Annotated in this window: 43 protein-coding genes and 1 tRNA gene (2 of these 44 only partly in view); 15 read left to right on the top strand and 29 right to left on the bottom strand. The window is 73.8% G+C overall.

What is annotated here, in order from left to right:
- Positions 1 to 962, bottom strand: partial view of a phosphorothioated DNA-binding restriction endonuclease family protein gene (locus LV78_RS11160; protein ID WP_253844817.1) — the 5' portion only. The gene continues 391 nt to the left of window position 1, outside the view; the window shows 962 of its 1353 coding nt (coding positions 1-962); it begins with the start codon at positions 960 to 962; its stop codon lies off the left edge, out of view.
- A gap of 83 nt (positions 963 to 1045) precedes the next feature.
- Between LV78_RS11160 and LV78_RS11155 the strand changes: the two genes are divergently transcribed.
- On the top strand, positions 1046 to 1798 hold the full coding sequence (locus LV78_RS11155; protein WP_253844815.1) for a ScoMcrA-related endonuclease: 753 nt from the start codon (positions 1046 to 1048) through the stop codon (positions 1796 to 1798).
- Between the two features lie 19 nt (positions 1799 to 1817).
- Here LV78_RS11155 and LV78_RS11150 read toward each other — a convergent pair whose 3' ends face one another.
- The 3 genes from LV78_RS11150 to LV78_RS11140 all read right to left on the bottom strand — a co-directional run bounded on the left by LV78_RS11150 (position 1818) and on the right by LV78_RS11140 (position 3633).
- Complete coding sequence (locus tag LV78_RS11150; protein WP_253844813.1) at positions 1818 to 2186, bottom strand: YbaB/EbfC family nucleoid-associated protein; 369 nt, start codon at positions 2184 to 2186, stop codon at positions 1818 to 1820.
- A 1028-nt stretch (positions 2187 to 3214) separates the two neighbouring features.
- Positions 3215 to 3291, bottom strand: a tRNA-Leu gene (locus LV78_RS11145).
- A gap of 60 nt (positions 3292 to 3351) precedes the next feature.
- Positions 3352 to 3633 carry a metal-sensitive transcriptional regulator gene (locus LV78_RS11140; RefSeq protein ID WP_253844811.1) on the bottom strand — a complete coding sequence of 94 codons (282 nt, stop codon included), beginning with the start codon at positions 3631 to 3633 and terminating at the stop codon, positions 3352 to 3354.
- Between the two features lie 262 nt (positions 3634 to 3895).
- Between LV78_RS11140 and LV78_RS11135 the strand changes: the two genes are divergently transcribed.
- Positions 3896 to 4237, top strand: coding sequence for a histone-like nucleoid-structuring protein Lsr2 (locus LV78_RS11135; RefSeq protein ID WP_015804349.1), 342 nt, complete (start codon positions 3896 to 3898; stop codon positions 4235 to 4237).
- Between the two features lie 61 nt (positions 4238 to 4298).
- On the opposite strand, the gene pabB is transcribed toward LV78_RS11135, so the two are convergent.
- From pabB to LV78_RS11120, 3 genes are read right to left on the bottom strand one after another with little or no spacing between them, the layout of a single operon-like run.
- Positions 4299 to 6317, bottom strand: a complete 2019-nt coding sequence (gene pabB / locus LV78_RS11130) for an aminodeoxychorismate synthase component I (RefSeq protein ID WP_253844810.1) — start codon at positions 6315 to 6317, stop codon at positions 4299 to 4301.
- Between the two features lie 59 nt (positions 6318 to 6376).
- Positions 6377 to 7102: a hypothetical protein gene (locus LV78_RS11125; protein ID WP_253844808.1), complete on the bottom strand. Its 726-nt coding sequence runs from the start codon at positions 7100 to 7102 to the stop codon at positions 6377 to 6379.
- Positions 7099 to 7599 carry a SigE family RNA polymerase sigma factor gene (locus tag LV78_RS11120; protein ID WP_253844806.1) on the bottom strand — a complete coding sequence of 167 codons (501 nt, stop codon included), beginning with the start codon at positions 7597 to 7599 and terminating at the stop codon, positions 7099 to 7101. Before LV78_RS11120 ends, LV78_RS11125 begins: the two co-directional genes overlap by 4 nt.
- 120 nt (positions 7600 to 7719) lie before the next feature.
- Between LV78_RS11120 and LV78_RS11115 the strand changes: the two genes are divergently transcribed.
- The 4 genes from LV78_RS11115 (at position 7720) to LV78_RS11100 (ending at position 11549) form a co-directional block, all read left to right on the top strand.
- Positions 7720 to 8979, top strand: a complete 1260-nt coding sequence (locus tag LV78_RS11115; protein WP_253844804.1) for a metallophosphoesterase — start codon at positions 7720 to 7722, stop codon at positions 8977 to 8979.
- A 74-nt stretch (positions 8980 to 9053) separates the two neighbouring features.
- A complete protein-coding gene (locus tag LV78_RS11110; RefSeq protein ID WP_253844802.1) occupies positions 9054 to 10223 on the top strand; it encodes a type III PLP-dependent enzyme in 1170 nt (389 codons plus the stop codon).
- Between the two features lie 70 nt (positions 10224 to 10293).
- A complete protein-coding gene (gene speD, locus LV78_RS11105; protein WP_015804355.1) occupies positions 10294 to 10707 on the top strand; it encodes an adenosylmethionine decarboxylase in 414 nt (137 codons plus the stop codon).
- A complete protein-coding gene (locus LV78_RS11100) occupies positions 10704 to 11549 on the top strand; it encodes a spermidine synthase (protein ID WP_253844801.1) in 846 nt (281 codons plus the stop codon). Before speD ends, LV78_RS11100 begins: the two co-directional genes overlap by 4 nt.
- Before the next feature lie 101 nt (positions 11550 to 11650).
- Here LV78_RS11100 and LV78_RS11095 read toward each other — a convergent pair whose 3' ends face one another.
- The 10 genes from LV78_RS11095 to LV78_RS11050 all read right to left on the bottom strand — a co-directional run bounded on the left by LV78_RS11095 (position 11651) and on the right by LV78_RS11050 (position 23698).
- Positions 11651 to 13732, bottom strand: coding sequence for a S9 family peptidase (locus LV78_RS11095; protein ID WP_253844799.1), 2082 nt, complete (start codon positions 13730 to 13732; stop codon positions 11651 to 11653).
- A 125-nt stretch (positions 13733 to 13857) separates the two neighbouring features.
- Positions 13858 to 14463: a malonic semialdehyde reductase gene (locus tag LV78_RS11090; RefSeq protein WP_253844797.1), complete on the bottom strand. Its 606-nt coding sequence runs from the start codon at positions 14461 to 14463 to the stop codon at positions 13858 to 13860.
- Positions 14464 to 14622: 159 nt separating this feature from the next.
- Positions 14623 to 15888 (bottom strand): serine hydroxymethyltransferase, encoded by a 1266-nt coding sequence (gene glyA, locus LV78_RS11085; protein WP_253844795.1) that lies wholly within the window; start codon positions 15886 to 15888, stop codon positions 14623 to 14625.
- Between the two features lie 17 nt (positions 15889 to 15905).
- Complete coding sequence (gene gcvT, locus LV78_RS11080; RefSeq protein WP_253844793.1) at positions 15906 to 17003, bottom strand: glycine cleavage system aminomethyltransferase GcvT; 1098 nt, start codon at positions 17001 to 17003, stop codon at positions 15906 to 15908.
- Positions 17004 to 17186: 183 nt separating this feature from the next.
- On the bottom strand, positions 17187 to 17489 hold the full coding sequence (locus LV78_RS11075; protein WP_253844791.1) for a DUF3817 domain-containing protein: 303 nt from the start codon (positions 17487 to 17489) through the stop codon (positions 17187 to 17189).
- Positions 17490 to 17512: 23 nt separating this feature from the next.
- Positions 17513 to 17992: a transcriptional regulator gene (locus LV78_RS11070; protein WP_253844789.1), complete on the bottom strand. Its 480-nt coding sequence runs from the start codon at positions 17990 to 17992 to the stop codon at positions 17513 to 17515.
- Positions 17993 to 18741: 749 nt separating this feature from the next.
- The gene (locus LV78_RS11065; protein WP_253844788.1) at positions 18742 to 19233 is read right to left on the bottom strand and encodes a helix-turn-helix transcriptional regulator; all 492 of its coding nucleotides are present in this window, start codon (positions 19231 to 19233) and stop codon (positions 18742 to 18744) included.
- A gap of 179 nt (positions 19234 to 19412) precedes the next feature.
- Positions 19413 to 19574, bottom strand: coding sequence for a hypothetical protein (locus LV78_RS11060; RefSeq protein WP_253844786.1), 162 nt, complete (start codon positions 19572 to 19574; stop codon positions 19413 to 19415).
- 1857 nt (positions 19575 to 21431) lie between these two features.
- Positions 21432 to 22553: a CaiB/BaiF CoA transferase family protein gene (locus LV78_RS11055; protein WP_253844784.1), complete on the bottom strand. Its 1122-nt coding sequence runs from the start codon at positions 22551 to 22553 to the stop codon at positions 21432 to 21434.
- Positions 22553 to 23698: an acyl-CoA dehydrogenase family protein gene (locus LV78_RS11050; protein ID WP_253844782.1), complete on the bottom strand. Its 1146-nt coding sequence runs from the start codon at positions 23696 to 23698 to the stop codon at positions 22553 to 22555. The genes LV78_RS11055 and LV78_RS11050 overlap by 1 nt, the downstream gene beginning before the upstream one ends.
- A 108-nt stretch (positions 23699 to 23806) precedes the next feature.
- On the opposite strand from LV78_RS11050, the gene LV78_RS11045 reads away from it, so the two are divergent.
- From LV78_RS11045 to LV78_RS11035, 3 genes are read left to right on the top strand one after another with little or no spacing between them, the layout of a single operon-like run.
- Positions 23807 to 24340, top strand: a complete 534-nt coding sequence (locus LV78_RS11045) for a GNAT family N-acetyltransferase (protein WP_253844780.1) — start codon at positions 23807 to 23809, stop codon at positions 24338 to 24340.
- A gap of 60 nt (positions 24341 to 24400) precedes the next feature.
- On the top strand, positions 24401 to 25603 hold the full coding sequence (locus tag LV78_RS11040; protein ID WP_253844778.1) for an acetyl-CoA C-acetyltransferase: 1203 nt from the start codon (positions 24401 to 24403) through the stop codon (positions 25601 to 25603).
- A gap of 1 nt (position 25604) precedes the next feature.
- Positions 25605 to 27659: a 3-hydroxyacyl-CoA dehydrogenase NAD-binding domain-containing protein gene (locus tag LV78_RS11035; RefSeq protein ID WP_253844776.1), complete on the top strand. Its 2055-nt coding sequence runs from the start codon at positions 25605 to 25607 to the stop codon at positions 27657 to 27659.
- Here the strand turns inward: LV78_RS11035 and LV78_RS11030 are convergent.
- Positions 27650 to 28657: an AraC family transcriptional regulator gene (locus LV78_RS11030; RefSeq protein ID WP_253844774.1), complete on the bottom strand. Its 1008-nt coding sequence runs from the start codon at positions 28655 to 28657 to the stop codon at positions 27650 to 27652. The two genes, LV78_RS11035 and LV78_RS11030, sit on opposite strands and share 10 nt — an antisense overlap.
- A gap of 467 nt (positions 28658 to 29124) precedes the next feature.
- Between LV78_RS11030 and LV78_RS11025 the strand changes: the two genes are divergently transcribed.
- The 3 genes from LV78_RS11025 to LV78_RS11015 all read left to right on the top strand — a co-directional run bounded on the left by LV78_RS11025 (position 29125) and on the right by LV78_RS11015 (position 32427).
- Entirely contained in the window at positions 29125 to 29520 is a 396-nt protein-coding gene (locus tag LV78_RS11025) for a hypothetical protein (protein WP_253844772.1), read from the top strand.
- 222 nt (positions 29521 to 29742) lie between these two features.
- Entirely contained in the window at positions 29743 to 30879 is a 1137-nt protein-coding gene (locus LV78_RS11020) for a GNAT family N-acetyltransferase (RefSeq protein ID WP_253844770.1), read from the top strand.
- A 561-nt stretch (positions 30880 to 31440) separates the two neighbouring features.
- Complete coding sequence (locus LV78_RS11015) at positions 31441 to 32427, top strand: LacI family DNA-binding transcriptional regulator (protein ID WP_253844769.1); 987 nt, start codon at positions 31441 to 31443, stop codon at positions 32425 to 32427.
- A 561-nt stretch (positions 32428 to 32988) separates the two neighbouring features.
- Here LV78_RS11015 and LV78_RS11010 read toward each other — a convergent pair.
- From LV78_RS11010 to LV78_RS10980, 7 genes are all read right to left on the bottom strand, one after another.
- Positions 32989 to 35505 (bottom strand): ABC transporter permease, encoded by a 2517-nt coding sequence (locus LV78_RS11010; protein WP_253844767.1) that lies wholly within the window; start codon positions 35503 to 35505, stop codon positions 32989 to 32991.
- Positions 35505 to 36257 carry an ABC transporter ATP-binding protein gene (locus LV78_RS11005; protein ID WP_253844766.1) on the bottom strand — a complete coding sequence of 251 codons (753 nt, stop codon included), beginning with the start codon at positions 36255 to 36257 and terminating at the stop codon, positions 35505 to 35507. Before LV78_RS11005 ends, LV78_RS11010 begins: the two co-directional genes overlap by 1 nt.
- A gap of 218 nt (positions 36258 to 36475) precedes the next feature.
- Positions 36476 to 39325 (bottom strand): helix-turn-helix transcriptional regulator, encoded by a 2850-nt coding sequence (locus tag LV78_RS11000; protein WP_253844764.1) that lies wholly within the window; start codon positions 39323 to 39325, stop codon positions 36476 to 36478.
- Positions 39326 to 39909: 584 nt separating this feature from the next.
- Complete coding sequence (locus LV78_RS10995) at positions 39910 to 42807, bottom strand: AfsR/SARP family transcriptional regulator (protein WP_253844763.1); 2898 nt, start codon at positions 42805 to 42807, stop codon at positions 39910 to 39912.
- Between the two features lie 510 nt (positions 42808 to 43317).
- Positions 43318 to 43983, bottom strand: coding sequence for a DedA family protein (locus tag LV78_RS10990; protein ID WP_253844761.1), 666 nt, complete (start codon positions 43981 to 43983; stop codon positions 43318 to 43320).
- Between the two features lie 348 nt (positions 43984 to 44331).
- The gene (locus tag LV78_RS10985; protein WP_253844760.1) at positions 44332 to 44523 is read right to left on the bottom strand and encodes a DUF397 domain-containing protein; all 192 of its coding nucleotides are present in this window, start codon (positions 44521 to 44523) and stop codon (positions 44332 to 44334) included.
- Between the two features lie 18 nt (positions 44524 to 44541).
- On the bottom strand, positions 44542 to 45390 hold the full coding sequence (locus LV78_RS10980) for a helix-turn-helix domain-containing protein (protein ID WP_253844758.1): 849 nt from the start codon (positions 45388 to 45390) through the stop codon (positions 44542 to 44544).
- A 174-nt stretch (positions 45391 to 45564) separates the two neighbouring features.
- On the opposite strand from LV78_RS10980, the gene LV78_RS10975 reads away from it, so the two are divergent.
- Together LV78_RS10975 and LV78_RS10970 are read left to right on the top strand one after the other, a co-directional pair.
- Positions 45565 to 46038 carry a hypothetical protein gene (locus LV78_RS10975; RefSeq protein WP_253844756.1) on the top strand — a complete coding sequence of 158 codons (474 nt, stop codon included), beginning with the start codon at positions 45565 to 45567 and terminating at the stop codon, positions 46036 to 46038.
- A 393-nt stretch (positions 46039 to 46431) separates the two neighbouring features.
- A complete protein-coding gene (locus LV78_RS10970) occupies positions 46432 to 48651 on the top strand; it encodes a SulP family inorganic anion transporter (RefSeq protein ID WP_253844754.1) in 2220 nt (739 codons plus the stop codon).
- A gap of 57 nt (positions 48652 to 48708) precedes the next feature.
- Here the strand turns inward: LV78_RS10970 and gnd are convergent, their stop codons facing one another.
- The 4 genes from gnd to LV78_RS10950 form a co-directional block, all read right to left on the bottom strand.
- Entirely contained in the window at positions 48709 to 50148 is a 1440-nt protein-coding gene (gnd, locus tag LV78_RS10965; protein WP_253844753.1) for an NADP-dependent phosphogluconate dehydrogenase, read from the bottom strand.
- A gap of 285 nt (positions 50149 to 50433) precedes the next feature.
- The gene (locus LV78_RS10960) at positions 50434 to 53028 is read right to left on the bottom strand and encodes a phospholipase D-like domain-containing protein (protein WP_253844751.1); all 2595 of its coding nucleotides are present in this window, start codon (positions 53026 to 53028) and stop codon (positions 50434 to 50436) included.
- Positions 53025 to 54503 (bottom strand): hypothetical protein, encoded by a 1479-nt coding sequence (locus tag LV78_RS10955; protein WP_253844750.1) that lies wholly within the window; start codon positions 54501 to 54503, stop codon positions 53025 to 53027. The genes LV78_RS10960 and LV78_RS10955 overlap by 4 nt, the downstream gene beginning before the upstream one ends.
- A gap of 170 nt (positions 54504 to 54673) precedes the next feature.
- Positions 54674 to 56575: a sigma-70 family RNA polymerase sigma factor gene (locus tag LV78_RS10950; protein ID WP_253844748.1), complete on the bottom strand. Its 1902-nt coding sequence runs from the start codon at positions 56573 to 56575 to the stop codon at positions 54674 to 54676.
- Positions 56576 to 56663: 88 nt separating this feature from the next.
- Here LV78_RS10950 and LV78_RS10945 point away from each other — a divergent pair, with 88 nt between their 5' ends.
- On the top strand, positions 56664 to 57671 hold the 5' portion of the coding sequence (locus LV78_RS10945; RefSeq protein ID WP_253844746.1) for an aminotransferase class V-fold PLP-dependent enzyme. 381 nt of this gene lie beyond the right edge of the window; the window shows 1008 of its 1389 coding nt (coding positions 1-1008); its start codon is at positions 56664 to 56666; its stop codon lies beyond the right edge, outside the window.

Genomic DNA, 57671 nt, shown 5'->3' with positions numbered 1-57671 from the left:
GCGGTGGTGCTAGAGGGGCGGTTGAGGGCCGTGACGTCGGCGTGGAGCCCGACCCGGCGCAGCACCGCCTCGGCCTTGGGCCCCGGGTAGGTCTTGGCCAGGTGGGCGATGATCCTGGCGCGCAGGAGCCTGCCCCTGGTGAGCGCGGTGTGGGCCCGGAGGGTGAAGCCGGCGTCCGCAGTCCTCGGGACGTCGGTGGCGCCGCGGGCCTCCCAGAGGTCAGGTGCGGAGGCCAGGTGCCGGAAGGGGCGCTCGGGGGTGCGGTTCTCGCCGAACTCGACCAGCAGGTCGCCCACCTCGCGCTCGAACTCGGGCCAGGTGACGAGCCGCTCCTCGCCGCGCACGAGCCTGCCGAGGGCCCAGAGGAGGGTGAGCGACTCCGGGAGGTCGAGGCGGCCTTCGGCGGTGAGCGCGCGGACGTCGTGGAGCAGCTTGGCGGCGGGCCAGGTGATGTCGGCGCGGGAAGCGGGCTTGCGGGGCCGTTCCGGCTGGTCGGCCTGCTGCTCCTGCGCGGCGGCGAGGTAGGCCTCCAGCTTCGCCGCGTCCACCTCGCGGTAGCCGGGGACGTCGACCTCCAGCCGCAGCCGCTTGCTGTTGTTCCCCGCCTTGGGCGCGCCCTCCTTCTGGCCGATGCGCCCCTGCCCGCTGGTGAGCTGCCTGCGCAGCTCGGCGAAGTCCTGGCAGGCGTGCAGGGAGACCGGTTCGCGGAGCACGCTCCGCTCCAGCGGGGACAGGCCCTGGACCTTCTGCGAGTCGACCAGCGCGGCCCGCAGCACGGCGTTCGCGGCGCCGAGGCGGACGAGGAGGAGTTCCAGGCCGATCCGGTAGTCGGAGTTGCGGCTCTTGCCCTCCACCGGCCCCTTGCCGCCGGAGCTCTCCAGCACCACGGCCAACCCGTCGCCGTCCGGGACGACGGTGAAGCCCGCGTTCAGGAGCTCGCCGGAGTCCGAAGTCATCCGCATCGGATCACAGTGCCAGAAGCCCCTCGCCGAACGGGCGCGCCCCGGCGATTCCAGTGATTCCCAGCGCCTCCTAGGCTTCCGCCATGGGGTACGCCGACGTGGGCAGGGCCGAGGTGCTGCGGGCCATCGCGGAGTGCGACCGGGTGGGGGCCGAGGAGTTCCGGAAGCGGCACGGGTTCGGGCAGGCTCGGCGGTTCGTGCTGGTGTACGAGGGCGGCGAGTACGACTCCAAGGCCGTCGTCGGGGTCGCGCACGGGTTCCTGCCCGACAGGGCACCGCTGCGGGCCTCGGACTTCAGCGGTGGGCAGGCCACAGTCACCCGGCTGCTGACGGGACTGGGCTTCACCGTCGTCGACCGGGCGCGGGCCCCCGTGCCGCCGGTCACCGGGAAGGCGGTCGTGTGGGAGCGGGGGCGGGTCGTCGAGCCCGCGCCCCGGCAGGAGCGCACGACCAGCGCCGTGCAGCGGTTGCGCTACGTCGCGGCTCCGGTGAAGGCGATCCACGAGGACCGCTGCCAGTTCTGCGGCACCCGGCTGGACCTCGGGTACGGGCACTTCAGCAACGCCGCGCACATCCGGGCGCTCGGCGCGCCGCACCACGGGCCCGACCACACAGACAACGTGCTGTGCCTGTGCCCGAACTGCCACGCCCAGTTCGACGCGCGGGCGCTCTACGTGGACGAGGACGACAACGTCCGGCACGTCAACGCCGAGCAGCCGCTCGGCCCGCTGCGCCGCGACCCCCGGCACCGGATCTCCGCCGAGCACCTGGCCTACCACCGGTCGCTGCCGGTCGACCCCGCCCGCGCCCACGCGCTCGCGGGCGACCGGGACTAGCGCCCCTCAACCGCGCCCCTCAGCGGTCGCCCGGCTCCCGGGTCTGGTCCTGCGGGCGCATCGACAGGCCCTGCTTGATGCGCTCCAGCCGGTTGCCCGTGATCGGGCCCACGGCGTCGTCCAGCATCTGGGTCGCGTTCTGCGTCGCCACCTGGATGGCCGACAGGATGTCCGCGCGCAGCGCCGACGGGGTGCGCCTGAGCGCCTCCTCGGTCAGCTGCAGGTCGACCACCGCGCCCGACGGGGCCGCGATCACGGTGACCGCGCCGTCGGGGCTCCTGCCCTGGCCGCGCAGGTCGCGCATCGCCCGCTGGACGTCGCCCGCTTTCGCCGACTGCTCCTCGAACGTGCGCTTCATGTGCTCCAGGCGCTGCTGCCGGTCCCTCACGACACCCCCGCGCGTCCCCGCCGTCGTACCTCTGAATGGCCCCCGGAGGCTACGGCAGGACAGCCGTACGGGTCGCTGTATTGCCCGGTGGTGTTAAGCACTTCACCCGGAACGGTCGGCCGGGGTGATCGGGGGCGGGTGCGGAAAGCGGGCCGCTCATCGGTGGCTGACCGGCGGCAAGAGGGGTGCCGAAGATCCACCGGGAACGACCGCTCGCCACGGGTGGGTGAAGAAGGTGACATCCCCGTTCGAGGACTCGGTTCGGACACGGACGGGAAACGATCTACGGAACGGTTCGGTCCGAAGGGGACGGCCGGAAGGGTGTTCGGCGGGGAACGGGGCGCGCGTTCTTCCGAGGGCGGCTCGGAACCGTTCGATCCACTCCGAACACCCGGACGCGCCGGTTTTCCCGGTGCGGGCGGCACTCCCCCGCGCGGCGCGCGCCGGTTGTTCCCGGCCGCTCACCTCGCGGTGTGAAAGCACGGTGTGGCCGTGCGCGGGGGGCGCTTTTCTCGTCGGCCGACCCGCGCCGAACCTGATCGCACCCCATCGCGATCACTTCGGGTTCCTCGACAACCTCCCGAAGGCGCGCGTCGTGTGCGCCTCCCGTTCACCAGGGGGTGCCCCGATGCGGATCGGGAAGGTTCCGCGACGTGAACGCCGCGCCCGCCCGGCGCGCGGTTCCGGGAATTCCCCGGCACGTCCGCCCGCCGTGCGGGCACTGCCCTCCGGAGGGGTTTGCGCGCGTTCCCCCTCGGGCACCGCGCGCCGCATCGGGCACCGACCGTGAACGGTTTCCCCGACGGCCGCCCGGTGTCGCCCCTTCGGGCAAAAGAACTTCGGCGCTTCGGGCACCTCGGCGACCGCGCGCCGCGCGCACAAGGCGCCGGGCGGCCACACGGGGAACGGGGCGCGAAAAGCCATCAGGAGGCGGAGCCTCGGCACGGGGAATGCGGTCGCCGGGCGCCGTCGAAGGTCGCCACCGGGGCGCGCAACCGCGCGCGAGAGCGTCAATTGCTGGTCAGACGTGGTGCCCCCGGTGCGACTCGAACGCACACTGGACGGATTTTGAGTCCGCTGCCTCTGCCGATTGGGCTACGGGGGCCGGTGGCACGACTCTACTCGATCAGGCGAGCGCGCCGCCGGGCGGGGCGGGTGTCGCGCTTCAGGAGCGGACCAGCCTGGCGATCGCCGCGGAGGCCTCCGCGATCTTCGCCTCGGCGACTTCACCGCCCTGCGCCGCCGCCTGAGCAACGCAGTGCTTGAGGTGCTCGTCCAACAACCCCAGCGACACCGCCTGGAGGGCCTTGGTGGCGGCGGAGATCTGGGTCAGCACGTCGATGCAGTACTCGTCGTTCTCCACCATCCGCTGCAACCCCCGGACCTGCCCCTCGATCCGGCGCAACCGCTTCAGGTAGGCGTCCTTGTCCTCCGTGTAACCGTGCACCGCTGCCCGCCTTCCCCTACCCCAGGTGGGTACCCGCTCCAGGATAGGCCACCCAACCGGGTGTGACCCCGACCACGAGGCCGACCGCGCATTTCCCGACTTAACCGCAGCCCCGAAATGACCCGTCCGGGGGCATCAGTCACATTTACCAGACGAAAGGTTAGGCGATATTCAGCCGGTGCACTATGGTGTCGAACGAAGCGTGTGGCGTAGTTACGATGTCGAGGGCAACACACGCTATGCGAGCACACACGGAGGAACAGTGGCACAGCAGACCGTCGTCCAGCTCATCGACGACCTCGACGGCAGCGAAGCCGCCGAGACCGTGACCTTCGCGCTCGATGGTGTCGAGTACACCATCGACCTCTCCAAGGACAATGCGGACAAGCTCCGCGACTCCCTGGCCGACTTCGTGGCCAAGGCGCGCCGCGCCGGTGGGCGCAAGCAGCGCAAGGGCGGCGGCAAGAGCACCGTAAAGGCGGGCGACAAGGCCCAGGCCCAGGCCATTCGCGACTGGGCCCGCGCGCAGGGGCACCAGATCTCCGACCGCGGTCGCATTCCCCAGGGCCTGGTCGTGCAGTTCCAGGAAGCCCACGCCTCCTGAGTCGCGCAAGCGTTTCCCCGGCTGTCCGCGAGCGAACCGCCGCAGCCGGGGAAACCGCAGGTCACCTGCCGGGAAAGTCCGCCTGGAACAGCGCGAGGGCCGCGGTCGCCTTGACGGCCGTCTCCTCGAATTCCGCCTCGGGGTCGGAGAGCGCGATGACCGCGCCGCCCACCCCGAATGCGGTCTCGCGCGCGTCCGCGACCAGCGTCCTGATGACGACGCTGAAGTCGGCGGCCCCGCACAGCGAGAAGTACCCGAGGGCGCCCGAGTAGACGCCCCTGGGCCCGGCCTCCAGCGCGTCCAGGATCTGCATCGTGCGGATCTTGGGGGCGCCGGTCATGGAACCGCCGGGAAAGGCCGACCGCACGGCGGACACCGCCGTGCGCCCCGGCGCCAACCTCCCCCGCACCGTGCTCACGAGCTGGTGGGCGGTCGCGTAGGTCTCCACCGCGAACAACCTCGGCACCCGCACGCTGCCCACCTCCGAGCAGCGGCTCAGGTCGTTGCGCACGAGGTCGACGACCATCAGGTTCTCGGCCCGGTCCTTGACGCTGCCCGCCAGCTCCGCGCGCAGCGCCGCGTCCTCCTCCGGCGTCCCGCCGCGCGGACGCGTGCCCTTGATCGGCTCTGATTCCACCCCGCCCGCGCGGTCGACCCGCACGAACCGCTCCGGCGAGCAGCTGAGCACCGACAGCTCGCCGAAGCGCAGCAGCGCACCGTGCGGGGCCGGGTTGCGGGCGCGCAGGAACCGGTAGCCGCGCCACGGGTCGATCCGGCCGGGCACGGTCCCCCGGTTGGTCAGGCAGACCTCGTAGCTCTCCCCCGCCGCGACCGCCTCCAGGCAGGCGTCCACCAGCTTCAGGTACCGCGCCCGGTCGTGCCGCAATTCCACCTCGCCCCGCAGCGGGGCGGGAAATTCCTTCTCGGGGGTGCGGAAAGCGCGGAGGAACTCCTCCACGCGGTCCAGCCAACCGCCGTCCGCGCCTTCGAGCGCGAGCAGGTGGCAGCGCTTTTCCCGGTGGTCGAACACGATGGCGCGGTCGGCGAAGACCAGGGCGGCGTCCGGGTGCTCGGACCGGTGGGCCGCGTCGCCGCCGCACTCGGCCTTCAGCTCGTACCCGAGGTACCCGACCCAGCCGAGCGCGAAGTCGAACGGCAGGTCGGGGGCGTCCACCCGCCACGCCGCCAGGTCGGCCTCCAGCCAGTCGAGCAGCGGGCCGTCGTGCTCGGCCTCCCCCTCGGCGGAGGTGACGTGGACCCGCCCGGCGGTCACGTCGTAGCGGGCGACCCGCGCCAGCGGCCCGGACGCGTCGCCGATGACCGAGAACCGGCCGCGCCCGCCGTCCGCGCGGCTGCTGTCCAGCCAGAACGAGTCGGGAGACGCGCCGTGCAGCGCCTCGTGCACCGCCTCGGGGTCGGGGTGGACGTCCAGGGAGCGCACGAGCAGCCGTCCCGGCGCGGCCTCGACCGGCGCGGGTGGCGGCGGGGGCGGGGTGGGCGCGGCCCGGCCGCCCACGAGGTCGCGGAAGTTCGCCAGCAGCCCGAACCCGTGCTCGCCCGCGACCGACTCGGGGTGGAACTGCACGCCCCACGCGGACCGCTCGCGGCGCCGCACGGCCATGAGCACCCCGTCGCCGGGCGCCCAGGCCAGCGGTTCCAGCTCCGGCGGCAGGTCGGTGACGGCCAGCGAGTGGTAGCGCACCACGCGCAGCGGCGACGGCAGCCCGGCGAACAGGTCGGTCCCGGTGTGCGCGACCTCGTCCACGATGCCGTGCCGGGGAGTCACCCGTTCGACGGTCGCACCGTGCCCCAGGCACAGCCCCTGGTGACCGAGGCACACGCCGAGCAGCGGGATCTCGGCGTGCTCGACGACGGCCGCGCACAGCCCGAAGTCGCGCGGGTCGTCGGGCCTGCCCGGTCCGGGCGAGATCAGCACGGCGTCGTAGCGCCGCAGGTCGGCGAGCCGGAAGTCCGGGTCGTCGTGCCGGATCACGTCGGGCTCGCGGCCGTTCACCCTGGCCACGAGGTGCGCCAGGTTGCCGGTGAACGAGTCGAGGTTGTCGATGAGCAGGGTTCGCATGGCAGGCAGGACGGTACCCGCGCGACCACCCGGTCAGGGGATCTCCCGACCCACGCCGATCACCTCTCCTCGGCGACCAGGCGCAGCTTGCCGATCTCGACCGGCGGCCCGGTCAGCTGCACGACGCACACGAAGACCCCGTCGTCGCGCCGGTGGACCACCGCGTTCGGCGCGGCCCCCCCGGCTGACAGGGCGAGGCCTGACACGTCCTCCGCCCCCGCCTCCGGGGTGCAGGCGGGGGCCTCGGGGGCCACCTCGGCCAGCACCTCGCACGGCTTCGGGTCCCACCGGGCCTTGTCGTCCGCGACGACCGAGATCAGCCCGAACCGGCCCGCGGAGTGGTCCATGTCGACGAACCTGCTGATCTCCTCCCCGTGGCCCCGGTCGGTGTGCTCCAGGCGCTCGATCTTGACGGGGGTCTGCTCGCCGGGGACGCGGCTGAGACCCGCGTGGGTCTCCAGCCTGCTCTCGAAGCCGTGCCCCTCCTGGACCAGCGACTGGACGAGCAGGTCGGCGGGGGAGAACGAGACGCTGGTCGGGAACGGCGGGAGTACGCCGTCGCCGCCGGAGACCGGCGCGATCGTCTCGCCCTCCCTGGGCGGGTGGACGGCCGCCACTCCCGCGAGGACCAGCACGACCGCGCCGCACGCCGCGAAAGCGCTGCGCGCCGCCTTGCGCCGCTGGGCCGCCCGGCGCGCGGCGACCAGCGCGGACCTGACGTCCATCGGGGGCGGCGGGTCGCTCAGCGCGTCCCGCATCCGCTCCTTCAGCTCTGGCTCGTTCACCGCGTCACCTCCCGCTGCTCCACGACGAGCCCGCGCAGCGCGCTCAGCCCCCGCGCCGCCTGGCTCTTGACCGTGCCCTCGGAGCAGCCGAGCGCCTCGGCCGTCTCGCGCACGGACAGGTCCTCCCAGTACCGCAGCACCAGCACCGCCCGCTGCCTGGTGGGCACCCGCGCCAGCGCGGTCAGCAGCAGGTGCCGGTCCTCGAACGAACCCGAGGGGGCCGCCGCGCGCTCCACCGGTAAGTCACCGACGGTGACGCGGCGGAACCACCCGCGTCGAGTCTCCGACACGAACGTGCGCACGACCACCTGCCTGGTGTACGCGTCCAAGGCGTCCAGCCTGGCCAGCCGGTCCCAGGCGAGGTAGAGCTTGGTGAACGCCGTCTGCACCAGGTCCTCGGCCCGGTGCCAGTCGCCGCACAGCAGGTAGGCGGTCCCGCGCATGGCGTCCGCCCGCGCCGCGAAGTACTCCGCGAACGCGGCGTCCCGTGAGCTCATCTGCCCCTCCCCCGTGACATCCGCGTTAGTCACGCCACGGGCGGGTCGTCACGTTGCACCCTTACGGGTGACTTCAGGGCAGACTTGTGGGGACGAATCCCCCAGGAGGGCCCCACTCCCATGTTCCTGCTGTTCATGGCGCTCGCGCTCGGCCTGCTGAACTACTACCTGTGGCGCAGGCTCGTGCGGGCGACCACCACGTCGAGGCGGGCCCGCACCACCGGCGCCGTCGTGCTCGGCGCGCTGTTCGTGATGATGATGACCGCGATGGCGCTGGTCCGGGTTGACCCGATCGGGTACTCCTGGATCGCCTGGCCGGGTTACCTGTGGCTCGCGCTCGGCTTCTACCTGGCCGTGATCCTGGTCGTGCTGGAGATCCCCCGGCTGATCCTGAACCGCTGGTGGCGGCGCGACGCCCCGGAGCCGGTGGCCGCGACCCTGCCCGCGAGCCCGGCCGAGGACGGCGTCGCCGTGGCCGTGGCGGAGCGCGAGTTCGACCAGGCCGCGACCGAGGCCACCGGCAAGCCCTCGGTGGACAACGGCCGCAGGCTCTTCATCGCCCGCTCGATGGCCGTCGCCACCGGCCTGGCCGCGACCGGCATCGTCGGCTACGGCGCGAAGACCGCGCTGGGCGGTCCGCAGGTCAAGACCGTGCCGGTGACGCTGGCCAAGCTCGACCCGGCGCTGTCCGGCTACCGCATCGCCGTGGTGAGCGACATCCACCTCGGCCCGCTGCTGGGGCGCTCGCACACCGAGCGGATCGTGCGCACGATCAACGGCCTGCAGCCCGACCTGGTGGCCGTGGTCGGCGACCTGGTCGACGGCACCGTCGCGCAGCTCGGCGAGGCGGCGGCCCCGCTGAAGGACCTGGTCAGCAAGGACGGCGCGTTCTTCGTGACCGGCAACCACGAGTACTACTCGGGCCACCTGGAGTGGATCTCCGAGCTGGGCAGGCTCGGCCTGGACGTGCTGCGCAACGAGCGGCTGACCATCGCCCGCAACGGGGCCGCGTTCGACCTCGCCGGGGTCAACGACCACACCGGCGGGCAGATGGACGACGCGCCCGACTACGACAAGGCGCTCGGCGGGCGCGACGAGCGCAACCCGGTCGTGCTGCTGGCCCACCAGCCGGTGCAGGTGCGCGAGGCCGCGAGCAGGGGCGTCGACCTCCAGCTGTCCGGCCACACGCACGGCGGGCAGATGTTCCCGTTCAGCCTCGCGGTGCCGATCCAGCAGCCCGTGACCTCGGGGTTGGCGACCGTCGACGGCACCCAGGTGTACGTCAGCAACGGCGCCGGGTTCTGGGGTCCGCCGGTCCGCGTGGGAGCACCCCCGGAGGTCACGCTTGTGGAGCTGCGTCACAATTCGGCCCTCGGGTAGCGATTTGTTCAGGTTGTGCGCCTAGGGTGGGCGGCCGTGCCCGAGGACGGATGCGGAGGGGGACCCCTAGCGAGATGACGGAGAGCTACGCCGACCAGCGGCTTCACGGTGCTGAGGATCGGATCCGTCGTTTCCTGGAGCGGGAACAACCCGGAACGCCCTGCCTGGTGATCGACCTGCCCACCGTGGTGGAGCGGTTCCGCGCGCTGCGCGCGGCGCTCCCCGAGGTGGGGATCTTCTACGCGGTCAAGGCCAACCCGACCCCCGAGGTGGTCGAGGTGCTGGCCGCCGAGGGCTGCTCCTTCGACGTGGCCAGCCCGAACGAGATCGACCTGTGCCTGGCCAAGGGCGCCGCGCCCGAGGCCGTGTCGTACAGCAACCCGATCAAGAAGGCCGCCGACATCGCCTACGCGCACCGGCTGGGCGTGCGGTTGTTCGTCTCCGACAGCGAGCAGGACGTCAGGGCGATCGCCGAGCACGCCCCCGGTGCGCGGGTGATGCTGCGCATCCTGGTGGAGAGCAGGGGCTCGACCTACCCGTTCGGGAAGAAGTTCGGCTGCGCGCCGGACATGGCCGTCGACCTGCTGCGCCTGGCGGGCGAGCTGGGCCTCTCGCCGTACGGGGTCGCGTTCCACGCGGGCTCCCAGCAGCTCGACCCGACCGGGTGGGACGCGGCGATCGCCGACGCCGCCGAGGTCGCCGCGAAGCTGCGCGCCGAGGGCGTGGCGCTGTCGGTGGTGAACCTGGGCGGCGGGCTGCCCGCCGGTTACCTGGAGCAGCCGCCGCCGCTGGCCGAGTACGCCGCCGCGATGACGGACGCGGTGCGCCGGAACTTCGGCGAGCACGCGCCGTCGGTGATGATCGAGCCGGGGCGGGCGCTCGTCGCCGAGTCGGGTGTCATCCGGTCGTCGGTGGTGCTGGTGGCCCGCAAGTCCTACTCGGACGAGCGGCGCTGGGTGTTCCTGGACATCGGCCGGTACGGCGGGCTCGCCGAGACCGAGGGCGAGGCCATCGCCTACCCGCTGCGCACCGACCGCGACGGCGGCGAGACCGGTCCGGTGGTGCTCGCCGGTCCCACCTGCGACGCTGACGACGTGCTCTACCAGCACACGCGCTACGACCTGCCGCTGGACCTGCGAGCGGGCGACCACGTCGACCTGCTGCGCGCGGGCGCCTACACGGCGAGCTACTCCTCCGTGGCCTTCAACGGCTTCCCGCCGCTGGCCACCTACTGCGTGCGGTGAGCACGCCCCCTCCGGTTGTCCCTGCAGGCGTCCGGCCGCAGGAACCTGAAGTTGATGTTTGGAGTGATTGATGTCCGAACTCCCGTGCGAGACCGAGCCCGTCGGCTTGTTCGCAGGACAGCACGTGCTGGCTGAGCTCGAAGGCGTGAGCCCGGAGCTGCTCGACGACGAGCGGTTCCTCAGGCACGCCCTCGGTGAAGCGCTCACCCAGGCCGACGCCACGGTGCTGGAGGTGGTCTCCAAGCAGTTCGACCCGCAGGGGGTCACGGTCCTGGCCCTGCTGTCGGAGTCGCACGCGTCGATCCACACCTACCCGGAAGTCGGGAAGGTGTTCGTCGACGTGTTCACGTGCGGCACCCGTGCGAAGCCGGAGCTGGCGGTGCGCCTGCTCTCGGAGGCGCTCGGCGCGGAGCACGCACGGACGGACACGGTCAGGCGAGGCACCGGTCGCGTGCCCGCTCTCGTAGGCGAGGAGAAGTCTTGATCACCGAACCGCTCGCGGCGGGCATGACCCGGCACTGGGAGGTGGCGGAGACGGTCGTCGACACGAGGACCGACTTCCAGCACCTGGTGATCGCGCGCACCTCGCAGGGGTTGTCGCTGTTCTGCGACGACGACCGGCAGAGCACCGAGTTCAGCCAGCTCACCTACCACGAGGCGCTGATGGTCCCGGCGCTGCTGCTCGCGGACAAGGTCGAGCGGGTGCTGGTCATCGGCTCCAGCGAGGGCGTCGTGTGCCAGATGGCGGTGGCCGCGGGCGCGTCGGTGGTCGACCACATCGACATCGACGAGCAGGCCGTGAAGCTGTGCGCGGAGCACCTGCCCTACGGCTACACCCTCGACGAGCTCGCGCTCGCCGAGAAGGGCGAGGGCCCGATCCGCGTCCAGTACACGGACGGGTGGGAGTACATCCGCACGACCTCGGAGCGCTACGACATCGTCCTGGTGGACCTGCCGGACGAGCGCGAGGAGGAGGCCCAGCACAACCGCCTGTACGGGGCGGAGTTCCTGGGCATGTGCAAGGCGCTGCTCGCGCCGGGCGGCGTCGTGGTGTCCCAGGCGGGCTGCCAGACGATGTGGCGCAACACCACGCTGACGCGCATGTGGCAGCGGTTCACCGAGGTGTTCGGCACGGTCGCCTACTACGGCTCCGACGAGCACGAGTGGGCTTACCTGTTCGGGCGCGCCGACGAGGTCGCCGACCCCACCGCGCTGATGGTGGAGCGGTTGCCGGAGTGCGGCTACCGGCCGGAGTCGATCGACGAGCTCGCGCTGCGCGGCAACTCGATCCCGCCGTACTCGGTGCGGCACGCGGCGAAGGTCTGACGGGCGACCCGTCCGGGTCCGCCCGGCGGGCGCGCTGGTCCGCCGGTCCTGGCGGGAGGGCCGCCGTTCCCCGAGGGGAGCGGCGGCCCTCCCGCGTCCGGTCAGGCCAGGGACTTCTTGAGGAAGTCGACCTGGAGCAGCAGCAGGTTCTCGGCGACCTGCTCCTGCGGGGTCATGTGCGTGACGCCGGAGAGCGGCAGCACGGTGTGCGGTCGGCCGCCCGCCAGCAGCGCCGAGGACAGCCGCAGGGTGTGCGCGGCCACGACGTTGTCGTCGGCGAGGCCGTGCACGATCATCAGCGGTCGCTCCAGCTCCCCGGCGCCGTCGATCAGCGAGTTGGCGTCGTACACCTCGGGCCGCTCGGCCGGGTCGCCCAGGTAGCGCTCGGTGTAGTGGGTGTCGTAGAGCCGCCAGTCCGTCACCGGCGCGCCCGCGATGGCCGCGTGGAACACGTCGGGGCGGCGCAGCACGGCCAGCGCCGCCAGGTAGCCGCCGTACGACCAGCCCCGGATCGCCACGCGGGTCAGGTCGAGGTCGGGCTCGACGGCCGCCGCGCCCTGGAGGCCGTCCACCTGGTCCTGGAGGGTGACGCCCGCCAGGTCGAACGCGATCTCGCGCTCCCAGGCCGGGCCGCGACCGGGGGTGCCCCGACCGTCCACGACGAGCACGGCGAAGCCCTGGTCGGCCAGCCACTGCGAGGTCAGGTAGGCGTTGCGGGCGGTGAGGACGCGCTGGGCGTGCGGGCCGCCGTACGGGTCGAGCAGCACCGGCAGCCTCGTGCCGGGGACGTGGCCGCGCGGGTAGAGCAGGGCGGCGCGCAGGCCGCGCTCGCCGACGGTGAGCAGCTTCGGCTCGGGGGTGAGCACGGGCGTCTCGGCGTGCGAGGCGACCTCGTGGGCGCGGCCGTCGCGGGTGACGGTGGCGCGGGCGCCGAAGCGGTCCAGGGTGGACGAGGAGAGCACCAGCGTGCCGCCCGCGCGGGTCGCCGCGTGCACCCCGGCCTCGTCGGTCAGGCGGGTGGCCGAGGTCGCGGTCAGCGCGTGGACGTGGATCTGCGTCGGGTCGGCGTCCTCGAACGCGGTGACCAGCACGTCCTCGGCCGAGACGTCGAGCACCGCGCGCACCTGGAGCCCGTCCGGGGACCAGGGGCGACCGCCGACCACGAGCCGGTTGGCGCCGGTGTGCGGCAGGATCTCGACCAGCTCGCCGTCCGCCGACCAGCACGGGACGCCGGGCGGCAGCTCCAGCCAGGTCGGGTCGGTGTTCTCCTTGAGCGCGCTGGTCGCGCCGGTGGCCGGGTCGATCGCGAGGACCTGGACGGTGCGCTGGTCGCGGGACTGGACGGACAGCAGCGGCGCGCCCTTCGCGGACCAGTGCGCGGTGGCCAGGTACGGGAACGCGGCGGTGTCCCACGGCACGTCGGTGCGCGCGCCGCTGGTCAGGTCGAACAGGGCGGCGGTGACGACGGCGTTCGGGGTGCCCGCCGCCGGGTAGGCGATCTCGGCGGCCGGGGTCGCCGGGTTGGCCGGGTCGGCGATGTGCCAGCGGGTGACCGGGGAGTTGTCCACGCGCGCGGCGAGGACGTGCTCGCCGTCCGGGGAGAACCAGTAGCCCCGGAAGCGGTTCATCTCCTCGGCGGCGATGAACTCGGCCACGCCCCAGGTGACGTCGTCGGCGTCCGGCTCGGCGACCGCGCGGTCCGCGCCGGTCTCCAGGTCGACCACGCGCAGCGCGCCCGCGGCGGCGTACCCGACGCGGCGGCCGGTCGGGTCGAGGCGCGGGTCGACCACCGGGGCCGGGACGGGCAGCTCGCGCACGGCGGCGGTGGCCAGCTCGACCACGAACAGCCTGCCGGAGAGCGCGAACACGGCCTGGCGCACGTCGGCGTCGGTGGCGTAGCCGACGATGCCCGCGGCCTGCTCGCGGCTGCGCTCGCGGCGGGCGCGCTCCTCGGGGGACAGCTCCTCGGGCTCGCTGAGCAGCGCGGTGGGGTCGACCACCAGCTCCTCGGCCCCGGTCGCGGTGTCCAGCGACCAGAGGCCGTTGGCCCGCACGCGCGGGCTCGCGGTGCGGAGGAAGTAGGCGCGCTCGCCGTCCGGGGAGGCGGTGAAGTTGCGCGGTGCGCCCAGCGTGTAGCGCTGGGTCCGCGCGTGCTGGCGGGGGAAGGTGTTCTCGTTGCCCACGGGGCAACCTTCGCAGACTCGGCGCGGGCGGGCGCGGGAGACCGGCCGTCCCGCGCCGGTGATCTTCCCCGCGCGTGCGGGGACCCCCGTCCGGGGCGGGCGGGGGTCCGGGGTCGCGGCGGTCCTCAGAGGACGGTGCTGATCTCCTCGAAGTCCAGGCGCGGGTTGCGCGGGAACGCCGCCTCGGGGTCCGGGTGGCCGATGTTGACCACGACCAGCGGGACCTGCGCGGTGCCCGCGAAGAACTCGGCGCGCACGGCCTCGGCGTCGAACCCGGTCATGGGACCGGCGGCGAGACCCGCGGCGCGCACGCCCACGATGAAGTAGCCGACCTGGAGCGCGGCGTTCAGCTTCGCCATCTCGGCGCGGCCGGGGTTGGCCTCCATCATGTCCCGCGCGCCCGCGAAGTGCGGGAAGACCTTGCCCATGTGCTCGTGGAAGTCCACGTCGGCGGCGAGGAGCGCGACGACCGGGGCGGAGGCGACCTTGGCGCGGTTGCCCTCGGACATGTGCGGGAGCAGGCGGGCGCGGGCGGCGTCGCCGCGCACGTAGACCACGCGCAGCGGCTGGGTGTTCATGCTGGTGGGCGCCCACTTGACCAGGTCGTGCACGGCGCGCAGCTGCTCGTCGGAGACCGGCTCCGAGGTGAACGCGGAGGCGGTGCGGGCCTCGCGGAACAGCAGGTCCTGCGCCTCGCCGGAGAGGGCGAGCGGGGTGGTGGTCGCGGTCATGGGCTTCTTCTCCCGGTGTTGTCCCTGGCGGGTGTGCCGCCAGGGACAACCGGAGAGCTCTCCCCCGGCATTCCGGCTCGTGACCGCGTTCACCGGGCCGGAGCGCGAGGCGCCCGTCACAGCGGGCCGCGACGGCGCTCGCCGTCGCGGCCCGACCGGTCAGAGCGTGGAGTACAGCGGGTGCTTCTTCGCCAGCGCCTCGACGCGACCGCGCAGGGCGGCCAGGTCGGGCTCGGGGCGCAGCGCGGCGGCGATGACCTCGGCGACCTCGGCGAAGTCCTCGGCGTCGAAGCCCCTGGTGGCCAGCGCGGGCGTGCCGATCCGCAGGCCCGAGGTGGTCATCGGGGGGCGCGGGTCGTTCGGCACCGCGTTGCGGTTGACCGTGATGCCGATCTCGTGCAGGAGGTCCTCGGCCTGCTTGCCGTCGAGCGGCGAGTTGACCAGGTCGACCAGCACCAGGTGCACGTCCGTGCCGCCGGTGAGGACGCGGACGCCCGCGTCGGCCATGTCCTGCTGGTTCAGCCGCTCGGCGAGGGCGCGCGCGCCCTCCAGGGTGCGGCGCTGGCGGTCGGTGAACTCGGGGGACGCGGCGTGCTTGAACGCCACGGCCTTGCCCGCGATCACGTGCTCCAGCGGACCGCCCTGCTGGCCGGGGAACACCGCCGAGTTGATCTTCTTGGCGAGGTCGGCGTCGTTGGTGAGGATCACACCGCCGCGCGGGCCGCCCAGGGTCTTGTGCGTCGTGGTGGTGACCACGTGCGCGTGCGGCACCGGGCTGGGGTGCAGGCCCGCCGCGACGAGACCGGCGAAGTGCGCCATGTCGACCATCAGGAACGCGCCGACCTCGTCGGCGATCCGGCGGAACTGCGCGAAGTCCAGCTGGCGCGGGTACGCCGACCAGCCCGCCACGATCAGCTTCGGCCGGTGCTCCTTGGCCAGCGCCTCGACCTCGGCCAGGTCGACCAGGCCGTCGCTGTCCGACACGTGGTAGGGCACCACGTTGTAGAGCTTGCCGGAGAAGTTGATCCGCATCCCGTGCGTGAGGTGCCCGCCGTGCGCCAGGTCGAGGCCCAGGATCGTGTCACCGGGCTGGAGCAGCGCGAACATCGCCGCCGCGTTGGCCTGCGCGCCCGAGTGCGGCTGCACGTTGGCGAAGCCCGCGCCGAACAGCTCCTTGACCCGCGCGATCGCCAGCCGCTCGACGTCGTCGACGTGCTCGCAGCCGCCGTAGTAGCGGCGGCCGGGGTAGCCCTCGGCGTACTTGTTGGTCAGCACCGAGCCCTGGGCCTGGAGCACCGAGACCGGCGTGAAGTTCTCGGAGGCGATCATCTCCAGCGTGTTCTGCTGGCGGGCCAGCTCGGCGGCGACGGCCTGCGCCACCTCCGGGTCGAACTCGGCCAAGGAGGTGTTGAAGTGCGCGGACATGGTTGGGCTCCCCTTTGTCACTTTCGCTTGTAGAAGGGCAGGGCGACGACCTCCACGGGCTCGCGGCGGCCACGGACGTCCACGGTCAGCGCGGTGCCGGGCTCGGCGTTGGCCCTGGTCACGTAGGCCATCGCCACCGAGTGGCCGAGGGTGGGCGACAGGGCGCCGCTGGTGACGACGCCGATCTCGGCGCCCTCGGCGTCGAGCACGGGGTAGCCGTGGCGGGGCGCCCGGCGGGACGCGGTCTTCAGGCCGACGAGGGTGCTGTCGGCGCCCGCCTCCGCAGCAGCGGCGAGGGCGGCGCGGCCGACGAAGTCGCCCGGCTTGTCGAGCTTCACGACGCGGCCGAGGTTCGCCTCGAACGGGGTGCGGTCCAGGCCCAGCTCGTTGCCGTAGAGCGGCATCCCCGCCTCGAGGCGGAGCGTGTCGCGGCAGCCGAGGCCTGCGGGCTTGAGGCCGTGCGGCTGACCGGCCGCCAGCAGCGCCTGCCACACGTGGGCGGCGTCGGCGGGGGCGGTGAACAGCTCGAAGCCGTCCTCGCCGGTGTAACCGGTGCGGGCCAGCAGGACGGGCTTGCCCGCGACCTCGGCCGGGTAGGAGGCGTAGTACTTGACGGCCGCCAGGTCCGTGCTGGTCAGGCCTTCGAGGATGGCCGTGGAGGCCGGGCCCTGCACGGCGATGAGGGCGTAGTCCTCGGAGCGGTCCACGACCTGGGTGTCGAAGCCCTTGGCCCGCTCGACGAGCTCGGCGGCGACGGTGGTCGCGTTGGAGGCGTTCGCGACGACCAGGTACTCCTGCTCGGCGAGCCGGTAGACGATCAGGTCGTCCACGACGCCGCCGCTCTCGGCGCAGATCATCGTGTAGCGGGCGCGGCCGACGCCGATCGCGGAGCAGTGGCCGACCAGGGCGTGGTCGAGCGCGGCGCCCGCCTCGGGGCCGGTCAGGACGATCTCGCCCATGTGGGTCAGGTCGAACAGGCCTGCCGAGGCGCGCACGGCGTGGTGCTCGGCGAGCTCGCTGTCGTAGCGCAGCGGCATCCGCCAGCCCGCGAAGTCGGTGAAGTGCGCGCCGAGGGCCTCGTGCTCGGCGTGCAGCGGGGTGCGGCGGGGTTCCATGCTGCGGGTTCCTCCCTGGTGGCGGACCTGGTCGGCCTGCCCGTTGGCGGTGTCCCGCGCGCGGTCGGGCGGCGGGCGTGGAGGGGCGGACCTACCGGTTCCGGTTCGGCCCGCCGGGGGAAGGATCGCACGAACCCGCTCCCCGGTTCGCGGGCAGCGGGTTCGGCGGGTCGGGCGCGGCGCTCAGAGGGCGCGGCCCGCGCGGACGCTCTCGACGACCTTGCGCTCGGCGTAGAACGACACGAACGGGATGGTGCCCGCGAGCAGGATCAGGACGGTGCTCTTGATCGTCCAGCGGGCCTTGAGGGCGAGGTCGACGGTCAGCACCAGGTAGATCGCGTACAGGAAGCCGTGCACCGGGCCGACGATCCGCATCAGCGTCTCGCTGTCGCCCAGGTACTTGAACAGCATGGCGACGACCAGGCCGAGCAACCCGACCCCGACCACGTAAGCCATCAGCCGGAACCTGCTCAGCGCGCCACTCATCGCCCCACCCTCACCGCGTTCGCTCACCTGGTGTCCCGCGCGTTCAACTCGGCGAGGTAGCGGTTGTAGGCCGCCATCTCCTCGTCGTCGTCCTCGTCGTCGTACTGGTCGTACTCGCCGCGCGCGGGGGTCTTGACGGGGTCAACCGTAACGACCGGCGTCCGCGCTCCCGGCTCCGGGGCGGGGGTGATCCGCTGCGGGGCGGGCGCGGGGTCGGGCGAGGTCGACGTGGCGGCGGGCTGTCCGGTTCGCCCGTTCTCGGCGGCGAGGGCGGCGTCGGCGGCCTTGTTGGCGGCGTCGAGGCGGCGGACGCGCCACACCATGAACGCCGGGAACAGGCCGAAGAGCGGCCACTGGAGGACGTAGCCGAGGTTCTGGAACGTGCCGTTGGCCGAGGAGAACCGCTCCCACTGCCACCACGCGAGGCCGCAGCAGGCCAGGAGGGAGAGCAGGCAGACGGCGGCGATGGTCACGCGCTGGGAGGTGATCCGGGGGCCAGCCACACGACCAGGTTAACCGCGCGGGTGCTCCGGTCGGGCCGGGGGCCTGCGGTGGAGGGGTGTGAGGTGGGTCGCCGGGGTGTGGTGGAGCGGGTGCCGGGGGTGACGGCGCGGCGGTTCGGGGCGGCGCGGGCTCGCGCCGGGAGTCCGGTGCGGTCGCCCGTTCGCGTGACCTGTTCGCGTGCCCTGTCCGGGGCGCTCGGGCGTCGGGGTCGGGCGTCGGGATCGCCCGCCGTGGGGCCTGAAGACCGCGCAGGGGTCGACGGGGCCGCCGGTTCGGGGTGGCGGTGGGACGTCGGCGCAAGCGGGTCGGGCGGCGGGGCGTCGTGGTGCCGCGTGGGCCTTGAGGGCTGCGCGTGGCGACCTGCCGGGCAGGGGTGCCGCTGGTCAGGGTTCGCCTGGTCGCGCTCGTCGGCCTGGTGGTGTCGGGCGGGGCCGGCCGTCGGCTCCGGCGAGGGCGGGGTGCTGCCCTGCCGAAGTGGCCGCCCGTGCGCCGCTCGGGCGCACCGGTCGTCACCGCGCTCGGGTCACCTCGGCCGGTCCTCGGCTGGATCGGTCCTCGGGTGTTCCGGGCTCGTCGTGCTGCCGGAGCCGGTGGTGGGCCGCTCGGGGCCCGCCGGGTTCCGGGGTGGTCGGTGCGAGGCCGTGCGCGGACGGCCTCTCGCGACCGCTCGGGGCGCGCCGCACCGCGACGCGCGCTCGGTCGTGGGGTGGGCTCCCGCGCAGGAGCCCGCTCCCGGATGGGTGTTCGGTCAGGCCACGCCGTCGCGGCGCTGCCTCTGCAACCGCGCCACGCACCAGGCCGCGGCGCTGCCCCGACGCAGGTGCTGGAGCACCGTCATGGGGCCGAGCCTGCGCCCCAGGTCGGCCGGGCTCAGGCCCGCCGCCCGGTAGTCGAGCGCGCGCTGGTCCATCGGGCTGATGCCCGCGTCCCACCACAGCTCGGCCTCGGTGAGGTCGCCGACCAGCTGCCAGTAGCTGGCCGCCGCCGCGAGGAGGACCTCGGGCGCCTCGGGCGCCCGCTTCCTCATCGCCGCCACGTACGCGGGGTCCGCGGACTCGACCTTGACCGAGCCTCCCCGGTACCCGCCGGTCGCCCGCTGGACGGGGATCGCCGGCGCGGACTGCGGGGCTTCGGCGAGCCACGCGTCCTTGATCCGGTTCACCTCGCGCAGCTCGGCGTCGTCGGAGCGCTCAGCCGCCCACTGTCGCAGCAGCTCGTCCACTCCGGAGTCCTCGACCATTCCGCCTCCTCGTCGGTCGAAGATCAGCCAATGCAGCGCACCGTATTCGCGGGTTCCGACAACCGCTAGACCCTTGTTTGCCAAAAACCCTGTTACCAGGGTGTTATAGCCCTCATTTCACCCGCTAGGCGGAGCGCCCGGCCATCTCGATCACTTCAAGTGACCGAGATGGCCGGGCGTCACGCGAACAGGGCTCGGATGAAGGTGATGATCGACTCGGCGCCCTCGCGGAGCCAGGCCAGCACCCCCTTCACCGTCTCGGCGGACTGGTCGGGCTGGGTGATGAGGAAGAACAGCACCAGCGCGACACCCGCCAGCGTCAGCACCTTCTTGAGCTTCACCGATCGCTCTCCATCCGTTCACCGGGGCGGCACGAGCGGGTCCGGGGACAGCCCGTTACCCGACTCGACGCAGGCCATGGTCCACCACTCACCCGGATGACACGGGGAGAACGCGCCGAGCTGGTCCGTTCAGCCCTCAGGAGACACCCTGGGCGACGAATGCCCCGACCGATGACCACCCGAACGGACTATCAAGGCCGTTGGGCTGAACGCCGATGCTGTGGGTGACGGGCCGCCAGGCGGCTCCGCCCACACCTCCCAGCCCGGCCCGAACATCGGAGCTCAGCCACACCCCCAGCACAGCCCCGCCGGATCACTCGGATGCGCTCGGTCACGCACGCAGCGTGACAGGAGAGTCGGGCGCGTCCTGAATTCCCTGCGCCGCGCTCCGGGGTTTTCCGCAGCCATTTTTCGATCATCGGCGGTGGGGGTGGTCCGGATTTGTTCCGGAATGTGGACGAGCGGGTGAACCCCAGATTCTTACGCGGTACCGGCGGGTAGCGGAAGAGCCGGTGGGCGGTGGGGGCGCGGAGGGACGCGGACTACCCGAAAGTCGAGCCGCTGACCAGCGGGAACGTTGGGGTTGCGCGGAAAAACGACCGGGGGCGCTCGGGCAACCCGCAGTGGTCGTTCGGGCAGGGGGGTGGAGGCGCGGCGGGCGCGGGTCGGGTGGGCGGCAGGCGTGCGGGTGGTGGTGGCAATGGTGCAGGCCAGGTGGGGTGCGGGCGCGCGGGCTGGTTGGTGGGCGTGTGCGGGCTGGGCGGGTGTGGGCTGGGCGGGTGGTGGAGGCGCGAGCCGGACGTGAGGCGTGAACCGCGCGGAGGCGTGGGCCGGGGAGCGGCGGGCGCGCGGGGCTGGCTGGGCAGACCGAACGGGTGGCGGAAGGACGAGGGCAGCCCGGCGGGAGTAGCGACGCGGACCGAGTGGGCGGTGAGCCTCAGCGGCGGGAGCAACCGGCCGGGTCGGAGGCGCGAGCGGCGTCCAGGGCACCGCTCGGCGAGCGATGGCCTTGACCGGATCGGCGTGTGACGGCCGGGTGGGATCGGCGTGTGACGGCGGACCGGAACCAGGTGGGCGGCGATGGCAGCGGCGGCGGAACCTGGCGGCTGTGCAGCGGGGCCGAGCGGCCAGCCGCAAGCCGACACCGAACGAGTGGTTGCGGGTTGCGGGCTGTCGGTTGCGGGCTGCGGGCTGCGGGCTGCGGGCTGCGGATGGCGCCAAGCAGGTGGTGGCTGGCTGGTAGTGGCTGGCTGGTGGTGCCGAGCAAGTGGTGATGGGCTGGTGGTGAGCGGTTAACAGCAGGCTGGAACCGGACCGGTGGGGCAGGTTGAAGCCGAGCGAACGGACCGCACGCCCTAGGTTGAACGGTCCGTTCAACCGGCAGGGACCACCGCACCGACCGTGGACCGACGGCTGCCGACCTGACTTCCACGCACCAGCTCCGAGCGAACGGACCGCTCACCCAAGGTCGACGTGCCCCTGGGCGAACGGACGACTCACCCCAGGTCGACGCTCCCCAAGCGAACAGACCGTTCACTCGACAACGGACCGTTCACTCGACGCCGACATGACCGCCGCACGAATGGCCGTTCACCCGACGTCGACAGGTGGACAGGCCACACCGGGCCGGGCCAGGCCGAACAGAGGGAGCGAGGCCGGGCACTGCCATGTCGCACCGGGCTGGGCGACGCCGGGCCACATCGGGTCAGGTCAGTGCGAGCGAGGCCGGGCGGCACCCGGCCGGGCCATGCCGTGTCAGGTCTGCCAGACCGGATCAAGCCAGCCTCCGAGCACCCCGCCCCCAGCACCCCTGCCCGCGAAGCGCCCCCAAGCATCACCCGCCCACCCCGCCCCGCCTCACCCCACCACCCCCGCCGCACGCAACTCCGCCACCCGCTCCACCCCAACCCCCAACTCCGCCAGCACCTCATCCGTGTGCTCCCCCACCCCCGGCACACCCCCCGGCCGATCAGCCGGTGTGCGCCCGAACCGGGGCGCGGGCGCAGGCTGCGGCACCCCGTCCACCTCCACGAACGTCCCCCGCGCCACGTTGTGCGGGTGCCCCGGAGCCTCACCGGGGTCCAGCACCGGGGCCAGGCACGCGTCCCGCCCCGCCGCCAGCTCCGCCCACTCGTCGCGCGTGCGCCCCCGCACCGCCTCCGCGATCCGCGCCCGCAGCTCCGGCCACGAAGCCGGGTCCTCGCGGGCGGGCGGGTCGACCAGGCCCAGGAGGTCCACCAGCTCCCCGTAGAACTTCTCCTCCAGCGCCCCCACGCCCACGTACCGCCCGTCCGCCGTCTCGTACACGTCGTAGAACGGCGCTCCCCCGTCCAGCAGGTTCCGCCCCCGCTCGCCCTGCCACCCCCCGCTCAGCCGCATCCCGTGCAGGAACGTCGTCAGCAGCGCCGCCCCGTCCACCATCGCCGCGTCCACGACCTGCCCGCGCCCCGACCGGTCCCGCTCGTGCAGTGCCGCGAGCACGCCCACGGCCAGCAGCAGCCCTCCGCCGCCGAAGTCGCCGACCAGGTTCAGCGGCACGGTCGGCGGCTGGCCAGCTCGGCCGATCGGGGACAGGGCGCCCGCTACCGCGATGTAGTCGATGTCGTGCCCGGCGCGCTCCGCGAGCGGGCCGGTCTGGCCCCAGCCGGTCATCCGGCCGTACACCAGGCGCGGGTTGCGGGCCAGGCACTGAGCGGGGCCGATGCCCAGGCGCTCGGTCACTCCGGGGCGGTAGCCCTCGACGAGCACGTCGGCGCGCTCCACCAGGTCCAGCACCAGCGCGGCGCCCTCCGGGGAGCGCAGGTCCACCGCCACCGAGCGCCTGCCGCGCCCCAGCAGGTCGCCGGGCAGGGCGCTCGCGCCGATCCGGTCCACGCGCACCACGTCCGCCCCGAGGTCGGCCAGCACCATGCACCCGAACGGGGCCGGTGCGAGACCGGCCAGCTCCACCACGCGCAGGCCCGCCAGCGGTCCGGCCATCACAGGCTCCTCGCGATGATTTCCTTCATGATCTCGTTGGTGCCGCCGTAGATCTTCTGCACCCGCGCGTCCGCCCACGCGCGCGCGATCGGGTACTCGGTCATGTACCCGTACCCGCCGAAGAGCTGCACGCACTCGTCCACCACCCGGCACAACCGCTCGGTCGACCACCACTTGGCCATCGCCGCCGTGGGCACGTCCAGCTCACCGCGCAGGTGCAGCTCCACGCACTCGTCGACGAACGCCCGCGTCACCCTGGCCTCGGTCGCGCACTCGGCGAGGGTGAACCGGGTGTTCTGGAACTTGATCAGCTCCCGCCCGAACGCGGACCGCTGCTTCACGTAGTCCAGGGTCAGCTCCAGCGCCGCCTCGATGCCCGCGACCGACGACACCGCGATCACCAGCCGCTCCTGCGGCAGCTGCTGCATGAGCTGCACGAACCCCTGCCCCTCGGCGCCGAGCAGCGCGGAGGCGGGCAGCCGGACGTCATCGAAGAACAGCTCCGAGGTGTCCTGCCCCTTGAGCCCGAGCTTGTCGAGCACCCGCCCGCGCCGGAAGCCCTCCGCCCGCGCGGCCTCCACGACCAGCAGGGAGATCCCGGCCGCCCCCTTGTCCGGGTCGGTCTTGGCCGCCACGATCACCAGGTCGGCCTGGGCGCCGTTGGAGATGAACGTCTTCGAGCCGGTCAGCACGTACCCGTCGCCGTCGCGCCGCGCCCGCGTGGTGATGCCCTGCAGGTCCGACCCGGCCCCCGGCTCGGACATCGCGATCGCGCCCACGTGCTCGCCGCTGGCGAGCTTGGGCAGCCAGGCCAGCTTCTGCTCCTCGCTGCCGTAGGCGAGCAGGTAGTGGGCGACGATGCCGTTGTGCACGCTGCCGCCCCACGCGCTGTCGCCGGAGCGCGCCTGCTCCTCCAGCAGCACGGCCTCGTGGGCGAACGTGCCGCCGCCACCGCCGTACTCCTCGGGCACCGACAGGCACAGCAGCCCCAGCTCGCCCGCCTTGAGCCAGAAGTCCCGGTCGACCTGCTTCTGCTCCGCCCACCGCTCCTGGTGCGGCACGGCCTCCTTGGCGAAGAACGTCCTGGCGAGCGAGCGCAGCTGGTCGAGGTCCTCGGTCATCCACGGTGATCGGCGCGCGGTCATGACCTGGGACGCTGCCACCGCTCGGGCCGCCCCGCCATGACCGCGCGGCACCACGAGCCGCCCGGTTAGGTGAGCGCAATTGTCACCGGGGTGCGCGACACTGCCCCGGTGGAACTGATCAGGCTCACCCCCGGCTCGTGGCGGACCTGGCGCGACATCCGGCTGACCGCGCTGGCCAGCGACCCGGCCGCGTTCGGGTCGGTGCTGGAGCGGGAGCGCGGGTACACCGAGCAGGACTGGCGGACCTCGCTGCTGCCCGAGCAGGGCGTGCGGGTCGTCGCGCGGGACGCGGGGGCGGGCGCGGAGGGCTCGGTGGGGCTGGTGGCCGCGATCCCGCACTGGGAGGACAGCGGGGTGCTCTACCTGTTCTCCATGTGGGTGCGGCCGGAGGCGCGCGGGCGCGGGGTGGGCGCGGCGCTGGTGGGCGACGTGCTGGCGTGGGCGGGCGAGCACGGGTGGCCGGTGGTGCGGCTGCGGGTGTTCCTGGACAACGGGCCCGCGCGCAGGCTGTACCGGCGGATGGGGTTCACCGGCGAGGGCGAGCACCTGGAGCGCGGGCTCGGCGACGGCATCCCCGAGCAGGCGGGCGCGCCCTCCCCCGCGACGGCGTCCTCCACGGCAGCGGACCGCGCCGAGCGGTGAGCTGATAAGTCACCCCGAACGGTCATGGGCCGCGCGCCGCGCGCTGCCTACGGTGGTCGCATGACCGATGCCTTGATCTTCGACGCGGTGCGCACACCGCGCGGCAGGGGGAAGCGGGGGTCGCTGCACAGCGTGAAGCCGATCTCCCTGGTGTCCGGGGTGCTGTCGGCGCTGGCGGCCCGCAACGACCTGGACACCTCGGCGGTGGACGACGTCCTGCTGGGCGTGGTGTCGCCGGTCGGCGAGCAGGGCGGGGACATCGCCCGCACGGCGGTGCTGGCGGCGGGCTGGGACGTGCGCCCGGCGGGCGTGCAGCTCAACCGGTTCTGCGCGTCCGGCCTGGAGGCGGTGAACCTGGCGGCGGCGAAGGTGGCGTCCGGGTTCGAGGACCTGGTGGTGGCGGGCGGCGTCGAGTCGATGTCGCGGGTGCCGATGGGCTCGGACGGCGGCGCGTGGATGGCCGACCCGGAGACCAGCGCGGCGACCCGGTTCGTGCCGCAGGGGGTGAGCGCGGACCTGATCGCGACCCTGGAGGGGTTCAGCCGGGAGGACGTGGACGCGTTCGCGGTGCGCTCGCACCAGCGGGCGGTGCTGGCGCGCGACAAGGGCTGGTTCGAGAAGTCGCTGGTCCCGGTGGTGGACCGCAACGGCACGGTGGTGCTGGACCACGACGAGGCGATCCGGCCGGAGACCTCGTTGGAAGGGCTCGCGGGGCTGAAGCCGAGCTTCCAGTTCCACGGGGACCTCGGCTACGACCTGGTGGCGATCGACCGGTACCCGCAGGTCGAGCGGATCTCGCACGTGCACACGCCGGGCAACTCCTCGCAGATCGTGGACGGCGCGGCGGCGGTGCTGCTGGGCGGCGAGCGGGTCGGCCGGGAGCTGGGGCTCACGCCGAGGGCGCGGGTGCTGGCGGCGTCCGTGGTGGGCACCGAGCCGACGATCATGCTGACCGGTCCGGCCCCGGCCGCGCGCAAGGCGCTGGACAAGGCCGGGCTGACGGTCGAGGACATCGACCTGTTCGAGGTCAACGAGGCGTTCTCGTCGGTGGTGCTGCGGTTCCAGCGGGAGCTGGGCGTGCCGGACGAGAAGGTCAACGTCAACGGCGGCGCGATCGCGCTGGGGCACCCGCTGGGCGCGACCGGGGCGATGATCCTGGGGACGCTGCTGGACGAGCTGGAGCGCCGGGACCTGAGCCGGGGGCTGGCGACGCTGTGCGTGGGCGGCGGCATGGGCATCGCGACGATCATCGAGAGGGTCTGAGATGGCCATCCGCTACGAGCGGGACGCCGAGGGCGTCGTCACGCTGGTCATGGACATGTCGGGCTCGGCGAACGTGATGAACGCCGAGTACCAGGAGGCGATGGGCGCGGCCGTCGACCGGCTGGAGGCCGAGCGCGACGAGATCACCGGCGTGGTGCTGACCTCGGCGAAGAAGACGTTCTTCGCGGGCGGGGACCTGAACCTGCTGGTGTCGGTGACGCGGGAGAACTCCGCCGAGGTGCTGGCGGGCGTGTCGGACGTGAAGGCGCAGCTGCGCAGGCTGGAGAGGCTCGGCAGGCCGGTGGTGGCCGCGATCGCGGGCGCGGCGCTGGGCGGCGGGCTGGAGATCGCGCTGGCCTGCCACCACCGGGTGGTGCTGGACGACGACCGGATCAAGCTGGGGCTGCCCGAGGTGACGCTGGGGCTGCTGCCCGGCGGCGGCGGGGTCACCAGGATGGTGCGGATGCTCGGGCTCCAGGCCGCGCTGCCGCTGCTGATGGAGGGCAGGCAGCTGCGCCCGAAGCGCGCGCTGGAGGCCGGGTTCGTCGACGAGCTGGCCTCCTCCAAGGAAGAGCTCGTCGCCAAGGCGCGGGCGTGGATCGCGGCCAACCCGGAGCCCGTGCAGCCGTGGGACCGCAAGGGGCACTCCGTTCCCGGTTTCCGGGCGTTCGACCCGCAGGCGTACGGGGTGCTCGCGGCGGCGCCCGCCGTGCTGCACAAGAGGACGCGGGGCGCGTTCCCCGCGCCGGAGAAGATCCTGGCGGCGGCCGTGGAGGGCGCGCTGGTCGACTTCGACACCGCGCTCGTGGTGGAGGACCGGTACTTCCTGGAGCTGGTGTCCGGGCAGGTCGCCAAGAACATGATCGGCACGTTCTGGTTCCAGCTGAACGAGATCGCTGCGGGCGGGTCGCGTCCGTCCACTGTGGAGTGGACCGCCGTGGCGAGGGTCGGCGTGCTCGGCGCGGGCATGATGGGCGCCGGGATCGCCGAGGTGACCGCGAAGGCGGGCATCCCGGTGGTGCTCAAGGACGTCTCGCTGGAGGCCGCGCGGCGCGGCGCGGGCGAGGTCCCCGGCATCACGCCCACCGACTCGGACGCCGACCTCGCCGGGTGCGACCTGGTGATCGAGGCCGTGTTCGAGGACCGGGAGCTGAAGAACCGGGTGCTCGCGGACGCCGAGTCCGCCGCGCTGGACGGGGCGGTGATCGCCTCCAACACCTCGACGCTGCCGATCACCGGGCTGGCGGGCGCGGTCGCGGACCCGGAGCGGTTCATCGGGCTGCACTTCTTCTCTCCGGTACCGAAGATGCGCCTGGTGGAGATCATCCGGGGCGAGCGGACCTCGGACGAGACGCTGGCGCGCGCGTTCGACTACGTGCTGAAGATCGGCAAGACGCCGATCGTGGTCAACGACAGCAGGGGCTTCTACACCTCGCGCACGTTCGGCTCGTACGTCACCGAGGCCATCGCGATGGTCGGCGAGGGCGTGGCGCCCGCGCTGGTGGAGAACGTCGCCAAGCGCGCCGGGATGGCCGTGGGGCCGCTCGCGGTGTCGGACGAGGTGACGCTGACGCTCCAGCTGCGCATCCGCGACCAGGCGGTGGCCGACGGCGAGAGCGGTGCGGGCGGCGCGGGCGTGCGGGTGGTGGAGGAGCTGGTCGCGCAGGGGCGGACCGGCAAGTCCGGCGGGGCCGGGTTCTACGAGTACCCGGAGGGCGGGCGGAAGTTCCTGTGGCCGGGGCTGGCCCGGTACGGGCGCGCGGACGCCGGGGTGACCGAGCGGGACGTCGAGGACCGGCTGCTGTTCGTCCAGACCCTGGAGACGGTGCGGTGCCTGGACGAGGGGGTGCTCACGTCGGTGCGCGACGCCAACGTGGGCAGCGTCCTCGGCTTCGGGTTCGCGCCGTGGAGCGGCGGGACGCTCCAGTTCGCCAACGCCTACGGGCTGGCGGCGTTCGTGGAGCGGGCCGACTACCTCGCGGACACCTACGGCGAGCGGTTCCGGCCGCCGTCGTCGCTGCGCGAGCGGGCCAAGTCGGGCGAGGACTACCGGTAGCGCGGGGCGGCCCCGGTGCGGTACGCGCCGGGGCTGCTGCCGGTCCAGCGCTTGAACGCCCGGTGGAAGGCGCTGGCCTCCGAGAAGCCCAGGCGCAGCGCCAGCTCCTCCACCGACTCGCCGCCGCGCACCAGGCTCGCCACCGCCTGGTCGCGCAGCAGCTGCTCGCGGACCTCGCGGAACGTGGTGCCCTCGGCGGTGAGCCTGCGGCGCAGCGTCGCGGCGCTCACCCCGAGCCTGGCGGCCACCTCGGGCAGTCCGGGCGCGCCGGAGCCCAGCTCGCGGCGGACCTGGCCGGAGGTGGCGGCCCCGTGGTCGCGGCGGGAGAGCAGCTCGGCGGGCGAGTTGCGCAGGAACCGGCGCAGCGCGGCCTCGTCCTGGGCGACCGGCATCCGCAGGAAGCGGGTGTCGAACTCCAGCGCGGTGATCCCGGCGTCGAACCGCAGCGGGCAGCCGAAGATCAGGTGGTACTCGGCGACGTGCGGGGGTTCCGGGTGGGCGAGCGCGGCCGAGCGCAGCGGGATGCGGCGGCCGATCAGCCAGGACGAGAAGCGGTGCCACAGCACCAGGAGCGACTCGACCAGGAAGCGGTCCGGGTCGTCCAGCGCCCCGGTGTCCAGCTCCAGGCGGGCGGTGGGGGCGGTCGGGTCGGCGCGCAGGGCGGGCGCGGGCTCGACGTCGAACAGGTCGTAGAACGCCATCCCCCGGCGCAGCGCGGACTCCAGCGACGGGCAGTGCACGGCGAGCAGGCACATGGTGGCGAACGTGCCGCGCTTGCTGCGGCGCGGGGCCAGGCCCATGAACTCGTCGTCCAGGTCGTCCCAGAGGGCCTGGATCAGGCGGGTGTACTGCTCGGGGGTGACGCGGGCGCGGGTGTCGGCGAGCAGGGCGGGGCCGATGCCCGCGGCGTCGAGCAGGGGATCGACGGGCCTGCCCGCCCGGCGCGCGCCGCGCAGGGCCGCGGTGACGTAGTGGATGGCGACGGTCCTGGTGAGCATCGGGTCCGAGTGTGGCGCACCGGCGGGGGCCGGGGAGCGGCGACGCGGGGTCGGGGAGAGAAGGTCCCGCGTCGCCACCCCGGTTGCCCGGACCCGTCGTGGGGTCCTCAGCGCCTCGCCGGTGGGGCATCCGCCCGCCCACCCACGAGGGACGTTGGTGTGGTTCCCGCCACAAAACGATAGTTGGTCTAGACCAGTGGCGTCAATACGGCGACCGGCGGCAACCGAGCACGTTCCGTTACCGCCGCGTTGCTTTCGCGTGACGCACCAGCGGTTGAGCCCGAACGGCCCACCGGATTGCCTGAACGGTCCGCGACCGCCCGGCGCAGCGGGGTGCGCGCCGATGGCCCAAGCGCCGGGGGCCGGGCGCGGAGACAGGGGTGCGGATCGATCGGCGACGAGCGGTACTGTCAGCCCGCCCACCCCCGCGCGGGGGCGTCCGGGCGATCTCTCCGAGGAGGCTGCGGGTGCGGGTGGTGTGGGCTGCGGGTGGCCTGGCGCTGGCCACTTCGGCGCTGGCGGGCGTCCTCATCGGCGTGTACGTCAGCGGGGACGAGACCGAGAGCGGAATCCCCTCGGCGACCTGGTCGACCGGGGTGTCGTCGACCCCGCCCAGCTCGTCCGAGGCGCCGTCGAGCAGCAGCTCCGCGCCCTCGTCCTCGGTGGTGACCAGCACGACCACCACCACGACGACGAAGACGACCACCAAGACCCAGGAGCAGGCGCCGCCGCAGGTCGAGGAGCCCCCGAAGTCGGAGGAGCCGCCGAAGGCCGAGCAGCCGACGACCACGACGACGACCACCACCAAGGGCTGGGAGTGCGGCCCGCTGAACCTGTTCCCGCCGGACCACTGCAAGGACTGACCCGACGGGTCCGGTGACGCCCGGTGACGGGTGGTCGCGGTGAGTGTGAACGCGGCGGTTCCGGCGAACGGGTGGTGTGAACCGGCGCGCGGGTCGGACGAGGCCGTCGGGGACCGGACCACCGCCCGACGCGGCGGTCGGCGTGGCCCAGCCGGGGTCGGTGGTCGCAGGCGGAAACGCCACCGTCCCCCGGTGGCAACGTGGCCGCGAAACCCTGGGGCGATGAACCCCACACCGAAGACCTGGCGGCTGCGGTTCGAGCTGCCCGACAGCCCCGGCGCCCTGGCGCGGGTGACCATCAGGCTCGCCGCGCGCGACTGCAACGTGCTGGCCCTGTCGGCGATCCCGGTGCCCGGCGGCGTGGTGGACGAGCTGGTGGTGACCACCGGGCCGGGCGTGCTGCCCGCCGACCTGGTGGAGGAGATCCGCGCCGAGGGGGCCCGCGCGGTCGGGATCACCCGCGCCGACGTGCGCGACCTGGTCGACGGGCCCGCCGCCGCCCTGCGCGCCGCCTCCGCCGCCATGACCGACCCGGCCGCGCTGGCCGAGGCGCTGCGGTCGGTGCTCGGCGCGGACTGGGTGCGGGCGCTGGCCGAGCCGCCCGCCGAGGACGGGAACACCGCGCACCTGCTGGCGTCGGACGGGGTGACCGTGGTCGCCAGGCGGGCGTGGACGCCGTTCACCGAGGTGGAGCTGACCAGGGCGCGGGCGCTGGCCGAGCTGGTGGGCGCGACCGGGGCGAGCGCGCCCACCGGGACGGTGACCGGCGACGGGATGGCCGTGGTGATCCGGGCGGGGCAGCCCTCGGACGAGGGCGCGGTGGCCGCGCTGCACGGGCGGTGCTCGAAGCGGTCGCTGTTCGCCAGGTACCACGCGGGCGTGAGCGCGCTGCCGCGCCGCTGGCTGCACCGGCTGCTGGCCCCGCCGAGGGGGACGGCGCTGGTGGCGCAGTGCGCGGACCGGGTGGTGGCGATCGGCCAGCTGATCCGGACGTCCGCGCCCGAGGTGGCCGAGGTGTCGGTGCTGGTGGAGGACGAGTGGCAGCGGCGCGGGATCGGGGCGGCGCTGCTGGTCCAGCTGGCGCGGGCCGCGCGGGCGGACGGGCACCGGGAGCTGGTGGCGTGGTGCCTGCCGGAGGAGACGGGTTTCCAGCGGGCGGCGGAGCGGGCCGGGCTGGCGTTCTCGACGCGGCGCGAGGACGGGGCGGTGCGGGTGTCGATCGCGGTGCGCGGGTCGGTGGAGGGACGCGGGTCGGTGGCGGACGGGGACGCGGGCACGGGGCTCGCGTCGGCCGGTGAGCGCGGCGCGCTGCCGGGGCGGGGCGCGGCGGAGGCGGTGCGGCGGACGCGGACGGCGTGAGGGCGGCGCGGCGGAACGCGGCGACGGCGCGGCGGGCGAGCACGACCCGGCGGAGGGGCGGCGCGGGACGACCCGCGAGCACGACGCGGGTCCGCGCGGCCGACGGGCGCTGGGAAGCCTGCGGGCGCGGCAACCCTCTCCCCCCTGGGACGCGCGAGCGGGACGCCGGTGGCCCCACGGGGCCGGGTGCGACGCGCGGTTCGCGGCGCCACGCGACCGGACGCGGCGCGAGACCCGCGACGACCCGGCGGCACCGCGCGACCAGCCCCGGCCTCGGGTCCGCGACCGGCAGGCCCAGCCTCCGGGCGCACACCCGCCCGACAGCGCCCCGCCAGACAGCGCCCCGCCCCCAGCCCCGCCTTCGGGCGCACGACCGCCCCGCAGCCCCGCAGGGCCTCCACCCCACCGGTTCCAGGCTGCGCCACCACCCGTCCGGCGTTGCCCGGGAGCGCTCCCGGGCGGGTGTTGTCCGGCTAAGCTGATGTTTTCGCCGAACAGCGTCCGGGAGTGGTGCCGGTGTCCGTCCAGTCGCACGTGAACGCCCGCCCCACGTTGGAGGACGTGGCAGCGCGAGCGGGTGTCTCCCGTGCGACGGCGTCGCGGGTGCTCAACGCGTCCCCGAGGGTGAGTCCCGAGGCGCAGGAGGCGGTCACGGCGGCGGCGCGGGACCTCGGCTACCAGCCCAACCAGGCCGCTCGGGCGCTCGTGACGCGGCGCAGCGGCGCGGTCGCCGTGGTGTTCTCCGAGCCCGAGCCCAAGATCTTCGACGACCCGCACTTCGCCTGGCTCACCAGGGCCGCCGCCCGCGCGCTCGCCGACGCGGACGTGCAGATGGTCCTGATGCTCGCGCACTCGCCGCAGGACCAGGACCGGGCGCAGCGCTTCCTGCAGGGCGGCCACGTGGACGGCGCGCTCGTGTTCGCCCCGCACAAGGGCGACCGGCTGCTCGCGCTGGCCCGCAAGCTGCCGCTGCCCGTGGTGTACGCGGGGAGGCCGTGGGGCTCGCTGCGCGGGCTGAACTCGGTCGACCACGACAACACCGGTGGTGGCGAGCTGGCGACCAGGCACCTGATGTCGTTGGGGCGCAAGACGATCGCCTCGGTGACCGGCCCGCTGGACGAGCTGGCCGCCGCCGACCGGCTGGCCGGGTGGCGGCGCGCGCTGGGCGCGGACGACGAGCGGACCGCGCTGCTCACCGAGGACGGCGGCTTCTCCCGCGAGGGCGGGAAGCGGGCCATGACGGCGCTGCTGGAGCGGGCGCCCGACCTGGACGCGGTGTTCGTGGCGAGCGACCTGATGGCGGCGGGCGCGCTGGACGCCCTGCGCGAGGCGGGCAGGCGGGTGCCGCAGGACGTCGCGGTGGTGGGCTTCGACGACCACCCGTCCATAGCGCCGCACACCACGCCCGCGCTCACGACCGTCCGCCAGGACACCGGCAACCAGGTGTCGCACATGGTGGCGCACCTGCTGCGCCTGCTCAGCGGCGAGCAGGTCCGCTCGAAGCGCCAGGTGCTCCCGACCGAGCTCGTGCGCCGCGAGTCGGCTTAGGGGCGTGGCGGACGCGGGTCCGCCCGAGGACGGGGGGGCGGGCGCTTCCGGATTCCGGTGGGATGAGGGCGGAGCCGCCGGGGGGCGAGGGCGCGGCCCGGCCGGGGGACGGGATGGCGCGCGCCACGGCACCACGCGCCACGGCGTTCGGGCACCGGGCCCTGCGGCCCGCGCGAATCAGGCACCGGGCCTTGCGGCCCGCGCAAAGATGCCCAGCGCCCTGTTCGGGCGCTGGGCGGGACGAGCGCGCGGCCCGGCCGGGGGAAGGAATGGCGCGCGCCACGGCACCACGCGCCACGGCGTTCGGGCACCGGGCCCTGCGGCCCGCGCAAAGATGCCCAGCGCCCTATTCGGGCGCTGGGCGGGTCGGCCCGGCCCTCGCTCGGGCCGACCCGCACCTGTTCTGAGGGCACATCGCCCAGAACGGGACGCGCCGGGACAAAAAATCTTCAAAAAACGGGGCGGGGCCGCACCAGAAGGTCCGGCCCCGCCCCGTTCTCCCCTTGCCCCGGCGCGGTGCGCGGGCCCCCGAGCCCCCGCACCGCGCCAAGCTCGTGCGGCCTACTCCTCCGCCATCCCCGACACGATCGAGGTGCGCGCCGCCCGCCGGGCGGGCATCGCGGCGGCGATCACCGCGGCCACCACCGCCGCGACCAGCATCACGCCGATCTGCCCCACCGGGACGTCCAGCACGATGTCGATGCCCTCGCCGCCGAACGAGCTGGTCAGCGCCCAGCCGACGCCGACGCCGAGCACCAGCCCGATCGTGGCCCCCATCAGCGCCATGAGCACCGACTCGACCACCAGCATCAGCCGCAGCTGCCCCTTGGTGAGCCCGAGCGCCCGCAGCAGCGCGGTCTCCCTGGTGCGCTCCAGCACGGACAGCGCGAGCGTGTTGGCGATGCCGAACAGCGCGATCACCACGGCCAGCCCGATCAGCGCCCACACGAACCCGAGCATCTGGTTGACCTGGGAGTTGATCAGGTCCCTGGTCTCGGCGGCCGAGCTGATCACGGCCAGCGGCGAGGTGTCGGTGACCTTCTCCAGCGCGGCCCGCCCGTCGGCGGTGCTCACGCCCTCCTTCAGCTTGACCATGACGTTGCTGTGGCCGGGCTGCTCGGAGTTGACCGACTCGGCGGTGCCCAGGGTGGTCAGGCCGTAGCCGATCTGCCGCCCGGTGATGACGGCGACGACCTCCAGCTCGGCCTTGTCGCGCTTCTCGACGTCCCCGACCTTCACCCGGTCGCCGATCTTGATGCCCGCGGACTTGGCGTACTCGTCGGTGACGGCGAGGTCGCCGTCGCCCAGCGCGTCGAGCGATCCCTCGACGACCTCGGGCAGCACCACGGCGCCGAGCGCGCTGCGCCGCACGCCGATGAAGTACCCGTTCTCGGCGTACACCTCGGCGGTGGGCTCGGCCTGCGCGACCTGCGGCACCTCGCCGAGCCGGTCGGCCAGCTCGACGGGCAGCTGCCTGCCGTAGATCGAGGAGTTGACGGTGAAGTCGGCCGGGTACTGCTCGTCGAGCCGCTGGGTCGCGGTCTCCCGCACGGACCCGCCGACGACGGTCACCGAGACCACGATGGACACGCCGACGATGAGCGCGGCGGTGGTGGCGGCGGTGCGGCGCGGGTTGCGCTCGGCGTTGCCGACGGCGAGCTTCGCGGGCACCCCGAACAGCAGGCCGGGCACGATCCCGAGCAGCTTGTTGACCGGCCCGACCAGCAGCGGCCCGAGCAGCAGCACGGCGGCCAGCAGCAGCATCGCGCCCGCCGCGCTGGCGAACATGGACATCTCCAGCTGCTCGGAGCGCTGCCCGACGACCAGCACGCCCGCGCCCGCCACGACGAGCAGCGCGGCCGAGGCGATGCGCAGCTTGCCCGCGCGGCGCACGTCGTCGCCGCTGTCGATCTGGTTGCGCAGCGCGGCGATCGGCGCGACGCGGGTGGCCTTGCGGGCGGGCAGGGCGGCGGCGAGCACGGTGACCAGCACGCCGACCGCGAACGCGGCGAGCACGGTGGTCCAGGTGATCGGCGTCTGCACGCCTGCCGCGCCGCCCGCGCCGAGCGCGTCGATGCCCCGCTGGAGCAGGGCCGCGACGCCGAGCCCGGCGCCGAGGCCGAGCACCGAGGCGACCAGGCCCATCACCAGCGCCTCGGCGAGCACGCTGCGGAACACCTGCGAGCGGTTGGCGCCGACGCAGCGCAGCAGCGCCAGCTCCTTGGTGCGCTGGGCGACCAGGATGGTGAACGTGTTGTAGATGACCATGGAGGCCACGACCAGCGAGATGGCCGCGAACACCAGCAGCGGCAGGGTGAAGTTGATGCCCTGCTTCGCCAACTGCTCCATGGTGTCGGCCTCGGCCTGGGCGCCGGTGCGCACCCGGTACTCGCCGCCGAGCGCGGTGGCGACGGCGTCGCGCAGCTGGGCGTGGTCGCTGCCGGGCGCGGCGAGCGCGACGACCTCGGTGGTGAACGGCTCGTCGCCGAGCTTCGCCATCAGCTCGGGCGTGACCACGCCCTGCTCGCCGTAGCCGAGGGACATCGGGTTGCTGGACTGCCGGTAGGTGCCCACGACGGTCAGCTCGTGGTCGCCGGACTCCTGGCTCATCAGCTTGGTGGTGCTGCCGATGGTCAGTCCGGTGGACTTGACGCCGCGCTCGTCGAGCGCGATCTCGTTCGCGGACTGCGGGAAGCGGCCGTCGGCGAGGTCGAACTCGCGCAGCTCGGGCGTGGTGGCCACGGACTGCACGCGGGCCTCGCGGGCCTTGCCCCTGCTGTCCACGAGGGCGGCCCAGACCGTGGAGCGGCTGTCCGCTCCGCTCACGCCGGGCACGGCCCTGACCTCGGCCAGCGCGGACGCCGGGACGCTGGTCAGCTCGGAGGCGTCCCCGTTGATCTTGACGGACACCGCGACGTTGCGGGAGCTCTTGGCGTACTCCTCGCGGGTGCTGGCGTCGATGGCGTCGCCGAGCACGAGGGTGCCGGTGACGAAGGCGACGCCGAGCGCGATGGCGATCGAGGAGAGCACGAGCCGCGCGGTGCGGGCCCGCAGGCCCGCGATGATCGTGCGCAGCATCAGGCCCCCAGGTTCTTCAGGGCCGCGAGGACGCTGTCGGCGGTGGGGGCGGTGATGTCGCCCGCGAGGTGGCCGTCGGCCAGCAGCACGACGCGGTCCGCGTAGGAGGCGGCGACCGGGTCGTGCGTCACCATGATGACGGTCTGGCCGAGCTTGCGGACCGACATGCGCAGGAAGTCCAAGACCTCGGCGCCGGAGCGGGAGTCCAGGTTGCCGGTGGGCTCGTCGGCGAACACCACGTCGGGCCGGGCGACCAGGGCGCGGGCGCAGGCCACGCGCTGCTGCTGGCCGCCGGACAGCTCGGTCGGCTTGTGCTTGAGGCGGTCGCGCAGGCCGAGCACCTCGACGATGGTGTCGAACCACTCCCGGTCGGGCTTGCGGCCCGCCAGCTCCAGGCCGAGCAGGATGTTCTGCTCCGCCGTGAGCGTGGGCAGCAGGTTGAACGACTGGAAGACGAACCCGACCCGGTCCCTGCGGAGCTTGGTGAGGTCCTTGTCGCCGAGGCCGGTGATCTCGGTGCCGCCGATGCGCACCTGGCCGCCGTCCGAGTCGTCCAGGCCCGCCAAGCAGTGCATGAGGGTGGACTTGCCCGAGCCCGAGGGTCCCATGATCGCGGTGAACCGGCCCGCCTCGAAGGCGACGGTGACCCCGGCCAGCGCGTGCACGGCGGTGTCGCCCTTGCCGTACACCTTGACCAGTCCGGTCGCCTCCACGGCGGTCCGGGTTCCGACGTCGGACACGACTGCGGACATGGTTGTGCTCCCTGGGGTCTGGGGCGCCGGTGGGCCGGATCCGCTGGCCGCGTCCCGCGTTCCCGCCGTGCTTCTGGCTGACGGGGAGAACGCTATGGCGACGCGGTGTGCGCGGGCGTCGGCTCGGCGGCGGGTGCTCGATCAGCCCCCTGGTGGGGACGGCGGTCCACCTGCGGGATGACCGGGGAGCGGCCGGGCTCATCCCGCAGGGGCACCGGCTACCCCGTGACGTCCAGCAGCCCCCGCTCGAACGCGATCGCGACCGCCTCGCCGCGCCTGCCCGCGCCGAGCTTGGCCATGATCCGGGTGAGGTGCACGCTCACCGTCTTCTCGCTGATCACCAGCTCCTCGCCGACCTCGCGGTTGGTGCGCCCCAGCGCCACCAGCGCCAGCACCGACCGCTCGCGCGGCGTGAACGGGTCGACCTGCCCACCGGGCACCTCGCCCCGCAGCACCACCCGCCCGCGCCGCGCGGTCTGCCGCACCGCGTCGCGCAGCGGTCGCGCGCCGAGCAGCTCGGCCGCCGTGTCCGCCGCCTTCAGCAGCGACGCGGCCTGCTCCCGCTGCCCGTGCGCCAACGCGGTCTCCGCCGCCCGCCACCGGCACACCGCCTGCTCGTGCGCGTCCCCGAACAGCTCCGCCGCCGCCAGCCACGGCCCGGTGGCGATCCCCCCGACGAGCCGGTCCTCCTCGGCGTCCACCCGAGCCGACCAGGCAGCCGCGTCCGCGCCCCCACCCCGCACAGCCCTGCCCCGCTCGGCCAGCGCCCGCCCCTCGGCCACCGCGCGCTCCTCGGCGTCCCGGTCCCGCCGCCGCCGCCCGCGCCCGGCCAGCTCCGCCCACGCCGCGACCCCCAGCGCGACCAACCGGACCGGTTCCCCGGAGACCTCCAGCGCCTCGCCGACCCGCTCCACCGCGGAGTCGGGCTGCCCGCGCCACAACAGCAGCTCCACGTCCGCAGCGCCCGCGACCTCGGCCGTCCACGCGTCCCGCGACCACCGGACCCCGCCCAGCTCCCGCTCGGCCGCCTCGAACTCCCCGCGCCCCACCAGCAACCGGGCCCGCGCGGCGGCCAACCGCTCCGACCCCCAGGCCCCCGCCTCGCCTGCGGCCCCGGCCGCGCCGACCCAGTCCCCGGCCCGGTGCCGGGTCACCACCTGCCAGGCCCGCAGCTCGACCCCGAGCGCGCTCCACGCGACCCCGGTCTCCTCAGCCCGGCGCACCCCGTCGTCGAACGCCTCCACCGCGAGCCCCGGCCGCCCGACGTCGTGGTGGAACCGCCCCAACGCCCGCCGCGCCCGCAGCTCGGCCCCGACCGCACCCCCGGCGCGCGCGTGCTCCACGGCCTCCAGGTGCCTGCGCAAGGCCGACTCCCCCAGCCCGTCCTCCGCGTCCAGCACCGCCAGCGTGGTGAGCGCGTCCGCGACCGCAGCCCAGGCCCCGGAGGCCCGCCCGTCCACCACGGCCTGCTCGGCCCGCTCGGCGGCCTCGGCCCGCTTGCCCCCCTCGTGCAGCGCGGCGGCCCACCCCGCCAGCACCTCGGCCCGCTCGACGCACGCGGGCCGGTCCCGCAACAACAACCAGGCCTGCTCGACGGCGGCCTCGCGCTCACCGTCCGAGTCCGCCAACTCCCCCAGGGCCCGAGCCAGCCGCAACCACAGCCCAGCCCCGACCTCGGGCGAGGCGCCACCCGCCAACTCCGCGCCCGCACGTGCCAGCGCCACCGCCCGCTCCGGAAGCCCACTGGCCCCAGCGGCCCACGAGGCCTGCCGCAACAACTCCGCCTCGCTCACCCCACCGGGCGTCCGCACCGCGCTGCTCCACAACCGCAGCGCGACCTCCCGGTGCCGCAACGCCTCGGCGGGCGCCCCACAAGCCGCAGCCTCCCCCGCAGCCCGAACCGACGAGGCCAACGCCAGCACCGAATCCCCGGAAGCCAACGCGTGATGAGCGACCGCACCGGCGACCCCGCGCCCCACCACACCGCCCAACAACTCGGCGAACGCAGCGTGCAACCGCACCCGCTCCCCAGGCAGCAGATCAGCGAGCACGGCCTCACGGGCCAACGCGTGCCGGAACCGATAGGCCCCGCCCCGCTCGACCAGCACCCCGTGCCGAACCGCTTCGCGCAGCGCGCCCCCCAGCTCCCCCTCGCCGGTGAACGCCGCCAACTCCGCCACCCGCACCGCCCGCCCGGCGACGGCGACCACCCGAACCACCCGCGCGGCGCAGGCCCCGAGCAGGGAAACCCGAGCCAGCGACGCCTCCCCGCGCGTGTGCGGATCGGCGGCCAACTCCTCGGCCAGGAACGGATTCCCCTCGGCCCGCTCGGCCACCCGCAGCACCAGCTCGTCCGACAACCCGGCGTCCAGCGCCGCCACGAACCCCCGCGTGTCGATGGCGCTCAACGGCGCCAAATCCAACCGCCGCACCAACGGCAACCGCGACAACTCGGCGAGCACCGCCCGCAACGGGTGATCCCGCCGCAAGTCGTCGGACCGGTGCGTGGTCACGACGAGCAACCGCTGATCCCGCAACCGCGACAGCAGGAAAACCAGCAGGGCACGGGTAGAAGCGTCCGCGAGGTGCAAGTCCTCCAGCACCAACAACACCGGCCGCCGCACCGAGAGCTCGGTGAGCAGCGCCAGAACCGCGTCGAACAGCCGCAACTGCCCAACGTCCTGCTCCCCCCGCCGCCCAGGCAACCGAACCCCGTGCGGCTCGACACCCCCCACGGGCCCAGCGCTCACCTCGGGCAGCAACCACCGCAACGCGGGCCGCGCCCCAAGGTCGAGCAACCCCTCGTCCCGAACCCGCTCGACAACCTCGTTGAACGGCGAATAGGGCACCCCGGTCTCACGAACGTCAAGGCACCGCCCACCGAGCACCAGCGCACCACCGGCAGCCCGCCCCAACTCGTCGACCACCCGAGACTTGCCCACCCCGGCCTCACCCGAGACGAGCACCGCCCCAGGCCTGCCGAGCACCGCGTCCTGGAGCGCTGTCCGCAGGCCCGTGAGCTCCCGAACGCGCGCCACCAGGGGAATTCCGGAACCGAGACGTGCCACGGCTGCATGGTCGCACACCTGACTTGGCATCGACGTGAGCTTGATCAACCAGCAGCCGCACCGTTGCCCGCTCGGGTCCGAAACCCACCAAACGGTCGCGCCCCAAACGGTCGCGCCCCAAATGCCACCACCACCAGCACACCCACAAGCCAAACCGCACAGCGACCTCACCGCACGAGCCAACGCCCCCGCACCAGCCAACGCCCCGCACTCGCCAACTTCCCCGCACTAGCGGGCTGCGGGGCGAGCGAAGCGAGCCCAAGCAGCCCCAATCCCGCGTCCCTCTTCTCCGTTTGGCCTGGCGAAGCCCGAGCACGCTCGTCAAGATGCCGCCGCACTGCCCGGAAGACCGCCCGAGTCAAACGGCGTCTTGACGAGTGTGCTTGCCTGAAAGGAGGCCAAACGGAGAAGAGGGACCCCGCCCACCGCAGTGGTAAACGGGACCACAAGACCAACGGTCACCGGCCGACAGAGCTCGTCCCCCTCTTTTTTGGAGGCCTGCCCCGCCGGCGAGGCGAGCCCTTCAGCTTTTGACTTTCAGCTCTTAATCCCTCTCCCCCTCAAACTCCCCCCTCCCCCACCCCCTACCCAACCCGCTCAGCCCGAGTCCGGGCCAACCTCCCCCGAACCTCATCAGCCTCAGGCGCCCCCAACTCCGTGAACAACGCCAAAGCCCGCTGCCAGTGCGCCACCGCCCCACCAACCCCCTGCCGCTCGAAAACCCGAGCCAACCGGTCATGCGCAAGCGCCTGGTGATAATCACTAGCCACCTCAGTGGCCAACGACAACGCCGTCCGCGCCGAAGCCGCAGCCGACGCGTGCTCCCCCGACTCCAACAGCACAGTCGACAAATCGGTGTGGCACGAGGACTCCCCGCACTGCTCCCCCACCTCCCGGTACATCCGGATAGCCGCGTCCAACCAAGGCAGCGCGTCCGGATACCGCCGCGTCACCGAGTACAACAACCCCAGGTTGTGGTGCGCGTTCGCCTCAGCCCACCGCGATCCCGCAGCCCGGCTGACCTCCAACGCCTCCCGATAACAAGCCTCCGACTCGTCGACCCGCCCCAAAACCTGGAGCGTGTCCGCGACCGTCGTCAGAGCCCGCGCCTGAGCCGAGACGTCCCCCCACTCCCGCGCCACCTCCAACGCCTCCTGGTGCCGCGCCAACGCCTCCTCCGACCGGTGGAACTGCGCCAGCGCCACCCCGAGGTTGAACAGCGTCACGAACCGCGCCTCGGGGTCCCCCAACTCCCTGGCCGCCCCCAGCGCCCGCTCCGTCGTGCTCAACCACGTGTGCCGATCAGCCCGCAACCAGAAGAACCGCGACAATGTGTAGGGCAACTGCCAAGCGTGCGCCAACCACCGCCGCTCCCCCGACTCCCCGGCGTGCTCCGCGGCGGCGATGATGTTCGCCTGCTCCGCCTCCAACCACGCCGTGGCGTCCACGACCCCGCTCAGCACCGGCACGTCGACCGGAACGTGCTCGGGCGCGACCCGCACCGCCCCCCGCCCCACCGGCATCAGCGCGTCGGCCAGATCCGCGCAGTGCAAGTAGTAATCCAGCACCCGCCCGGTGGCAGCCCTCCGCTGCTCCTCCGGCAGCTCCGCCGCCAACGCCCGCGTGTAGACCCGCACCAGATCGTGCGCCCCGTACCGCCCAGGCTCGTTCACCGTCAGCAGGTTCGCCGACGTCAGCACGTCCAGCTCCCGCTGCGCCGCCGCCAGCGGCAACCTCCCGAGCGCCGCAGCCGCATGAGGCGTCACATCCGCCCCAGGGTGCAACCCGAGCAACGCCAGCAAGTGCGCAGGCCGAGGCGGCAGCGCCCGGTGCGAGGCGTCCAGCGCCGCCCGGACCGTGGAGTCCTCGTCCTCCAACCCCAGCGCCGCGAGCCGCCCGTGCTCGTCGTCCAGCTCCGCCACCAGCTCAGCCGCCCGCAACGACGGCGCGGCCAACCGGGCCGCCGCGATCCGCAACGCCAGCGGCAACCCGTCGCACAGCACGGCCAGCCTGCGCAACGCCCCCATCTCCCCCGGATCGCGCCGCCCCAACAACTCCAGCGCCGATTCCTGGTCGAGCACGTCCAGCTCCACCAGATGCGCCTCGGCGTGCGCGACCAGCCCCACCAACCTGCGCCTGCTGGTCACCAGCACGCAGGAAGGCGCCCCCGTGAGCAGGGCCATCAACTCGGTCGACCCGCGCGCGTTGTCGAGCAGCACCACCATCCGCCGATCCGCGACCAGGGTCCGGAACAGCGCCGACCGCTCGTCCACCCCCACCGGAACGTCCTCGGCGGGCACCCCCAACGTCCGCAGGAACCGGTTCAGCACCTCCCCGGCGCCCAGCGGCTCCTGGTTCGGGTCGTACCCGTGCAGGTCCACGTAGAGCTGCCCGTCCGGGAACTCCTCCCGAACCCGGTGCGCCCAGTGCAGGGCGAGCGCCGTCTTCCCCACCCCGGCGGGCCCCGTGACGACGAGCACGACCCCGCTGTCCCGGTGCTCCCGCAGCAGGGCGTCCATCCGCTCGAGCGCCGCGGCCCGCCCCGCGAGCGCCACCGGCGCACGCGGCAGCTGGGCCGGGACGGCAGCCGCAGGCCGGACCTCCGGCACCGCCACCACGACCGCCCGCCGACTCCCGGCGGGCTCGGGGTCGTCCCCCGCCAGGATCGCCTGCTGCACCCTCCGCAGCTCAGGCCCCGGCTCGACCCCCAGCTCGTCGATGAGCCCCCGCCGCGCGTCCCGGTACGCCGCCAGCGCCTCCGCCTGCCGCCCCGCCTGGCACAGCGCCCGCATCAGCAGCCCGTGCCCGCGCTCGCGCAGCGGGTGCTCCCCGACCAGCGCGGTCAGCTGCGGCACCAGCTCCGCCCCGCGCCCGAGCAGCAGCAGCACCTCGGCGCGCTCCTCCAGCGCCGCCAGCCTGCGCTCCCCGAGCCGCTGCCGCTCGACCTCGGCGAACAGCCCGGTGACCCCGCCGAGCGGTTCGGCCCTCCACAGCGACAACGCCGATTCCAGCTCCGCCGCCGCCCCCTCCAGGTCACCCTGGGCCCTGCTGCGGGCCGCCGAGGTGGTGGCGAGCTCGAAGGCGTCCAGGTCGACCGAGGAGGTGGGCACGCGCAGCAGGTAGCCGTCGCCGACCGAGGTGAGCAGCTCGGCGGGCGCCCGCCTGGCCCGGTGCGGTTCGAGGGCGCGCCGCAGCCCGGCCACGTAGGTCTGCACGAGGTTGACCGAGGAGGTCGGCGGGTTCTCCCCCCACACCGCCTCGATGATCTGGTCGCGGCTGACCGGGGCGTTGCGGGCGAGCAGGAGCACGGCGAGCACGGCCCGCTGCTTGGCCGCCCCGAGGTCGACCTCCCGCGCGTCCTCCCGCGAGCCGCGCACGGCGCGCAGCAGCCCGAGCACCTCGAAGCGGAGGGGGGCCGGGTCGGCCGCCTCCGCGCCACCGGCGCCCGCCGCCACGGGGGCGTTCCCGTCGTCGTGCTCCACCCGAACCGATCCTCCGCCCAGGGCCGCCACCTGCGGCGCGATAGCGCTCCAGTGCGGCTCCAGTCGTGCTGTAGCCGCATTCTTACGCTAAGCGTGTCCGGCCGACCACACAGGGCGAATCCCGGTGGGGGAGGTTGGACCAGACAGCGGAACATCCGCTGCTCTCCCCGAACGACGAGGGCAGGCCGGCGTGCAAGGGGCATCCAGCCCGCGGCGGCGGAACGCCGGTTTGCCCTCGTCCCCGCATGGGAGAGGGGTCGTCCGGTAGGGGACGGCCCCTCTCCAGTGCCCTCCCCAACGCGGAAGAGCCGGTCGACGGGACCCGAACCTCCCGTCGACCGGCTCTTCCGTCGTGCACGCGCCGGACCTGCCTGGTCCGCGGGCCCCGGCCCGCTCCCCTGTCGACCAGGACACCGGGCGCGGGGTGCGGGGCGCTCGGGGCGACCGCGCGAGCGCGGCCCCCTCGGCGCGGACCGGTGGCCGCCGGGCGCCTGCGGCCACCGGTCCGGCTCAGGACTCGCCCACCAGCACCGGCTCGCCCTCGGGCCGGGCGGCCTCGGCGGCGCGCGCGGCGGCCTTGCGCTTGCGCAGGTACACGACCAGCGCGATCAGGCAGCCGACCGCCATCACGCCCCACATGGCCCGGCCGAAGGCGGCCTCGATGTACTTGGCCGAGGCTCCCGCCGCCGAGCCGATGCCGATGTGCAGCGCGGACCAGGCGGCGGCGCCCGCGATCGAGGCGGGCAGGAACTTGCGGTAGTCCAGCCTGGCCGCGCCCGCCGACGCGGGCACGAGGGTGCGCACGACCGGCATGAACCGCGCGATGAACACCGCGTACGCGCCGCGCTTGCGCAGCAGCTCGCCCGCCTTGTCCCAGTGCTCCTGGCCGATCTTGCGCACGAGCCTGCTGGCCCGCAGCCGGTCGCCGAAGCGCCTGCCCAGGTAGTAGCCGATGCTGTCGCCCGCGACGGCGCACACCGTCACCACCAGCCACATGATCAGGAAGCGAGGGACCGTGTTCGCGGTGGTGGACGCCAGCAGCAGGGCGGTCTCGCCGGGGGCGAGGAAGCCGACGCCGAGGGTGCACTCCGCGAGCGTCATCGCACCGGTGACCGCCAGGACCGCAGGCTGGGGCAGTCCGGCGAGCCCTTCGAGCGCGTCGGTCACAAAACCCATCGAAATCCCCCAAACGGATCACGGGTACATCACACCAGGCACACGGCTGACCACGCAGAGCATTTACCCGGTGATCTGACGAGCGCACGCGCCCGCCGGGAGGGCAGCCCGCAGCCGCCCCGTCACCAGCACACCAGCAGTCCGCCGCGCTGTCATCATCTCCTGGTCTGATCCTGGCTTCCGCCGTAAGTAGCACACATCGGCAGGATTCCGGACATCCTGACCCAAAAAAGTGAGGGTGACCCCCTGGAGGGTCACCCTCTTCACACGCCATGTGACCGGATTCGCCATCCGACCGACGGGATCTGGCCGACGGGATCCGGCCGACGGGTTGTCACCGCGCCGACGTCACCGCCCGTCGAGCGCCCCGCCCTTGGCGCCGCCCGCGAAGCGCGCCCACTCGCGGGGCCCGAACTCCAGCATCCCGCCCGCGCGGTTCTTCGTGTCCCGCACGGCGGTCAGCGCGCCGTCGCGGGCGACCTCCACGCAATCCGCGCCGGTCGCCGTGGTGCGACTGCCCTTGCGCCAGTTCTGGTACATCTTCCCGCCACTCCCGGTTCAGGAGAGTTCCCGCGCGACCAGCCCGACCAGTGCCGCGGATTCACCGGGGTCGAGCGCCGCTGTCGCCAATCGCGAGAACATCTCGGAATACCTCAGCACATCCGAGGACTGCTCCAAATACACTTCGTTCCGCGTTGTTTCGAGGTATACCACGTCACGATCCTGCTCATCGCTGAAGGACAGCAGCACGAACGGGCTGTCCATCGCGGAATAGGCACCCGCGGTGAACGGGATCACCTGAACGGTGACATTTTCCCTTTCACCCATTTCGGAGAGCTTCGCCAACTGCTCCGCCATCACGGCCGTCCCGCCGACGAGCCGCCGCAGCGCCGCCTCGTCCACGACCGCGTGCAGCCGCAGCGGCGGGTCCTCGGCCAGCAGCGCCTGCCTGGCCCTGCGCAGCTCGACCCGCCGGTCGACCTCGAAGGCCGACGAGCCGGGCGAGACGTCGGCGATCAGCGCCCTGGTGTACGCCTCGCACTGGAGCAGCCCCGGCACCATCAGCCCCTGGTAGGTGCGCACCCGCTCGGCGTCCGCCTCGAAGCCCACGTACTTGCCGGGCGCGATGTCGCCGAACTCGTCCCACCAGGCCTTGCGCCGCGCCTGCCTGGCGAGCTGGACCAGCTCGTCCAGCAGGTGGGGGTCCGCGCCGTAGGCGGTGAGCATGTCGCGCACGTCGCGGGGCGTGACGCCGACCCGCCCGGTCTCGATCCGGCTGATCTTGGACGCGGAGCACTCCAGCCGCTCGCCCACGTCCTCGATGGTGAGCCCCGAGGCCTCGCGGAGCCTGCGCAGCTCGCCGACGAGGCGTCTCTTGCGCAGGGTGGGGCTCTCGCCGCGCGACATCCGCGCACCTCCTGTGTGCAGCTGTGCAGCACAGTCTCGGGCCGTTCACCCGGCAAGCAAAGAGACGTCATCCATTCGTGTACTGCAACTTGCAGGTGGGCACGTGCTGGTCCCAGGCTGCTGTGGCAACACCGAAGGGGAGGGCGGCATGGCTGCCGGTAGGGAGCGGCGAGGATGGCTCTGACGGTCTTCGGCCAGCTCGACAGGTCGCTGCACGACCACTTGGCGGCGCTGGTGCGCAGGGCGGACCAGGCCGACGGCGAGACCGCGGTGGAGCTGGCCCGCTCGGAGCTGCCCCGCGTGGTGGCCGCGCTGAAGTCCCTGCTCGACGAGCACCAGCCGGACGAGCGCGGGCGCTGCGGCACCTGCCGCAGGCGGTGGAGCGGGCTGTGGGGCAGGCGCAGCACGGCGCCCTGCCGGGCCTACATCGGCGCGCAGCTGTGCCTGGCCGTGGCCGGTCCCCGGCCGGTCGTCGGGCCGCGCGACGCGCTGGACGACCTCGACGGCTTCGAGGACGCCCTCGGCGACTCCTTCCGCGACACCTGGCGCGCCCCCCGCAGCGACCCTCACCGCGACCCCCAGCGCGCCCCGCACGGCGACACCCACAGCGACACCCACCGCGACACCTTCCGGGACGCGGGCCACTAGCGCCCCTCCCCCACGCGCGAGCGGGCCCGACCGCCCGTTCGACGTCGGGTGGCGACCTCCCCCTCGAAGTCGCGCCCTCCAGGAGCACCCGACACCACAGGCCGTGGCGGAACCGGCCCCGCACCCCCGACCGGGGTCCGGTTCCGCCACGGCTTTCGAGCGTCCGCCCCTTTCGGGCAATTCGGACGACCACACACGGTCACGTTCCGTTGAATGATCAACACTTACGGGTGTCACGCCTGGTCAGCGCACCGGTGCCGTCGTCATCATGGACGGTGAACCGCAGTGCCGACACGTCCCCCCGTGCCGACACGGATGTGCCACCGCCGCCACCCATCGGGCCCGTCTCCCGCGTTCGTCGGACTGCACCCCTCGACGCCAGTGAGGATTTCGATGAACCGAGCCCGGAAGTCGCACGCAGGTGAGCACACCACCGCGGGCCCCCCGAGCAAGCCCGGCCTGCTGACCGCGCTGCGCCACGACGTGCCCGCCTCGCTCGTGGTGTTCCTGGTGGCCATCCCGCTCTCCCTCGGCTTCGCCGCGGCCAGCGGCGCGCCGCTGATGGCGGGCCTGGTGTCCGCCGCCGTCGGCGGGATCGTCGCGGGCGCGCTCGGCGGGGCCCCGATGCAGGTCAGCGGCCCGGCGGCGGGCATGGTGCTGATCACCACGAGCCTGATCGCCGAGTACGGCTGGGCGGCCACGGCCATGATCACCGTGGGAGCGGGCCTGTTCCAGCTGGCCTGCGGCCTCACCGGCGTGGCGCGCGTGGCGCTGTCGCTGTCCCCCGCCGTCGTGCACGGCCTGCTCGCGGGCATCGGCGTGACCATCGCGCTCAGCCAGCTGGTGGTGGTGCTCGGCGGCGAGGCGGGCGCCACCGCCGAGGAGAACGTGCTGATGGTGTTCGCGCCGGTCGACCTGGAGTCGCTCGCGGTCGGCGCGGTCGCGGTGGCCGTGATGCTGCTGTGGCCGCTGGTGCCGCGCGCCTCGTTCGCCCCCGCCCCGCTGGTCGCGGTGGCCGCCGCGACCGGGGTCGGCGCGGGCCTCGACGTGGCGCGGGTGGAGCTGCCCGGCATCGAGGGCCTGGTCGCGCCGGTGATGCCGTCGGGCTCGATCACCGGGATCGCGTTCGCGGTGGTGACGGTCGCGGTGGTGGCCAGCGTGGAGACGCTGCTGTCGGCGGTGGCCGTGGACAAGCTGCACGACGGCCCGCGCGCCGACCTGGACCGCGAGCTGGTCGCGCAGGGCGTGGCGAACACCGTGGCGGGCGCGGTCGGCGGGCTGCCGGTGAGCGGCGGCATCGCGCGCGGCTCCACGAACGTGGCGGCCGGGGCGGTCACCCGCATGTCGGCGGTGCTGCACGGGGTGTGGATCGGGGTGTTCGCGCTGGCCCTCGGGTCGGTGCTGGAGCTGGTGCCGCTGGCGGCGCTGTCGGGCGTGCTGCTGGTGGTGGGGCTGCGGCTGGTCAGCCCGGAGCGGATGCGGGTGCTGTGGCGGCACGGCGAGTTCACCGCGTACGCCGTGACCGTGGTGGGCGTGGTGGCGCTCGGGCTGGTGCAGGGCGTGCTGCTCGGGGTGGCCGCGGCGGTGCTGCGGTCGGTGTACCGGCTCGCGCACTGCTCGGTGCGGGTGGACGAGGCAGGCGGCGAGGGGTGCCGGGTCGTCATCCGGGGTTCGCTGGTGTTCCTGGGCGCGGGGCGGATGGTGCGCGAGCTGCGCGCCGTGCCGCTGCGCAGGCACGTGGTGCTGGAGCTGCACATCGACTTCCTCGACCACGGCGCGTTCGAGGCGATCGAGGACTGGCGGGCGGGCTACGAGCGGCTCGGCGGCTCGGTCGAGGTGCTGGAAGTGCACGACACGTGGTTCTCGAAGGCGACGAAGGGGATGCCCGCGCTGCGCAAGGCGCCGGTGGCCCCGTCGGCGCGCTGGTTCGCGCCGTGGTCGTACTGGCAGCAGCGGCGGGACGCGGTCGGCGAGGTGGTGGTGCCCCGGCAGCGGGACGAGGTCGACCCGATGATCCTGGGGATGCACGAGTTCGAGCGGTTCGCCGCCCCGCTGGTGCGGCCGTTCCTGGCCGAGCTGGCCGAGCGCGGGCAGCGGCCGGGGCAGCTGTTCATCACCTGCGCGGACTCGCGGGTGGTGCCCAACATGATCACCACGTCGGGGCCGGGCGACCTGTTCTGCGTGCGCAACATCGGCAACCTGGTGCCGGTCGACGGCGACGACTCGGTGGCCGCCGCCGTGGAGTACGCGGTGCGGGTGCTGGCGGTGCGGACCGTGGTGGTGTGCGGGCACTCGGACTGCGGGGCGATGAAGGCGCTGCTGGACGGCACGGCTCCGCCGGGGTCCCGGCTGCGGTCGTGGCTGCGGGCGGCGGACGCGAGCCTGATCCGGTTCCACGAGCGGGGCGGGCCCGCGTCCGGCGAGTCGGTGGTGGAGCGGCTGGCCGTGGCGAACGTGGCGCAGCAGCTCGACAACCTGATGGCCTACGAGTGCGTGCGCGAGGCGGTGGGCTGCGGGGCGCTGCGGCTGGTGGGCATGTACTTCGACATCTCCTCGGCCAGGGTGTACCTGGTCGACCCGGAGCGGGGCGCGCTGGCGCCGGTCACCACCTGACCCGGCGGTGCGGGACCCCTCGCCGGTTCACCGGGAGGGGTCCCGCGCCGCGCGGTCTCAGGCGTCGACCTGGGAGCGGTCGCCGGACCAGAGGGTGTGGAACGAGCCCTCGCGGTCGGTCCTGCGGTAGGTGTGGGCGCCGAAGAAGTCCCGCAGGCCCTGGATGAGGGAGGCGGGCAGGCGCTCGGAGCGCAGCGCGTCGTAGTAGGACAGCGCGGACACGAAGCCGGGCGCGGGCACCCCGGACTGGACGGCCTTCACCGCGACCCGCCGCCAGGCGTCCTCGGCGGTGCGCACGGCGTCGCGGAAGTAGTCGTCGGCGAGCAGGGTCTCCAGCTCGGGATCGCGGTCGTAGGCCTCCTTGATGCGGTCCAGGAAGCGGGCCCGGATGATGCAGCCGCCGCGCCAGATGGTGGCCGTGGAGCCGAGGTCGAGGTCCCAGCCGTACTCGGCGCTGGCGGCGCGCATCTGGTCGAAGCCCTGCGCGTACGCGACGACCTTGGAGGCGTAGAGCGCCTGGCGGACGTCCTCGACCAGCGAGTCGTCCTTGGCGGTCGCGACCTCGTTGGCGCCGAGCGCGGCGCGGGCGGCCTTGCGCTGGGACGCGCGGCCGGACAGCGAGCGGGCGAAGACGGCCTCGGCGATGCCGGTGACCGGGACGCCCAGTTCGAGGGCCTCCTGGACGGTCCAGCGGCCGGTGCCCTTCTGCTCGGCCTCGTCGGCGATGACGTCGACCAGCGCGGAGCCGGTGTCGGCGTCGACGTGGGCGAGCACCTCGGCGGTGATCTCGACCAGGTAGGACTCCAGGTCGCCGGTGTTCCAGCCCTTGAAGACCTCGGCCACCTCGGCGGGGGTCAGGCCGCCCGCGCGGTGCAGCAGGTCGAACGCCTCGGCGATGAGCTGCATGTCGGCGTACTCGATGCCGTTGTGCACCATCTTGACGAAGTGGCCCGCGCCGTCCGGCCCGACGTGCACGCAGCACGCCTCGCCGTTCACCTTGGCGGAGATGGCCTCCAGGACCGGGCCGACGTGCTCGTAGGACTCCTTGGACCCGCCGGGCATGATGCTGGGCCCGTTGAGCGCGCCCTCCTCGCCACCGGAGATGCCCGCGCCGACGAAGTGCAGGCCCGCCTCGCGCAGCGCGGCCTCGCGGCGCCGGGTGTCGGCGTAGTGCGCGTTGCCGCCGTCGATGACCATGTCACCGGGCTCCAGCAGGGGCGCCAGCTCGTCGATGACCGCGTCGGTGGGGACGCCCGCCTTCACCATGATGATGATCTGCCGGGGCTTCTGGAGGCTGCCGACCAGCTCTTCCAGGGTCTCGGCGGGGACGAACTCGCCCTCGTGCCCGTGCTCGGAGATCAGGGCCTTCGTGCGGGCGTTGGTGCGGTTGTGCACGGCGACGCGGAAGCCGTGCCGGGCGAGGTTGCGCGCCAGGTTGCTGCCCATGACGGCGAGCCCCGTGACGGCGATCCTCGCCGGTGCCTGGGAGGTGGTCATCTGTCCACCCTGCCCGCATTCGGGTCCGCGCGCACATATGTGACTACCCACACTTCGGACGGTCTCGGGCGGGAATTACCGGGCGGGTTCGTGAAACACGGGACGGTGAGCGGGTTTGCGCCGGTCGGGGGAATCGCGCGGGGGCGGGGCGGGGAACCCGAGGGGTGCGGACCGGATTCCGGGGAGTGGACCTCCGGGTCCGGTCTGCGTCGGCGTCGGACCCGGTGGGGACGGGCGCCCGCCACCACCGGGTCCCTGCCACCGAATCCCCGCCCCGCCGAGTCCCTACCCCACCGACCGGTAGGCCTCGATCGCGGCGACGAGGAGCGCCGGGTTCACCCCCAGCCGTTCGGCGAGTTCACCCACCAGCGGCGGCGGTGTCCCCACCACGTGCCGCTCAGCAGGGGGTGGTGGCTGCTCGGTGCCGCTCAGCAGGGACTCCGGGGTGCTCAGGGGGCTGAGCCGGTAGACGCGCCACTGCGGGATGGTCGACTCCAGCAGGACGAGCACCCGCCCCTCGCGCAGGAGCAGCACCGCCTTGTCGACGTCGCGGACCAGCACAGCGGACCGCTCCCCCGCCCTGGTGGACACCTGGGCGGCGGCGCGGCGGGGTTTGCGGAAACCGCCCTCGACCACCCAGACCCCCTCCCGGAGCCCGACGTCGAGCCCGATCCGCTCGCAAGCGGCGACGACCTCGGCGCTCGGGTCGTCCTCGACCGACTCGGCGCGGCTGATCACCGCGTCGACCTCGGACTCCGAGGCCACCCGCGCGTGCGGCTGCACCGGGCGGTGCAGGTACTCGGTCGCCAGCCCGCGATCGGCGAAGGCCGCCGACCCCCGCCCCGCTTCCCATGCGGCTTTCGCGATGACGTCGTGCGCGGCGCCCCCGTGGGGAGTCGCGTCCTGGAAGAGCAGGGCGAGGCAGACGGCGGTCAACGAGCACTGGTAGGAGACGGCCCGTCCCGGCAGGTCCGCGGTCTCCTCGTCGGTGGGGTCCAGCGCCCGCACGAGGTCGCGCACATCCGCGCGCCAGTCGTCGTCGACGCCCCAGACCCCCGCGGCCAGCAGGTCCAGGTAGATCAAGGTGACGGTCATCCGCAGCTCCAGCGGCGGCCGGGCGGGCCCGGTCACCGCCCTGACCCACCTCGCGGCCCATCTCCGGAACCTGTGGTGCTCGCTCTGCGGGATGCCGCGCTGCCCGGCCTCCTGGAACTGGCCCTCGTCCCCGTCCTCCTCGTCGGGCTGACCGTCGTCCGGGTCGACGCCGACCGCCCAGAGCTGGGCCCCACCGCCGGGCAGGCGCAGCGCGGCCGGGAACACCAGTCCGGTGAGCGAGTCCCCGAGGACTCCCTGCACGTGGTGCAACCAGGTGCCCCAGCGGTCCTCGGGCGAGAGCTCCTGCACCTCGTGCGATCGGGTCCTCAGGGCGGGCGCGCCCGTGGTCCGCGACTGGGCGACCTGGCCGAGCAGGCGCACCAGGTCGGCGTTGAAGCGCGCGGCCAGCACCGGGTCGGTGATGGTCGTGCCGAGGTCGTAGTCGCGGACCAGGCGTGGACGATCGGGTTCGTCCGAGCGGGGAAGGCACCTCACCGGGTCGGTCAGGTACACCTCCGAGGAGAAGACCTGCTCGCCGTCGACCTCGACTCGGGCGCGCACGACGCCGCCGAGCTGCTCGGGCGCGGGGAAGCGCAGCGCGGCGGGGACCTCCCCGGTCGGCAGCCAGGTGTGGAAGGCGAGCCAGGTACCCGGCGTCCCGTCCGGTGAGGACTCGATGGCGACCCGCTCGCCTGCGGTGGTGACCAGCTCGACGACCACGTGGTCCTCCTGCCTGCGGGCGCCCAGCAGGACCAGCACGACCGGCGGCTTGCCGCGCTCGGTGGCCGGGTGGGCGGCTGCCGGGGGCCTCGTGGTCGTGGACCACCCGGTGGGCAGGAGGCTGGTCGGCACGGGCAGCACGGCGACCAGCTCGCAGTTGCCGCCCTCGGCGGTGGCGCCGAGGAGCGCGGCGGCGGTGCAGTTCGCGCTGCCGACCAGCGCCGTGGTCACCTCGCCCTCGGACCACTCCACCAGTTTGCCGTGGTAGGTGCGCTCCTCGTCGAGCACCCGGTAGCGAACCGCCGACGCGGTCGTGGTGGCGCGCACGAGGGCCCCGGCGTCGTACCTGGACAGCCGGGGTTGCAGGGCGATGTCGATTCGGGCAGGGCGCACCCGGTCCACCAGGGCGCGCAACGCCGCGCCGCGCGGGTCGTAGAACGGTGAGCTGACGCGCAGGGCGTCGACGCGGGTTCCGGGCAGCTGGGAGAGGACGGAGCGCCGGAGGTTGCCGAAGATCCGCAGCTCGGGCAGTGATCCGTCGACCTCGTCGGGTCGCACGTGCCCACCGACGACGCGCACCGCGTCCGCGATCCAGGTGGGCATCCGGACCACGTCCGGCAGCTCGACCAGCCAGTCGGCGAGATCCCGCTGGGCGGCGGGGCCCCGGCGCGTGGAGGTGCTCAGGACCAGCCACAGCTCCATGTTGTGGCCCCAGCCGGACATGGTGGGGTTGCCGGACCCGACAGCGGCCACGACGTCCTCGTCGCCGACGAGCACGACGAGCTTGGGGTGGAACGCACCACCGCACGCCGCGTGCCCGTGCTGGTAGGACCGTCCCGCGTGGCGGACGTCGACCGGGTCGTGCAGCGACTGCCCGGCGTCACCGACGACGGTGACGCGGGCCCCCAGGGCGCGTGCGGTGGGCACGAAGTGGCGTTCGAGGAAGACGAGGTCGTGCGTGTAGCCCAGGACCAGCACCTCCCGCAGGCGGGCGCCGTCCGCGCGGTCGCGCCACTCGTGCAGCAGGGTGATCGGCGAGTGGAACCCGTGCCGCGCCTCGCTCATCGGGGCAGCTCCAGCACCTGGGCGCCGAGCTCGGTGACCCCGGTCCCGGCGAACAGCCCCAGCTGCGCGGCCATGGCCGAGAGCTGATCGATGCGGATGCCGACGTCGCCCGCCCCTTCCCGCTGGTCGGCGAAGTACCGGCCATCGCGCTCGTGCAGCCTGCTGAACAGGGTCATCCGCCCGTCCTGGCCGATCTTCAGCTTGCGGAGCGCGACCCGGCGGGACTGGGCGAGCATGTCGTCCACGAGCGCGCGGGCGAACTCCGCCAGCGGCCGGTCGGCGTGCTCGGCCTCCCGGTGCGCGACCCAGGTGGGGTCGAGGAACTGGCCCCGTCCCGACGAGCCGCGCCTGCGGCCGAGGAACGCGTCGAGGGCGCGGCCCCGCAGGTGGTCGAGGCGGCGCGCGCCCAGCAGCAGCATCGCCAGGTCCGCATCGGTCCGCTTCCACCACCCGAGGACCTCCTCCTCGGCGGGCAGCGGGTGGCCGGAGGCGGCGATCGAGGTGGGGAGGGTTCCGGCGAAGCCGCGCACCGTGGTCGCCGAGACCTCGGAGCTGATCCACTCGTGGAGGTCCTCGCGGGTGGCCGTGCCGCCCGCGTCGATGACCTGCTCCACGAGCGAGGCCCACAGCCGCCGCCAGGCGCCGACCGAGCGGTGCCGGAGCAGCACTCCGCGCCACGCCTCGGCGCGCTCCTCGCCTGCCAGGACCGGGTCGGTGTCGAGCGCGTCCCCGTAGGACAGGTAGGAGCGGAACGCGACTCCCGGCGACCAGGCCGGATCGCGCTGCACGGCCCGCGCGAGCAGGCGCAGCGTCGCGCGCCTGGTGCGGTCGTCGCCGCTCCAGTCCTCCGGCCGGTGACGCCCGTGGCGCGTCGCGGTGAAGAGGTCGACCAGCGGCGGGAGGTCGGGAGTCCCCTGCGACTCGATGGCCAGTGCGGCGAGCCCGTCGACCCCGGCGCCCGGATCGGCGCTCAGCACGAGGTCGAACACGGGCCGGAACATCCGGCGCACCGGGTCTGGGCAGCGGTGCCGACCGGGGCGGATCGTGCCCTCAGCGGTCTCCGCGATCCCCAGTGAGGCGCTGGCGCCGTTGTACTGGGACCAGAAGCCCCAGGGGCGCGGCGAGTAGGAGCGCGGACCGAGTTCGGCGAGGTTGGTGGTCCTGCCCTTGCCGCGCGCGGACTTGATCCGGTCCACCCCGTGCGCGAACAGCTGCCGGTCGTGGCCCGCCGAGACGAGCGCGAGCGCGACCTCCGAGCGGCGCAGCAGGGTTCGGCACTCCTCGGGGGTGAGGTCGTGCTCTTCGGAGTGATCGGCCAAGGCCCAGTAGAGCGAGTAGTAGCGGACCAACCGGGTCAGCGTGGACACACCGGGCACGAGCGTGTCCACCACGGCGAGCACCGGCGCCTCGACGAAGAGCGGGTAGCGGCCCCCTCGGCGGTCGAGCCCCGGATCGCCCCACAGGGGACCGGTCACCTCGGCGGGAATCATCCGACGCCCAACGAGTCGATCTTGACGGTGCGCACGTGGTTGCCATCGCCGCAAAAGCGATCTTCGTTATCAGCGGGGTCGGGTCTCCGGAGGCTCGTCCGTCAGGCGGGTCGCGTGGAGGCGGGCGCCCGGTTCGACGCCCACCCCACGCCCGTCTACCCCACCGACCGGTAGGCCTCACCGGCCGCGTTGGGGGCGCCGCCCGGCGCGTACAGACCGGTCCCCGGCTTGTCGGCGGGGAGCGCGAACCAGGCGTAGCGCTCCACCCACGGCAGGCCCTCCATCATCCGCGCCGACCCGCTCGCGAACGCCGCCAGCTCGCTCGCGCCCGGATACCGCGCCGCGCCGCCCGACCAGTCGATCAGCGAGTACTCGGTCACCCAGACGGGCAGCCCGTACCGCGCGTGCACCGCGTCCAGGTAGTTCTTCAGGTGGCCGACGGCGGCGGCGCTGAAGTCCGAGCCGTACCAGTGCAGGGTGATGAAGTCGACGCGCAGGCCGCGCTGCTTCGCGCCCGCCATGAACCGGTCGAGCCAGCCGCCCGCCTTGTCGCCGCTGTGGGCCACGGCCGGGCTGCCCAGGCGCATCCCGGTGGCCTGGAGCTGCGGCCACAGGTCGAGGGCCTGCTCGACGCTCATGTTCGACTGCTCGCCAAGGTCCGGCTCGTTGAAGCCGAGCAGCGTGCTCCCCTGGCCCTTCACGGCGGCCAGGTTCGCCGGGGTCACCGTCTTCGCGCCCCAGATCATCGGCACGAACTCGACGCCCTGCGGGATGGTCAGGTCCTCCCTGGTGGGCGCCCAGTTGTAGACCCAGCCCGCGCCGACGTCGCCGAGCGCCTTGCCGACGCCGTCGAAGTTCCAGGTGCTGACGCCCTTCTTCGCCGACGGCGCCGCGGGCGGCCTTGGCGCGGCGACGGCGGGCTGCGGCTGGGTCGTCGTGGTGGTCGGGGCGGGACTGCTGCCGGAGCTGGGCGCGGTGGTCGTGGTGGGGGCGGCCGAGGACGCGGGCAGCGGTTCGGTGGTGAACGCCGGGGGGAGGGTCAGCTCGGCGGCGAGCGGGGGCGGCTCGTCGGCGGGCAGCGCCATCGGGGCCACCACGGCGGCCGTCGCGACCGCCGCCACCGCCGTCGCGACCACCAGGGGCTTGGCGGCGACCTGCGCCCAGAAGCCCTTCTTCGCGCTGCTCACCGCCTTGAGGGACTTGGCCGTGCCCGCGTGCCCGGAACCGTGCCCCGCGCCCTGCCCGGCCAGCGCCTCGCCCACGCCCCCGGCCGCGCCCCACGACGCCGGGTCCAGCGCGAACGGCACCGGCACCAGCGGCAACCGCGCCACCAGGCCGTCCACCGCCGCCAGGTCGTCGAACGCCGCGGCGCACCGGTCGCACTCACGCGCGTGCCGCATGACCCGCTTGCGCCACAGCGCGCCGGGCTGCCCGTCCCAGTCCCCCACCACGTGCGCCAGCTCCCCGCACCGGGGCGTGGCCGCGAGCACCCGCACGACCACCCGCGACGCGTCCAGCTGCGCCTTCATCCGCTGCACCCGCACCGCCGCGTGCTGCGCGCTGATCCCGACCGCCTCGACCAGCTCGGCGCGGGTGATCCGGCCGACCGCCTCCATCCACCACAGCGACAGCAGCTCCCGCTCCTCCTCGCCGAGCCAGCGGGTCGCGGCCACCACCTCCCGCCGCTGCCCGGTCAGGTGGAGCTTGGTGAGGGCGAGGTCGACGAAGTCCGCGCCGGGGTCGGCCCGGTCGGCCAGCGACCGCTCGTCCACGGGCAGCGGCAACCGCCGCCGGTGCCGCTCGCGGACCTGGTTCATGGCGATGACCAGCAGCCACGACCGGAACGCGGCCGGGTCGCGCAGCTCGCCGAGCGAGTCGACGGCGCGCAGCATGGTCTCCTGGACGACGTCGTCGGTGTCCGGGTGGCCGCCCAGCGCGTGCCCGACGACGTTGTACACCAGCGGCAGGTAGGCCGCGACCAGCTCGTCGAGGGCGCCGTCCTCGCCGCGCTGCGCCGCGACGACCGTCGCCGCGCCGGGCTCGTGCGGTGTCCGCATCCCAATCCTCCTGGCAGTGGTCGGTTCCGCTCAGGAGACGGCGGGCCGGGGCCACGATAACCAGAACCTCCCCCTAGGTTTGGCCGCCATGGACGCAGAGGAGTTCCGCCGGGTGGGCCACGAGGTGATCGACTGGATCGCCGACTACCGATCCCGCCTGGAGTCGCTGCCGGTGCTGGCCCAGGTGGAGCCCGGATGGGTGCGCGAGCGGCTGCCCGAGGAGCTGCCCGAGGAGCCGGAGCCGTTCGACGCGGTGCTCGCCGACGTGGACCGGGTGGTGGTGCCCGCGACGACGCACTGGCAGCACCCGTCGTTCTTCGCGTACTTCCCGGCGAACGCGTCGCTGCCGTCGGTGCTCGGCGACCTGGTCTCCACCGGGCTCGGCGTGCAGGGGATGCTGTGGGCCACCTCGCCCGCGTGCACCGAGCTGGAGCAGGTGCTGATGGACCAGCTCGTGGCGGCGATGGGCCTGCCCAGGTCGTTCCTCGGCGGCGGGGTCATCCAGGACACCGCGTCGTCGGCCGCGCTGGTCGCGCTGGTGGCGGCGTTGCAGCGGGCGTCGGGCGGGCGGTGGCGGGCGTCCGGGGTGGACGGGTCGGAGACGGTCTACGTGTCGTCGCAGACGCACTCGTCGCTGGCCAAGGCCGCCCGGATCGCCGGGCTGGGCGAGGAGGCGGTGCGCGCGGTGCCCACCGGTGACGACCTGGCGATGTCGCCGGAGGCGCTGGAGGCGGTGATCGCGGCGGACGTGGCGGCGGGCAGGCGGCCGGTGCTGGTGTGCGCGACCGTGGGCACCACCGGGACCGGCGCGGTCGACCCGGTGCGCGCGATCGGCGAGGTGTGCGCGCGGTCCGGGGTGTGGCTGCACGTGGACGCGGCGTGGGCGGGCGCGGCGGCGCTGTGCCCGGAGCACCGGGGGCTGCTGGACGGCCTCGAGCTGGCCGACTCGTACTGCGCGAACGCGCACAAGTGGCTGCTGACGGCGTTCGACGCGTCCCTGTTCTGGACGTCGCGGCCGGACGAGCTGGTGGACGCGCTGACGATCCTGCCCGAGTACCTGCGCAACCCGGCCACCGAGTCGGGCGCGGTCGTGGAC

The sequence above is a fragment of the Actinosynnema pretiosum genome (assembly GCF_024171695.1).
Taxonomy (GTDB): Bacteria; Actinomycetota; Actinomycetes; order Mycobacteriales; family Pseudonocardiaceae; genus Actinosynnema; species Actinosynnema pretiosum.
Note: the sequence above shows the minus strand (reverse complement) of the source record. Positions and strands in the feature narration are given on the sequence as shown.

Bases quoted from the DNA above. Each gene is read 5' to 3' on its own strand.
- LV78_RS11155 (WP_253844815.1), top strand. From the start codon at position 1,046: ATGGGGTACGCCGACGTGGGCAGGGCCGAGGTGCTGCGGGCCATCGCG.
- pabB (WP_253844810.1), bottom strand. From the start codon at position 6,317: ATGCGAACCCTGCTCATCGACAACCTCGACTCGTTCACCGGCAACCTG.
- LV78_RS11120 (WP_253844806.1), bottom strand. From the start codon at position 7,599: ATGAGCTCACGGGACGCCGCGTTCGCGGAGTACTTCGCGGCGCGGGCG.
- LV78_RS11115 (WP_253844804.1), top strand. From the start codon at position 7,720: ATGTTCCTGCTGTTCATGGCGCTCGCGCTCGGCCTGCTGAACTACTAC.
- LV78_RS11110 (WP_253844802.1), top strand. From the start codon at position 9,054: ATGACGGAGAGCTACGCCGACCAGCGGCTTCACGGTGCTGAGGATCGG.
- speD (WP_015804355.1), top strand. From the start codon at position 10,294: ATGTCCGAACTCCCGTGCGAGACCGAGCCCGTCGGCTTGTTCGCAGGA.
- LV78_RS11090 (WP_253844797.1), bottom strand. From the start codon at position 14,463: ATGACCGCGACCACCACCCCGCTCGCCCTCTCCGGCGAGGCGCAGGAC.
- glyA (WP_253844795.1), bottom strand. From the start codon at position 15,888: ATGTCCGCGCACTTCAACACCTCCTTGGCCGAGTTCGACCCGGAGGTG.
- gcvT (WP_253844793.1), bottom strand. From the start codon at position 17,003: ATGGAACCCCGCCGCACCCCGCTGCACGCCGAGCACGAGGCCCTCGGC.
- LV78_RS11075 (WP_253844791.1), bottom strand. From the start codon at position 17,489: ATGAGTGGCGCGCTGAGCAGGTTCCGGCTGATGGCTTACGTGGTCGGG.
- LV78_RS11065 (WP_253844788.1), bottom strand. From the start codon at position 19,233: ATGGTCGAGGACTCCGGAGTGGACGAGCTGCTGCGACAGTGGGCGGCT.
- LV78_RS11055 (WP_253844784.1), bottom strand. From the start codon at position 22,553: ATGGCCGGACCGCTGGCGGGCCTGCGCGTGGTGGAGCTGGCCGGTCTC.
- LV78_RS11050 (WP_253844782.1), bottom strand. From the start codon at position 23,698: ATGACCGCGCGCCGATCACCGTGGATGACCGAGGACCTCGACCAGCTG.
- LV78_RS11040 (WP_253844778.1), top strand. From the start codon at position 24,401: ATGACCGATGCCTTGATCTTCGACGCGGTGCGCACACCGCGCGGCAGG.
- LV78_RS11035 (WP_253844776.1), top strand. From the start codon at position 25,605: ATGGCCATCCGCTACGAGCGGGACGCCGAGGGCGTCGTCACGCTGGTC.
- LV78_RS11030 (WP_253844774.1), bottom strand. From the start codon at position 28,657: ATGCTCACCAGGACCGTCGCCATCCACTACGTCACCGCGGCCCTGCGC.
- LV78_RS11020 (WP_253844770.1), top strand. From the start codon at position 29,743: ATGAACCCCACACCGAAGACCTGGCGGCTGCGGTTCGAGCTGCCCGAC.
- LV78_RS11010 (WP_253844767.1), bottom strand. From the start codon at position 35,505: ATGCTGCGCACGATCATCGCGGGCCTGCGGGCCCGCACCGCGCGGCTC.
- LV78_RS11005 (WP_253844766.1), bottom strand. From the start codon at position 36,257: ATGTCCGCAGTCGTGTCCGACGTCGGAACCCGGACCGCCGTGGAGGCG.
- LV78_RS10990 (WP_253844761.1), bottom strand. From the start codon at position 43,983: ATGGGTTTTGTGACCGACGCGCTCGAAGGGCTCGCCGGACTGCCCCAG.
- LV78_RS10985 (WP_253844760.1), bottom strand. From the start codon at position 44,523: ATGTACCAGAACTGGCGCAAGGGCAGTCGCACCACGGCGACCGGCGCG.
- LV78_RS10980 (WP_253844758.1), bottom strand. From the start codon at position 45,390: ATGTCGCGCGGCGAGAGCCCCACCCTGCGCAAGAGACGCCTCGTCGGC.
- LV78_RS10975 (WP_253844756.1), top strand. From the start codon at position 45,565: ATGGCTCTGACGGTCTTCGGCCAGCTCGACAGGTCGCTGCACGACCAC.
- LV78_RS10970 (WP_253844754.1), top strand. From the start codon at position 46,432: ATGAACCGAGCCCGGAAGTCGCACGCAGGTGAGCACACCACCGCGGGC.
- gnd (WP_253844753.1), bottom strand. From the start codon at position 50,148: ATGACCACCTCCCAGGCACCGGCGAGGATCGCCGTCACGGGGCTCGCC.
- LV78_RS10960 (WP_253844751.1), bottom strand. From the start codon at position 53,028: ATGAGCGAGGCGCGGCACGGGTTCCACTCGCCGATCACCCTGCTGCAC.
- LV78_RS10950 (WP_253844748.1), bottom strand. From the start codon at position 56,575: ATGCGGACACCGCACGAGCCCGGCGCGGCGACGGTCGTCGCGGCGCAG.